The following is a 57,671-nucleotide window of genomic DNA, read 5'->3' on the forward strand; positions in this document are numbered from 1 at the left end:
TGGTGGATCCGCGGGCGAAATAAACGAAACGGGGCGGCTATTCCGCCCCGGTAAAGCGCTGGCTTTACTGCGTTTTCAGGCCGAAAGAAGGGATATTACGGCCATAGTAGATTTCACGCATCTCCTTCCACAACAGAGCGGTGATCCGCTTATGCTCCTGCGGGCTTAGCTCTTCCGGTCTGGTGTTGAACAGGTAATGTTTGAGATCGAATTCTTTCAGCAACATCTTGGTATGAAAGATGTTTTCCTGATAAACATTCACATCGACCATGTCATACATCGCCTTCATATCTTCCGACATAAAGTTCTGTATTGAGTTAATCTCATGATCGATAAAGTGCTTCACGCCGTTAACATCGCGGGTGAAACCGCGTACGCGATAATCGACGGTAACGATGTCAGATTCCAGCTGATGAATAAGATAGTTCAGCGCCTTCAGCGGTGAAATAACGCCGCAGGTAGAAACTTCAATATCAGCGCGGAAAGTACATAACCCGCCTTCAGGATGGCTTTCCGGGTAGGTGTGGACGCAAATATGACTTTTATCCAGATGGGCGACCACCGAACCTGGCAGCGGACCGGGATGCTCCGAATTATCAATATCTTTCGGATCGATCGGCTCTTCGCTAACCAGAATGGTGACGCTGGCACCCTGCGGTTCATAATCCTGACGCGCAATATTCAGCACGTTGGCGCCGATAATCGAGCAGGTCTCGGTCAGGATTTCAGTCAGGCGGTTGGCGTTGTACTGCTCATCGATATAAGCAATATAGCCATCGCGCTCGGCCTCACTGTTCGCATAGCAAATGTCGTAGATACAAAAACTCAGGCTTTTCGTCAGGTTGTTGAAGCCATGTAGTTTCAGCTTTTGCAATTTAGTTCACCTCCTTATAAATGCCCGATCGGTGCCGACAGCGCATTCAACAGATATTGCGGCAGAGCAAAGCTGCCCGTATGGATTGCCGGATTATAGTAACGGCAGTTCAGGCCTGCTGACGCAAAGCGCGCCTGCAGCGTGGCGGTATCAAGCTGACGCAGCGCCGGGTTATCGCTCGCCCAGGCAAAGGTCATAATGCCGCCGTAATAGGTCGGAATCGCCGCCTGATAAAAACTGACATCGCGGAAGTAGTGGCCCAGTTTGCGATGGCTGGTGACCGCTTCATCCTGTTGCAGGAAGCTAACGCCATTCTGCGCGACAAAGATGCCGTTTTCATTAAGGCAGCGTTTACAGCCCTGATAAAATTCAGAGGTAAACAGGCTTTCGCCCGGACCAACCGGATCGGTGCAGTCAGAGATGATCACATCAAACTTTTCGCTGGTTTGCGTGACGTAGTTCACCCCATCGTCGATCACCAGACGGAAGCGCGGGTCGTCATAAGCGCCGGCGCTGTGGTTGGGCAGATACTGACGGCAAAATTCGACCACGCCTGCGTCGATTTCCACCATCGTTATCTGTTCCAGCCCGGCGTGACGGCTGACTTCACGCAGCATACCGCCATCGCCGCCGCCGATAATCAACACCTTTTTGGCGTTGCCGTGGGCCAGCAGCGGAACGTGCGTTAACATTTCGTGATAGATGAATTCATCGCGCTCGGTGGTTTGCACCACGCCATCCAGCGCCATGACGCGACCGAAAGCCGCATTTTCGAAGATAATCAGATCCTGGTGCTCGGTCTTTTCACGATAGAGAATCTTATCTACCGTAAAATATTGACCAAAGCCGGCATGAAGCGTTTCATACCAAATTTCATTTTGGGCCATGGTGGGGCTCTCCTCAGAATAGCCATGAAAATTGGGCGGCACATCATAGCTAACTCTGGCGGGGGTTGCACGGTCAAATTAGCAGCAGGAGAGCACAGGACGGTGGATTACCTGACGTAAGCCAGCAGGCTGAGCGAATCGCGCGCCAATGCCTTACATTTCTTATCGTTAGAAACAGCAATTCCGCTCAGATCGCGATAGCTCTCTTCTCCCAATACTTTCATATTGTAGCTGGCATAGTTGGTTAGATCCCAACGGTTCTGCTGGGCAAAGAAAACCAGCGCCTTGCGGATTTGGGCATCAGGCAGATCCTGATAGCCGCAGTCATTTTTTAGATAGACAAATACCGCGGTCAGATCGGCCAGATCTTCCGCTTCCGATTCGCTAAGCGCAAAGCTGGTGGATGAGAAGCCAAGAAGTCCCGACAGCAACAGGACTTTGATGCCCTTCGTCATAATCATTCTCGAAAAATTGCAATAGGCTGACGTTAGCACAGTTATGAGCGCTCTTCAGGCCATTTTTACGCTTTGTGGTCATTTGTGCTAAAAATCGTCATATTCTGTATAGCCTGTGCTACTTCTTAACGGCAGGAGCGGGCAGCGGCAGGATCCATATTACGGTATGTTAAGCCTGTTTTTTTAACCGCACTTATCACCGATCGGGTGAAAAGCCTGCCAGTCTGGTCAACAGCAACTTATTGAAAAAAGATAAGAAAGCGCTTTAATTGCGAAGAGGCTCACAAAAACCGGGATGCGGGGAAATAATCGAGCCGTTTCTGATAGTCATGACAGCCTTTACCGGGAACATTCAGCGATTGCAGGCGCCTGTGTCGATTTAATGAAAAAATATGCGATTTCCGATAAAGCGGGGAAGAAAGAGGCGCTTGAGGGAATCGCAATTCTGGCACATAAAAACAAATTAAATGAAAATGTTATAAGAATATATGTCAGCCTCTTCTCATCCAATGGCGAGTATAAGGAAGCTATAAAAGTGCTGGAGTCACTCAACAAAGAAAGCCCTGCATCTGCCTTATTGCTTCAGGAATGCATGTTAAAAGACCGAATCCATCATCATGACCTGGCATGCTATAAAAAAGCGCTTTCTATAGCCGAAAATAAAGGTGTCAGAAATACAGACCACCTGATAGTTTTATATTTTTCAGGTGATAAAAGATTTAATGAGGAAAAAGAAAAGTATCTCAGCCATAACAGTAACGATTCAATAATATCGATTTTTGATAAGGAAAGGGATGCGGTTTTAAAAGAAATCTATCCAAACTAATATGACAGCCAGGCTTATCCGAAGGGCATCAGGGCTTCAGATTCACTATAGCATTCTTCCCACCCTGAACTTGACTTTGCCGTTGGGGCAAGGTTTAGGATAACGGCCTCATTGCGATAAAGGAAACCATCATGCAACGCCGCGACTTTCTCAAATTTACCGCCGCCCTGAGCGCGGCTGGCCTGTTCCCTTTCTGGAATGCGCGCGCGCTGGCGACAGGACGCCCGGCGCTGCCGATCCCCGATCTGCTGACGCCTGATATTCATGGTGCGGTGCGCCTGATCGCCCAGCGCGGCATCAGCCACTGGAACGGGAAAGCCGTGAATACCTGGGGCTATAACGGCGCGCTGCTGGGTCCGGCGATTGAAATGACGCGCGGCAAAACGCTAAAGGTACTGATGGAAAACCGTCTGCCGCAGACGACAACGGTGCACTGGCATGGGCTGGAGGTGCCGGGTGAAGTGGACGGCGGCCCGCAGGCAACGATCGCGCCCGGTGAGCAGCGCACGGTTTCCATTACTCCCGACCAGCCGGCGGCAACCTGCTGGTTCCATCCGCATCAGCACGGCAAAACCGGTTACCAGGTGGCGCAGGGTCTGGCCGGGCTGGTAGTGCTGCGCGATGAGGAATCAGAAAAGCTGCTGCTGCCAAAGCAGTGGGGCGTGGATGATATTCCGCTAATTTTACAGGATAAACAGCTAACGGCAGAGGGAACCGGCATTGATTACCAGCTGGATATAATGCGCGCGGCGGTCGGCTGGTTTGGCAATCTGATGCTGACCAACGGCGTTCCTTATCCGCAGCTGGCGGTGCCGCGCGGCTGGCTGCGTCTGCGGCTGTTAAACGGCTGCAACGCACGCTCGCTTAATCTGGCGACCAGCGATAAGCGCGCGCTATACGTTATCGCCAGCGATGGCGGCCTGCTGGCGGAGCCGGTACAGCTTGAGACGCTGCTGTTGCTGCCGGGCGAGCGTTTTGAAGTGCTGGTGGATGCCAGCGACGGCAAAGCGTTTGATTTACTGACGCTGCCGGTTAACCAGATGGGCATGACGCTGGCTCCGTTTGATGCGCCGCTGCCGCTGTTGCATATTTTGCCGCTGCGGGTGATGGCCAGCGGCTCGCTGCCGGATAAGCTGGCAAATCTGCCGCCGCTGCCCGCCAGCGATAATCTGCCTGGGCGCTGGCTACAGTTGATGATGGATCCTCAGCTGGATCGGCTGGGTATGCAGGCGCTGCAACAGCGGTATGGCATGCAGGCAATGGCCGGGCATGAGATGGCTGGGCACGCTATGGCCGGACATGAGATGGCGCAGCAACAGGGTGCAGCCGGTCACGATAGTCAGGCGATGGCGCATCAGCAGGCTTCAACCGGTCACGATCGTGCGATGGCGAATATGCCGCACCAGCCCACTTCCGGCTATGACTTCCATAGCGGCAACAAAATCAACGGCCTTGCCTTTGATATGAATAAACCGATGTTTGCCGTGAAGCAGGGCCAGCTGGAGAAATGGACGATTTCCGGCGAAGGCGATGCGATGCTGCATCCTTTCCATATCCACGGCACACAGTTTCGTATTCTTTCCGAAAACGGCAAGCCGCCTGCGCCGCATCGTCAGGGATGGAAGGATACGGTGCATGTGGAAGGCTGGCGTAGCGAAGTGCTGGTGCGCTTTAACCATAAGGCCAGCGCGCAGCAGGCTTATATGGCGCACTGTCACCTGCTGGAGCATGAAGATACCGGTATGATGCTGGGCTTTACCGTCGAATAACGGCGGGCCTGGCCGATCGCAAATTGCGCAACGGTTGAGCGTTACGCCATCCAATATGTCGCGGCTGGAAAAAACGGGTCTTTTCCGGCCAAAAGCCCTATACCAACGATCCGAACTGTGCGTACCTGCCAAATAGCGCTATTCCGGTCGGCCGTTATTGGATTGTGCCACGTCGGCTCACGCAACGGATTGATGGCGTATGGCTATGTCGATGTGCAGGGGGAGCACAACTTTGCAAACTGCAAAATTCGTTAAAAAAGCAGTGGGCTTTGCGCTGTGTTTTATCGTGGCGTTCGTTTTATCTTGCTACGGAATGCCTCTTTACTCGTTCACTACCTGGATAGTTGACCATTCCCATCAAATTTTCAGCCGCTATCAGGCTGATACCTACGAACCAGATTCAGATCCGGTTACGTTCCTTTCGCTGATTGTCGTCGTCGGTGTTTATGCGATGGCCCTTTACTGGCTGATAAAAATGGCGCTCAGAAAGTTAAAACGTTGACAGGCTACACCCCTCAAGATCTATTCCTCGCGCCTGCGGGGATAATCATCAGCGATGTTCTGAGTATATTGATGTGAGAATGTTTCCTACGCCAGGTAGTTTGGAAATATATGCTGATTTTTTTGCATAGTTAATAAAGGCAGGTGGGTAGCAGAAGCTAATTAACTTTGATATATATGATGGGTTTTCAGCCTTATCTGTCATGGAGCCATTAACTAATTACAGGAGTAATGATGTTAATTAAACTTCCTCGAGATACAAGCATTATCAGCTGGGTATTAGGATTCTATATTATCCAGCATAATTCGCTGCACATAGCTACACCGTGCGGGCTTACTATCGATATTATCTCCGCGCTGCTAATTTTCCTGGGGATTAATAAATCCTGTTATCTGTTGTCGGAGTTTTATAACTGGTATAAAGGGAATAGTGATAAAACTAATAATCCGTCACGGTAATAATTAATGCTCTGTATTCAAACGCAAAAAAGAGCGGTTTCAGTCAGAATACCGCCCTTTTTAATTCTATCCGCGTTCAGGCTTACGCCTGTTCCAGCGCCAGCCGTAAATCCTCAATCAAATCGTCGCTGTTCTCAATGCCGATCGACAAACGAATCGTCGCCTCGCCAATGCCGATACGCTGCCGTACTTCAGCAGGCACGCCGGAATGAGTGGTGCTGCCTGGATGGCTGGCAAGCGATTCGGTGCCGCCCAGGCTCACCGCCAGCTTAAACAGCTGTAGCGCGTTAAGGAAACGGAAGGCGGCTTGCTGACCGCCGCGAATATCAAATGAAAAGGTCGAACCCGCGCCGCTGCTCTGCGCCTGGAAGGTTTTGCCGGCAGCGGAATCCGTAGCCAGAAACGACAGATAGTGCAGCTTTTCCACCTGCTGATGATCGCGTAAAAAGCGGGCTACCGCTTCGGCGTTGCTGTTGGCCTTCTCCATGCGCAGCGACAGCGTTTCCAGCGAGCGGCCCAGCATCCAGCTGGAATGCGGATCCAGCTGGGTGCCAATCGCGCTGCGCAAGGCGCGTACCTGACTCATTAGCGCTTTACTGCCTGCCGCCGCGCCGGCGATCAGATCGGAGTGTCCGCCAACATATTTCGTCAGCGAATAGAGAGAAATATCCGCGCCGTGTTCCAGCGGACGCTGAAACAATGGGCCGAGCAGCGTATTGTCGCAGGCGATAATCGGACGGGTTCCCTGTTTTTCACCCATTTTATCCGCGACGCGGCGGATCAGAGCAATATCCACCAGGCTGTTGGTCGGATTAGCGGGCGTTTCAATTAAAATGACCGCCACGCGGCCGGCCGCTATCGCCCGATCGGCGGCTTCCTGCACTTTTTCCTCATCCAGACCGTCACTGAAGCCAACGGCCGCCACGCCAAGCTGATGAAAAGTTTTGCTGAGTAACGTTTCAGTACCGCCATACAGCGGCTGTGAATGCAGAATAACGTCGCCGGGCCGGACAAACGTCAGCAGGGTGGTAGAGATAGCTGACATTCCCGAAGAGAACAGAACGCTGCTTTCAGCTCGCTCATACACCGCCAGCCGATCCTCGACGATCTCGCTGTTAGGATGATTAAACCGGGAATAGACCAGCCCGCCGGATAAGCCTGCAGGCGGCTCGCGTCGGCCTGAGACATAATCGAAAAAGTCGCGACCATCTTCAGCGCTTTTGAAAACAAACGTTGAGGTCAAAAATACCGGCGGCTTAACCGCGCCTTCAGATAACGCGGGATCGTAACCGTAATTAAGCATCTGGGTTTCCGGCTGTAGCGGGCGGTTACCGATATGAGTCTTTTTAGTATGGGCTGCGCACATAATCTCTCCTGGCGATGAAGCCGTCTGGCATCATAAATTGAGCTTACGCTATCACAGCCGATCGCCGGCTAATAAATGACTTAAAGTTCTAACTTTAAAACTAAAAGCATAATTAAATAACGATATTTGGATGTTTAGCAGTCCGTATGTCTGTTTTTGCCAGTTGTAAACGCGGGTCACGCTGGGATATTTGCCGGACAAAATATGATAGACTTCGCTGCTTTCGACAGATGACGAAGCCTGAAGCTATGAAACACACCGTAGAAGTTATGATCTCCGAAGCGGAGATCCGCAATCGTATCGCCGAACTGGGGCAACAAATCACCGAGCATTACCGCGACAGCGGGAGCGACATGGTGCTGGTAGGCCTGCTGCGCGGCTCCTTTATGTTTATGGCCGACCTGTGCCGTACTATCGACGTCTCACACGAAGTCGATTTTATGACCGCATCCAGCTACGGCAGCGGCATGTCCAGTAGTCGTGATGTAAAAATCCTGAAAGATCTGGATGAAGATATTCGCGGGAAGGATGTGCTGATTGTGGAAGATATTATCGATTCCGGTAATACGCTGAGCAAAGTACGGGAAATCCTCAGCCTGCGCGAGCCTAAGTCGCTGGCTATCTGTACGCTGCTGGATAAGCCTTCACGCCGTGAAGTGGCGGTGAACGTCGAATATATCGGTTTCTCTATTCCTGACGAATTTGTGGTCGGCTACGGCATTGACTACGCACAGCGCTATCGTCATCTGCCTTATATCGGCAAGGTTGTCATGCTGGAAGAGTAATGCAGGCGATTGTGCTGCCAGAGACAGCACAATCGATTAAAGATAGCTGCTGCGGGAAAGGCTATCATGCCGACCCTGATTAGCGATGGCTTTCAGGGTGATTGAGCAGATTGGCAATACCGTGGCGGTAACGCTGTTCAAGCAGCTCGCGGTTGGTGGCGGTCACTTCCAGATCGCGCAGGCAGCCATCATGGATACCGTAAACCCAGCCGTGAATCATGACCTTCTGCCCGCGTTTCCATGCCGATTGCAGAATAGTTGAATGGCCCAGGTTATAGACCTGTTCCATAACGTTGATTTCGCAAAGCTTATCAAAGCGTTTCTCTGGCGGCAGTTCGCCAAGTAACGAGCTATGCTTGTACCACAAATCACGGATATGCAGCAGCCAGTTGTTGATCAGGCCCAGCTCCGGGTTTTCTACCGCCGCCTGTACGCCACCGCATCCGTAGTGTCCACAAATAATGATATGTTCCACCTCCAGTACCTCTACCGCATACTGCACCACGGAGAGACAGTTGAGGTCGGTATGGATCACCAGGTTCGCTACGTTGCGGTGTACAAACAGTTCACCTGGCTCAAGACCGGTTAAGCGTTCAGCCGGAACGCGGCTGTCGGAACAGCCAATCCACAAAAAGCGCGGTTTTTGTGCCAGGGCAAGGCGTTCAAAGAAGCCGGGATCTTCTTCGACCAGTAATTTAGACCATTCGCGGTTATTGCTGATGAGCTTATCAATATCTTTCATAATGGTTATCGATCTGTAAACAAGCAGAAATGCGTTGCCGTACTATAGGACAACATCCGACAATTTTAAACGTTAAAAACGACAGTTAACAAAACAGGGTAAGTAACTTTTCTATGACGTATGCACTGGAACTTGAAAAGCTCACCAAGACCTATCCCGGCGGCGTCCAGGCGCTGAAAGGGATCGATCTGTCGGTAGAGGCGGGCGATTTTTATGCGTTGCTGGGGCCGAACGGCGCCGGTAAATCAACCACCATCGGCATCATCAGTTCACTGGTTAACAAAAGCGGTGGTCGGGTTCGCGTTTTTGGTTATGACCTGGAAAAAGATGTGGTCAACGCCAAGCGCCAGCTGGGGCTGGTGCCGCAGGAATTTAACTTCAATCCGTTTGAAACTGTTTTACAGATTGTGGTTAACCAGGCGGGCTACTACGGTGTTGAACGTCGCGAGGCGCAGCAGCGGGCAGAAAAATATCTGACCCAGCTTGATCTGTGGAACAAACGTAACGAGCGGGCGCGTATGCTCTCCGGCGGGATGAAGCGTCGCCTGATGATCGCCCGCGCGCTGATGCATCAGCCCAAGCTGCTGATCCTTGATGAGCCGACCGCTGGCGTTGATATTGAGCTGCGCCGTTCAATGTGGGTATTTCTGAAAGAGCTGAACGCACAGGGCACCACCATTATTCTCACCACCCACTATCTGGAAGAAGCGGAGATGCTGTGCCGCAATATCGGCATTATTCAAAGCGGCGAGCTGGTCGAGAACACCTCAATGAAAGGGCTGCTCTCGAAGCTGAAATCGGAGACCTTTATCCTGGATCTGGCGGCGAAAAGCCCCTTGCCGAAGCTGGAAGGCTTCCAGTACCGGCTGCTGGATACCTCGACGCTGGAAGTTGAGGTAATGCGCGAGCAGGGGCTGAACAGCGTTTTCAGCCAGCTTAGCGCGCAGGGCGTGCAGGTACTCAGTATGCGTAACAAGGCGAATCGCCTGGAAGAGCTGTTTGTTAGTCTGGTGCAGGGGAAAACGGGAGGTCACGCATGATGCACTTATACTGGGTTGCGCTGAAAAGCATCTGGGCCAAAGAGATTAACCGTTTCGCCCGCATCTGGATCCAGACGCTGGTGCCGCCGGTGATCACCATGACGCTCTATTTTATTATTTTCGGTAACCTGATTGGCTCGCGCATCGGCGATATGCACGGCTTCAGCTATATGCAGTTTATCGTGCCGGGCCTGATTATGATGGCGGTGATCACCAACGCCTATGCTAACGTGGCCTCATCCTTCTTTAGCGCCAAGTTCCAGCGCAATATTGAAGAGTTGCTGGTGGCGCCGGTGCCGACCCATATCGTGATTGCCGGTTACGTCGGCGGCGGCGTGGCGCGCGGTGTCTGCGTAGGGATTCTGGTTACGGCCGTGTCGCTTTTCTTTGTGCCGTTCCACGTGCATTCCTGGCTGATGGTGGCGGTTACGCTGCTGCTGACGGCGATTATGTTTTCACTGGCGGGCCTGCTGAATGCGGTATTTGCGCGCACGTTCGACGACATTAGCCTGATCCCGACCTTTGTCCTGACGCCGTTAACCTATCTGGGCGGGGTGTTTTATTCACTGACGCTGCTGCCGCCGTTCTGGCAGGCGGTATCGAAGCTGAATCCGGTGGTCTACATGATTAGCGGCTTCCGCTATGGCTTTTTAGGCATCAATGATGTTCCGCTGGTGTTCACGCTTTCGGTGCTGATCGCCTTTATCGTGGTGTTTTATCTTCTCGCCTGGACGCTGATACAGCGCGGACGCGGCTTACGCACCTGATTCTTGCTGAACGCGCTCTTTGGAGCGCGTTTTTACTGCGCCTTCCGTTGGCCGCCATCCCGCCGGTTCATCCGCTGCACAATGAATAGGGCAAAGCGCCGCACGCTTTAAGTTAATGTCGTTGTTCTGTCGCCGGGGCGGCGGCAATATCAACAGGCCGTTATTTAAATCAGAGCGGAGAGAAAAAAGTTAAAATAAAGAAGCCGGGGCTTACTGTTATTTAACCACGGCAAAATTCTCCGGCAATAAATCATATTTTTTCGATAGTACTTCAAAAATAGCACCTATACTTTCACTGCCAGCTTCGTCTGGAAAGGAATATTATCTGTCCGGGATAACAGATACCGGAAGATGAAAAGTTCATTTTAAAACAGTAAGGAGACTAAAAATGAAAGTATTAAATAATAATGAGCTGGCGCAGGTTTCTGGCGGCATCCTCACCATTAACGGTGGATCGGTGTTTTCATGGCTGGAGCAGCTGATGCATAAACTGCAAGGTATTCAGCCGCTGTCTCAGCTGGTGGTTGAAAACCCGCAGGGCCCGGCTGAAAATCTGCTGGATATGGTTGATCATCTTTTCTCCGTTGACCCGCTGCAAAAATAACGCACGTACAGGTTAAATCGCCTCGTTTAAAAGTGGTGATAAGCCCGGAAATAAAGCGTTATTAATTCACAGAGCAGGATAATTTATTATTACTGCATTGATAAGAGCCAGCTAACGCTGGCTCTTTTTTATCAGGCAACCTGCACCGGGACGGCTTTCGCCAGGCGTTTCATTTGATTATCACCTTCGAAATAGGCGACTTTGGGCTGCCACTGATGCGTTTCTTCGTCCGGCATCTGTACATTGGAACAGATAATCAGAATATCGCCTTCGCAGGCGCAGCGGGCCGCCGCGCCGTTAACAGAGATAATTCTACATGCTTAGCGGCTTTCGCTATGGCTTTTTAGGCATCAACGATGTTCCGCTGGTGTTTACGCTTTCGGTGCTGATCGCCTTTATCGTGGTGTTTTATCTTCTCGCCTGGACGCTAATACAGCGCGGACGCGGCTTACGCACCTGATTCTTGCTGAACGCGCTCTTCGGAGCGCGTTTTTACTGCGCCTTCCGTTGGCCGCCATCTCGCCGGTTCATCCGCTGCACAATGAATAGGGCAAAACGCCGCACGCTTTAAGTTAATGTCGTTGCTCTGTCGCCGGGGCGACGGCACTATCAACAGGCCGTTATTTAAATCAGAGTGCAAAGAAAAATTATAAATTAAAGATGTCGGGATTTACTGTTATTTAAACCTGATAAAATTCTCCGGCAATAAATCGTACTTTTTCGATAGTATCCCAAAAAATAATACCTATACTCTCTCTGCCAGCTTCGTCTGGAAAAGAATATTATCTGTTCGGGATAAGATATGCCGGAAGATGAGAAGAACACTTTAAACATAGTAAGGAGACTAAAAATGAAAGTATTAAATAATAATGAGCTGGCGCAGGTTTCTGGCGGCCTCTCCAACTTTGACGTATACCCATTCCCGCTCCCAATCTTCGTGCTGGATCCGGCGTTTCGTCCAGTGAGCGGTATCCAGCCGCTGCCTGATGTGGTGCATAACTTCCTGCCGGGCACAATTGATTCAATTTTATTCGGTGATTCGATGGTTACGGCTGGTGGCATACAGGAGATTGTTGATCCAATGTTCTCCGTTAAGCCGCGCAATTAATTAATGCCCATGGATTTTAAATCGCCTCGTTTAAAAGAGGCGACCGAAATAAAGCGCTATGAGTTCAGGATAATTTATTAGCGCATTGATAAGAGCCAGCTAATACTGGCTCTGTTTTATCAGGCAACCTGCACCGGGACGGCTTTCGCCAGGCGTTTCATTTGATTATCACCTTCGAAATAGGCGACTTTGGGCTGCCACTGGCGCGCTTCTTCGTCCGGCATCTGTACATAGGAACAGATAATCAGAATATCGCCTTCGCAGGCGCAGCGGGCCGCCGCGCCGTTAACGGAAATAATTTTCGAACCGCGTTCAGCGGCAATCGCGTAGGTGGAGAAACGCTGACCGTTGGTCACGTTATAAATATCGATCGCCTCGTACTGAAGAATTCCGGAAGCGTCGAGGAACTCCTGGTCAATGGCGCAGGAACCTTCGTAATGCAAGTCAGCCTGAGTGACTTTCACCCGATGCAGCTTGCCTTGCAGCATGGTGCGTACCATATCTCTGTTACCTTGTTCTGCAACAAATCAAAAGATGAGCGACAGTATTCATAGATTACCGACGCTTGTCTACTGGGTTAGATCGACCGTCTGATTATCGATCAGTCGGGCTTTGCCCAGCCATGCGGCCATCAGAATAACCGCCCGCTGGCTGTCCACATTTAGCGGCAGCAGCGTGTCGGCATCGCAAATCGCCAGGCCATCCGGCGTTAATCCTTTATCGCGCAGTTCGGCTTCGGCGCTTTCGATAATCTCTTCGATATGACGCTCGCCGTTGGCCAGCTTAGCTGCCATCGCTTTCATTATCTGGCTCAGCGCCGGCGCCAGCTTACGCTCATCGGCGGTCAGATAGCCGTTGCGCGAACTGAGCGCCAGGCCATCTTTCGCACGTACCGTTGGCACGCCGATAATATCGATGTCGTACCCCATATCCGCCACCATCTTGCGGATCAGCGCCAGCTGTTGATAATCCTTTTCGCCGAAGCAGGCCAGATTCGGCTGCACCAGGTTAAACAGCTTGCTCACGATGGTTGAAACGCCACGGAAATGGCCGGGGCGGCTGGCGCCTTCCAGCAGGGCAGAGAGGCCCGGCACCTCGACAAAGGTCTGGGTATCCAGCCCTTTGGGATAGACATCGGCAGGAGCCGGAGCAAACACCAGATCAACGCGCGCACGGTTCAGCTTTTCACAGTCTTCCTGCAGCGTGCGCGGATAGCGCGCCAAATCGTCAGCGCGATCGAACTGCATCGGATTAACAAAAATGCTCACCACGACGATGTCGGCGCGCTCGCGGGCTTCATCCACCAGCGTCATATGACCTTCATGCAGGTTGCCCATCGTCGGCACCAGCGCAATGCGTTTGCCTTCCTGACGCCAGCGCCTGATTTCACGGCGCAGCATCGGCAACGTTTCGATAATCAACACGGACTTTCTCCTGTTCACTGGAAACTGTGCTCAGCGGCGGGGTAGCTTGCCTCTTCCACTTCCTGAATATACTGGCGCACGGCAGCGCGAATATCACCGGTTTCGGCAAGGAAATTTTTAGCAAATTTAGGAATATGACCGCCGGTAATACCCAGGGCGTCATGCATAACGAGGATCTGGCCGTCGGTAACGTTACCGGCGCCGATACCAATAACCGGTATGCGCAGCGCCTCGGTTACGCGCTGCGCCAGCGCCACCGGCACGCATTCCAGCACCATCAGCTGGGCACCGGCGGCCTCCAGCGCCTGCGCGTCGGCAAGCAGACGATCCGCCGCTTCGCTGTCGCGTCCCTGTACTTTATAACCGCCAAAGATATTAACCGACTGCGGCGTTAAGCCCAGATGACCGCACACCGGCACCGCGCGATCCGTTAGGATGCGCACGGTTTCCGCCAGCCAGGCGCCGCCTTCCAGCTTCACCATATTGGCACCGGCGCGCATCAGCTGGCCCGCATTTTCACAGGTCTGTTGCGGCGTGGCGTAACTCATAAACGGCAGATCGGCGAGCAGCAGGCAGTGCGGCGCGCCACGGCGTACCGCTGCGGTATGCCAGGCGATATCCTCGACGGTAACCGGCAGGGTGGATTCGTATCCCATAACCGTCATGCCCAGCGAGTCGCCAACCAGCATGACCTTTATGCCTTCATCGGCGAAAAGCCGGGCAAAGCTGAAGTCGTAGGCGGTGATCGAGGCGAATTTTTTACCTGCCTGTTTCAACTGGCACAGGTGCGAAATGGTGGTAGGTTTCATGACTTTCTCAACGTCAACGTTCTGGTTGGCGAAGTGTAAATGATCGGCGCGGTCAGAGGAATGTCTTATCGCCGCGGCGGCACGCCGGATGAAACATGGCGTGCGGTTACCAGGGCAGGATGGCGCTGCAGTCAAGCCCGGCGGCGACTGCGGCAAGGGCGCAACCGTCAGGCAGCCGGGCCTGCGGCGCGATTTCCAGCAGCGGCACCAGCATAAAAGCGCGGTTATGCATATCGTAATGCGGCACCGTCAGGCGCGGCGTATTCAGCACCCGATCGCCAAACAGCAGAATATCCAGATCCAGCGTGCGCGGTCCCCAGCGCTCCGCTTTACGCACCCGGCCCTGTTCCAGTTCGATGCGCTGCGTATGGTCGAGCAGCGACTCCGGCGATAGCTGAGTATCGAGCGCCACGGCGGCGTTAAGATAGTCAGGCTGATCGGGCGGTCCGTAGGGCGGCGTGCGATAAAAAGAGGAGACCGCCGCCCGCCGCGTTTGTGGAATGACAGCAAGCGCATCAAGTGCATTACGCACCTGATGCAGCGGATCGGCCAGATTACTGCCTAAGGCGAGATAGACGCGGGTCATGCGTTGCTGTTGTTATCGCGGCGCGGCGCGGCAGGGCGCTTGCGCGGACGACGCTGACGGCGGCGCGGTGCAGGCTCATCGCCGAGATTTTTCAGCATATGATTCTGCTGCGGCGGCGCGGCGGCCTGGAATTCACCCCACCAGTTCGCCAGTCGCTGCAGCTCAGCATTGTTTTCCACTTCAGCGCGCAGCGCCAGCAAATCGTAAGCGGCGCGGAACTTAGGATGCTCCATCAGCTTAATCGCGCGTTTGCCGTGACGACGAGACATCCGCAGCTGTAGCTGCCATATATCACGCACCAGCGTGGTAATACGCTTCGGAATGGCCAGCGAACGGCACGCCTCATCCAGCACATCGTTCATTGCCAGCGCAAAAGCATCGTAGTAGGCAAGGCCGCTCTCCTGCGCGATACGCTGCGCGTTTTCCAGCTGCGGATACCAGAACATCGCGGCAAACAGGAAAGCCGGATTGACGCGCATCTGGTTGTGAATGCGCGTATCGGTATTTTTCAATACCTGCGCCAGCATCCGCTCCATCTGGCTGTCGCTATGCTCGGTAAAGCCGCGGCTCAGGATCGGGAACAGCGGCTGGAACAGCTGATATTCGCGCAGCAGCAGATAGGTTTTATAGCCGTAGCCCGCCTGCAACAGCTTCAGCGCTTCCTCAAACAGGCGCGCCGGAGGAATATCGTTCAGCAGCGTGGCGAGACGTGGGATCGGCTCGGCGGTGGTTTCCGCGATGGTCATATCCAGCCTGGCGGCAAAGCGCACCACGCGCAGCATCCTGACCGGATCTTCACGATAGCGCGTCTCCGGATCGCCAATCAGGCGGATAATGCCCTGCTGTAAATCCTGCAGGCCGCCGACGTAATCGCGCACGCTAAAGTCGGCCACGCTGTAGTAGAGGCTGTTGATGGTTAAATCGCGGCGCTGGGCGTCATCTTCAATGGTGCCGAAAATATTGTCGCGCAGCAGCATACCGTTTTGGCCGCGCTGCGCGTTGCTATCTTCTTCAGCCTGATGATGACCGCGGAAAGTGGCCACTTCGATCACTTCAGGGCCAAACATCACGTGCGCCAGACGGAAGCGACGGCCAACCAGACGGCAGTTGCGGAACAGCTTACGCATTTGCTCCGGCGTGGCGTTGGTAGTCACATCAAAATCTTTCGGCGCTTTACCCAGTAGCAGGTCACGGACACCACCGCCCACCAGATAGGCCTCATAGCCCGCTTTATTCAGGCGATAAAGAACTTTCAGGGCGTTTTCGCTAATGTCTTTGCGCGAGATGTTGTGACTTTCACGAGGGATGACGGTCATCTGCAGTTCGTCTTCCTCAACCTCTGCCAGCGCCGTGTCTTCACGATTCAGAACTTTACGGCAAAAATTAGCTACTCGGGTAAAAATAGGACACCTCGATAATGACGATAATTCGGTGGTAAAATCAGCGGCTAATCATAGCCTGTTACGAACCGTTTGAGAATGATGTTGACGTTTCGTCAGCGAGCAGCGCGTCATTACGCGGCATTTTCGCCAGATCCCACTGGGTAACGGCCAGCGCTAACAGCTGCGTGGTTGTTATATCCTGCCAGTTTTCCGGCGTGCTTTGCCCAAGAAAACGCAGCGCCTTCACCAGTACCGGACGGGGATCGCCGTTCGGCAGGGCGGGCGCATGGTTCTGCTTCGACAGCTTATTGCCGTCATGATTAAGCACCAGCGGCAGATGCAGATAAGCCGGTTCCTGCCAGCCCAGCTGGCGCCAGAGCGCTATCTGCCGTACCGTTGGCGCAATTAAATCAGCGCCGCGCACGATTTCCGTTACGCCCTGAAAATGATCGTCCACTACTACCGCCAGGTTATAGGCAAACAGCCCGTCGCGGCGGTGAATAATAAAATCTTCTTCCGCCAGCGCGGTATCCACGCGCACTTCGCCGCGCAGTAAATCATGAAACTGATACACCGGCTGCCGCTGGCGCAGCCGCAAAGCCGCCTGCTGCGGTCCGAGATGCAGATCGCGGCAGTGCCCATCGTAAAAGCCGCCAAGCTGCTGAATACGGCTGCGGGTGCAGGTGCAATAGTAGCTTTGTCGATGCTGACGCAGCCACTCCAGCACGTCGCGGTAGGCCTGGTGTCGCTGCGATTGCCATACCACTTCGCCGTCCCAGTGCAGGCCGTAATGTTCCAGCTGATGCAGAATAGCGGTGGCGGCGCCGGGCACCTCACGCGGCGGATCGATATCTTCAATGCGTACCAGCCAGCGGCCGTCCTGAGCGCGGGCGTGCAGATAGCTGCCAAGCGCGGCAATAAGCGAGCCGAAATGGAGTTCACCGGAAGGGGAAGGAGCAAAACGTCCTGTACAGGGAATTGACATAACCGCTTTCACGTAACAGCAGTGGAGCGGGATAATTATCCCGCCCGCACTGCTTTTCACGTGCCGTTAGCCAGCCATTTGTTTTTCGCGGATTTCCGCCAGCGTTTTACAGTCGATGCAAAGATCGGCGGTTGGACGCGCTTCAAGGCGGCGAATACCGATTTCAACGCCACAGGATTCACAGTAGCCGAAATCGTCGTCTTCCACCTTTTTCAGGGTCTTTTCGATCTTTTTGATCAGTTTACGCTCGCGGTCGCGGTTGCGCAGTTCGAGGCTGAACTCTTCTTCCTGAGCGGCACGGTCGACCGGATCGGGAAAGTTAGCCGCTTCGTCCTGCATATGAGTTACCGTACGATCGACTTCATCCCTGAGTTGATTACGCCACGCCTCAAGAATTTTCCTGAAGTGAGACAGCTGGGCTTCATTCATATACTCTTCGCCCGGTTTCTCCTGGTACGGCTCCACCCCAGCGATGGCGAGAATACTCAGGGACGAAGTTTTACGGTTTTGCCCTTCTTGCATGTTGTTTCTCCTGGATAACACGCACTATCGATCCCCAAAGGGGAAAAAAACAGGCCGCTATAAATAACAGAAGCAGTTAAGGTTGGCAATTATTCCTGAACATGTCTTGACAAGCCTGTGAGGAACAGCGTATTTAGCGCAACGCTACTTTCTATCACAGCAAATCGCACTAAATATTACAACGCCAGCTTTATCCGCTGATTCAGCCACATGCCCGCCGGTGATAACTGCGCCTTATAACAGAGGATTTCCACCCCGCTCTGTTGTGCCTGTGCCAGTTGTTCTGCGTAACGTGCATCAATATGACGCGCGGGGGCAACGTCCTCAATCCCCGAGTGCAAAACAGTAAATAACATAACCGCGCGTTCGCCCCGTTGGGCGATGCTGGCCAGCTCACGCAGATGCTTTTGGCCTCGCACGGTCACCGCATCCGGAAAGTATCCTTTACCCTGTTGTAACAGCGTTACGGATTTCACTTCAATATAGCACTCCGGCCTGTTGTGCGCCTGCAGCAGAAAATCGATTCGGCTGCGTTCTGCGCCATATTTCACCTCAGTCCGCAGCTGCGGGTAACCAGACAATTCTGCAATCTTCCCTGCCGCCAGCGCTTCGCGCACCAGCTGGTTAGCGCGTAGCGTATTTACGCAGATCGTATGGCCCGTTTGCGTCTGTGTCAGCTCCCAGCTGTGCGGATATTTGCGCGTCAGGCTGGCGGACGTGGAATACCAGACGGTATCGCCAGGCGTCGCGCAGCCGGTCATCGCGCCGGTATTAGCACAGTGTATCGTTAATGTCTCGCCTTCCGGCGTGACGACATCGGCAAGAAAGCGTTTATAGCGGTTTATCAGACGCGCCGGACGCAATACCGGTTGAAAATTCATACGGACTCCTGCAGCGGCCAGCTTTGCAGCGCGCGATAGCGGGTTCGCCCCTGGGCGAAAACCGACTGATATAAGGAAAAATGGCCCACCGTAAACTGCCAGTGAAAATTGCGCGGCGGCAGGGCGACCGGGCGGGTCGCGTTGCGCAGCAGGGTAAGGTGCGGATGAAACGGCTGCGGGCTTTGATAACAGCCGCTGCGCGCCGCTTGCGCGCGTAGCATCTCTGCCAGCTGCAGCAGGCCGCGCGGCGCCTGGCGACAGCCGAGCCAGATAACGCCGGGGCGCGGCCAGTGTCCGGCATCATCCAGATGCAGGGTAAAAGAAGGCTGACGGATGCGCCCGGCCAGCTGTTGCAATCCCTGCGCCTTTTCATCGCTGATTTCGCCAAGGAACGCCAGCGTAATATGCAGGTTGGCGGCCGCCACTGGACGGCCAGCCTCCTCAGGAAACTGTTCGGCGCGCCAGCGAACCAGCTGCTGTTGCAATGGCTCCGGTAATCCGATGCCGAAAAAGAGACGACGTGCGCTCATAACACTCTCCGGTAAACAACACAGAGGAATGCTACAATGCGCACCATCATAAGACCAATGCTGGACGGAGTTTCGTTTGAGTGAATTACCGGTAAGCGCCGTGCTGCCAGAGGTGCTGGCGGCGCTAAAACAGGCGCCGCAGGTGCTGCTGGCGGCGCCAACGGGCGCGGGTAAATCCACCTGGCTGCCGCTGCAGCTGTTACAGCAGGGCGACATTGCCGGACGCATTATTATGCTGGAGCCGCGTCGTCTGGCGGCGCGTAATGTTGCGCAGCGTCTGGCGGAGCAGCTGGGTGAAGAACCCGGCGCAACCGTAGGTTATCGCATGCGCGCCGACAGCCGCGTCGGGCCAGCCACCCGGCTGGAAGTCGTAACCGAAGGCATTCTGACGCGTATGCTGCAGCAGGACCCGATGCTGGACGGCGTTGGGCTGGTGATTCTTGATGAATTTCATGAACGTAGTTTACAGGCCGATCTGGCGCTGGCGCTGCTGCTGGATGTTCAGCAGGGGCTGCGCGACGATCTGCGTCTGTTAATTATGTCCGCTACGCTGGACAATGCGCGTTTAAGCGCGCGTTTGCCCGCCGCTCCGCTGATCGTTTCAGAAGGCCGCAGTTTTCCGGTTGAGCGGCGCTATGCCAGTCTGGCGGCTCAGCTGCCGTTTGATGAGGCGGTGGCGCGGGAAGTGGCCCAGCTGCTGCGCGAAGAGAGCGGTTCACTGCTGCTGTTTTTACCCGGCGTGGGAGAAATCGAACGGGTTAAAAATCAGCTGGCGCAGCGCGTCGGCAGTGATATTGAGCTGTGCCCGCTGTATGGCGCGCTGTCGCTGGCGGCGCAGCGGCGAGCGATTCTGCCCGCACCGCAGGGTAAGCGTAAAGTGGTGCTGGCGACCAATATCGCCGAAACCAGCTTAACCATTGACGGCATTCGTCTGGTAGTGGACAGCGCGCTGGAGCGCTCGGCGCGTTTCGATGCGCGCAGCGGTATTACGCGGCTGCAAACCCAGCGTATCAGTCAGGCTTCCATGACGCAGCGTGCCGGACGCGCCGGACGTTTATCGCCCGGCATCTGTTTGCATCTGATCGGACGCGAACAGGCGGAGCGCGCCGCCGCGCAGAGCGAGCCGGAAATCTTACAAAGCGATCTGAGTGCGCTGTGGCTCGATCTGCTGCAGTGGGGCTGTCATGATGCCGCGCAGCTGAACTGGATCGATGCGCCGCCCGCGCCTGCGCTGCTGGCGGCGCAAAAGCTGCTGCAGATGCTCGGCGCGCTTGGCGAAAACGGCCAGCTGACGGCTCAGGGCCGGGCGATGGCGCAGCTGGGCAGCGAGCCGCGGCTGGCTGCATTGTTAACTGCCGCCCGCGATCGGGACGCGCAGGCGACCGCCGCCCGGCTGGTCGCTATCCTTGAAGAACCGCCGCGTCAGGGCAGCCGTAACCTCCTCGATCATCTGTTTACCCCGCACGCGGGCTGGCAGCAGCGCGCCCGGCAGTTACAAAGGCGGCTGAACGGCGCGGGCGGCCAGCCGGACGGTACGCTGGCACCAACGCTGCTGGCCCAGGCGTTTCCCGATCGCCTGGCGCGCCGACGCGGTGAAAGCGGCCGCTATCAGCTGGCGGGCGGCCCTGGCGCGATGCTCGATCATGAAGATAGCCTGACGCGGCATGAATGGCTGATCGCGCCGCAGCTGCTACAGGGCGATGCGCAGGCCGAAGCGCGCATTCTGCTGGCGCTGCCTGTGGATATTAACGCGCTGCAGCGCGACTGCCCCGATCTTGTGCGTAGCGAAACCGATATTGAGTGGGACGAGGCGAAAGGTACGCTGCGCGCCTGGCAGCGCGATAAAATCGGCGTGCTGGCGCTGAAATCGCAGCCGCTGGCGAAGCCCGAAGCCGAGGTGCTGCATCCGGCGATGCTGCGCTGGATCCGCGAAAAGGGGCTGGAAGTGCTTAACTGGACGCCGGAGGCGCAGCAGCTGCGGCTTCGCCTGCAGTGCGCTGCACGATGGCTGCCGGAAGAAAAGTGGCCAGCGATGGATGATGACGCGCTGCTCGCCACGCTGGAAAGCTGGCTGCTGCCGGAAATGAGCGGCGTGCGCGATATGAAAGGCTTGCGGCAGATTAACCTGTCCGGCGCTTTATTACATTTGCTCATATGGTCACAGCGTCAGCGGCTGGATAGTGCCTTACCAACCCATTACACTGTGCCGACCGGCAGCCGTCTGCCGATTCGCTACGATAGCGAGAAGCCGCCCGCGCTGGCGGTGCGCCTGCAGGAAATGTTCGGTGAGGCGCAAAATCCGACGATTGCGGAAGGGCGCGTAGCGCTGGTGCTGGAGTTATTATCCCCCGCGCAGCGGCCATTGCAGATTACCCGCGATCTCGCTGCCTTCTGGCAGGGCGCCTATCCGGAGGTGCAAAAAGAGATGAAAGGACGCTATCCCAAACATGCCTGGCCTGACGATCCGGCCAGCGCGTTGCCTACGCGCCGCACCAAAAAATATGCCGCGCCGCAGTAGGAATGCAGCGCTGCTTTCAGAGGGTTCTGCTTTTCGAAATGAAGCAGTAAGAACAGAGTAACCGGCCTTGTCAACAGGCCATCCCTGGAGAAACGAAACGAATGTCTGGGAACGATCGCGAACCTATCGGGCGCAAAGGGAAACAGCCTAAACCGCCACGTCAATCCGGTGGAGCGGGACGCCGCAGGGAAGAATATAACGATGAACAGCATGATGATGACCAGGAGGAAAGACCGGTGCCACGTAAAGGAAAAGGGCGGCAAGCGCGCAGCAGCAAAAAAAGAAAATGGCTGGGATGGCTGATTAAGCTATTTATCGTGGTCGTGGTGATTATGGCCGCCTACGGCGTTTACCTCGATTCAGAAATCCGCAGCCGTATCGACGGCAAAGTCTGGCAGCTGCCGGCGGCGGTCTATGGTCGTATGGTCAGCCTTGAGCCGGGCATGGCCTATAACAAAAAAGAGATGATTGCGCTGCTGGAAGGCACGCAGTATCGCCAGGTAACGCGGATGACGCGGCCGGGTGAATTTACCGTGCAGGCGAACAGCATCGAAATGATCCGCCGTCCGTTTGATTTCCCCGACAGTAAAGAAGGGCAGATCCGCGCGCGGCTGACGTTCAGCAGCGGTTCCCTGAGCGAAATTAAAAACCTTGATAACGGACGCGACTTCGGTTTCTTCCGTCTCGACCCGCGTCTGATCACCATGCTGCAATCGCCCAACGGCGAGCAGCGTCTGTTTGTGCCGCGCGCCGGTTTCCCCGATCTGCTGGTCGATACGCTGATCGCTACCGAAGACCGTCATTTCTATGAGCATGACGGCATCAGCTTGTATTCGATTGGCCGTGCGTTCCTGGCGAATATTACCGCCGGGCGTGCGGTGCAGGGCGGCAGTACGCTGACGCAGCAGCTGGTGAAAAACCTGTTCCTCACCAATAAGCGTTCCCTGTGGCGTAAAGCCAACGAAGCTTATATGGCGCTGATTATGGATGCACGTTACAGCAAAGATCGCATCCTTGAACTCTATCTGAACGAGGTCTATCTCGGTCAGGCCGGTAACGATCAGATCCGTGGCTTTCCGCTGGCCAGCCTTTATTATTTTGGTCGTCCGGTGGATGAACTGAGCCTCGATCAGCAGGCGCTGCTGGTGGGCATGGTAAAAGGCGCATCACTGTATAACCCGTGGCGTAATCCGAAGCTGGCGCTGGAGCGCCGCAATCTGGTGCTGCGTCTGCTGCAACAGCAGAAGGTTATCGATCAGGAGCTGTATGACATGCTCAGCGCCCGACCGCTTGGCGTGCAGCCAAAAGGCGGCGTTATTACGCCGCAGCCAGCCTTTATGCAGATGGTGCGCGGCGAGCTGCAGGCGAAGCTGGGCGATAAGGTAAAAGATCTCTCCGGCGTGAAAATTTTCACTACGCTCGATCCGGTTTCGCAGGACGCAGCGGAAAAAGCGGTGGAAGAGGGCATCCCGGCGCTGAAAAAACAGCGCGGCCTGAAGGATCTGGAAACCGCGATGGTGATTGTCGATCGCTTTAGCGGCGAAGTCCGGGCGATGGTCGGCGGGGCCGATCCGCAGTTTGCCGGTTATAACCGTGCCATGCAGGCGCGTCGTTCTATCGGCTCGCTGGCGAAACCGGCAACCTACCTGACGGCGCTGTCGCAGCCCGATACTTATCGCCTGAATACCTGGATCGCCGATGAACCCATCGCGCTTAAGCAGCCGAACGGCCAGATCTGGAAACCGCAGAATGACGACCGTCGCTTCAGCGGTAAAGTGATGCTGGTGGATGCGCTGACTAACTCGATGAACGTTCCTACGGTAAACCTGGGGATGACGTTGGGGCTGGATAATGTAGTGAATACCTGGGTCAAATTGGGTCTGCCGAAGGATCAGTTGCATCCGGTGCCGGCAATGCTGCTGGGCGCGCTAAACCTGACACCGATTGAAGTGGCGCAGGCGTTTCAGTCGATCGCCAGCGGCGGTAACCGCGCGCCGCTGTCCGCCGTGCGCTCGGTGATTGCAGAAGATGGCAGCGTGCTGTATCAGAGCTTCCCGCAGGCGGAGCGCGTTGAACCGGCGCAGGCGGCTTATCTGACGCTGTATACCATGCAGCAGGTAGCGGCGCGTGGTACTGCGCACGCCCTGGGCGCAAAATATCCTGCTGTGCACCTGGCCGGGAAAACCGGTACGACCAATAATCAGGTCGACAGCTGGTTTGCCGGCGTGGATGGCAAAGAAGTGGCGATTACCTGGGTAGGCCGCGACAATAACCAGCCGACGAAGCTTTATGGCGCTTCTGGTGCGATGCAGCTCTACCGTCGCTATCTGGAGAATCAGGCTCCGATGCCGCTAACGCTGACGCCGCCGGAGGATATTGCTTCGATGGCGGTAGATGCTGCCGGTAACTTCGTTTGTGATAGCGACGGCGGCTGGCGTACGCTACCGGTATGGACCACCGATGCCACTGCGCTTTGCCAACAGCAAATGCAGCAGATGCAGCAGCAGCAGCAGCAACAGCAACAGCAAATGGGACAGCAGCAGCCGCAGCAGCCGCAGCAGCCGCAGAAGCAGGACAGCGATGGCGTTGCCGGTTGGATCAAAGATATGTTTGGCGGTAATTAAACCGTTACTGAGCCGTAATAAAACGGGCGCATCCTGAGGGAGCGCCCGTTTTTTTATGGATTAACTCTTCCGGCGGAGTTTGACGGTTTAAGATCAACCCACAGATAATGAAAGCATTAGGCTTTATTTAAGAAATTAAATCTATTTAAGATCTTTTTCCGTTTGCTTTTATACAAATAGCGCCCTTGTTTTTTCATTGCGTTATGAGGAATTGCTGTGTTATTTTTTAGGAAATAACTGTTCCGTTAAGTAAGGACTCGTCAGTGAGCAACCTGCTCTTTATTTTTTCTTTCTTGAGAAAGTAAGGGGAATATCGGAATTTTCCAGGGTTATTAAGTCTATTAAGTTATGGTTAAAGTTTTCAGCCAGCAGAATCGAAAGGTATGTGTATCTTTCTTAATGAAAAGGAATTTACTGTGGGCAGTCTGTTAAAAAATATCAATCTATCCGCTAAATTAGCGATGTTGGGCGCTTTTGCCCTGGTTCTTTTTGTTTTACCTACCGTGCTGTTGCTTAATCATGGCAATGAATCTATTGACGTGAAGCAGCGGGAAATCGACGGTGTCCCGGTACAAAAACAGCTGTTAACATTGCTGGGCGCGTATCAGCGCCACTGGAATGAAAGTCACCTTGTCATTTCGCAGAATAAAACCGCTTCTCCAACCCTTTCAGCAACGGTAAGTGAAATACAAAAACATCAAACGTCTCTGCTCAATACGCTGACTAAGGCGAATGCCAAATTCGCGTTGAAAAAAATGCAGTATATCATCGATGAATGGACAGATCTGCAGCGCAAGCTGAACAGCCCTGAGTTCACGCTAGCTGAAAATAATCTAAGACATGAAAAGCTGATGAACTCATTGCTGGACGCTATGGGGGATGCGCTTGATCTTTATCATCTATCGCTGGATGCGGACTTGAACAGCTACCAGCTTATGCTGAGCACCTTTAACCGCGTGCCTGAAATGATCACCGGGCTGGCCCAGGTGCGGAGCAGCGGCGCGGAATTTTTAGCCACAAACAACGTTAAGAAAGAGGCGGATTACGTACGCATTTCTTATCAGATAGAAATGGCCCAAAAATCGCTGGAGGCATTTTATAAAAACTTTACCAAGGCGTTTGGCCTGGATGATGAATTAAAAGCTAAAATGGCTCAGCCGATTGAACAATTATGGAAAGAGGCAGAAGCCGCCCTACAGCTCGCGGATAATATGTTTACTGAACGGAAGGGGATTAATATCAGTGAAAGCGACTATACGCAGACCTTCAATTCTATTATGGGGAAATATGAAAGCATCGGCCTTTTAGCGGCAGATGAACTTTCGCAAATATTGAATGAGCAGGCCGGAAGCAAGCGCCTGTCACAGATATGGTTACTGGGCTCGCTGGTCGTATTACTGCTGCTGATGATCGCTTTTACCGTATTTATTGTGAAAACCGTAACCCGCCCGCTTAATGAAGCGACCGGAATTGCCAAAAAAGTTGCCAGCGGAGATTTAACCCATCATATCCAGGTCGAAGGGAATAATGAAACGGCCTCCCTGTTGCGCTCATTAGGTGAAATGAATCACCGCTTATCGAACCTGGTTTACTCTATTAAAGAAAGTTCTGACGTTATCGCCCGTTCTTCTGAAGAGATTGCCAGCGGCAATCAGGATCTTTCCGGCCGGACGGAAAGTCAGGCGGCTTCGCTTGCCGAAACGGCGGCCAGCATGGAAGAGTTGACCTCTATTATTAATCAGAACGCGGATAACACGCGTCACGCCGCTGAAATGGCGCAGGAGGCGACCGAAGCCGCATTAAGCGGCGGGGAAGCGATGGAGTCGGTTAAAGTCTCGATGGAACAGATCAACAACAGCTCGGGACAAATTCAGGAGATTATTGGCGTTATTGATGGCATCTCTTTTCAAACCAATATCCTGGCGCTGAATGCTGCGGTGGAAGCGGCGCGCGCGGGTGAACATGGTAAAGGTTTTGCGGTGGTGGCCGCTGAAGTGCGGGCGCTGGCGCAGCGTTCAGCCACGGCGGCACGAGAAATTAAACAGCTTATTGAGCAGTCGGTCGCACATTCGATGCAGGGCATTAGTATGGTGCAGGACGCCAGAAAGAAAGTTAATCAGAGCGTCACCTCTATCGAGCAGACCGCGCAGCTGGTTAAAGATATTGCCTCTTCATCTAAAGAGCAAAGCGCCGGGATTTCGCAGATCAGTATCGCCGTTAATCAAATGGACAATACCACGCAGCAGAATGCCGCGCTGGTAGAGCAATCAGCGGTGGCTTCAGGATCGCTGGCTGAGCGAGCAAGAACCTTGCGTGAGGTCATATCGGTGTTCCGCACCAGCAAAACGGAGTAGCAATGAAGCATAAGGTAGAGGCTTTATTATCATCTGTGGTTTTCCCGCCGTGGATAACGGAATAAACGACGGATCAAAGCCGCGAGAGGGAATGGATTTGCACGGGCGCATCAGGATGCGCCCGTTTTTTGATCTGACTCATAGCATCTTTGCCACCGCTCTTAAGCTGGCCGGTATGAAGGACGTATTGCAGGATTACCGCTTGCAGATCCGAGTTTATTTCGCATATTATCCAACCACAACAATAAGCATACGAATAATTATCGTTTGCGTTTCCTTTTTCATCGTCTTTCCTATTTCCATTCAGAGAAAACACAATGGTAAATGCGCGTAGTAAAGTTTTTGCGGCATCCGCTTCGGCGGGCTTATTGAAACGTCCGCTGGCGGTGCTGGTGGCTTTAACCCTGGCGGGAGGAAGCTCTGTCTTTGCCGCTGAGGAAACGCTGGTGGTTGATGCAGCAGCCGACGCACCGCAGGAAAGCGCCTGGGGACCGGCAGCGACTATCGCCGCTAAGCACAGCGCAACCGGCACTAAAACCGATACGCCAATTGAAAAGAATCCGCAGTCGGTATCGGTCATCACGCGTCAGGAAATGGATACCCATCAGCCTGCATCAGTTAAAGAAGCGCTGGGCTATACGCCGGGCGTGACGGTTTCTACGCGCGGCGCGTCAAACACTTATGATGCGGTTAAAATTCGTGGTTTTGGTTCAGTCAATCAGAATAACTACCTGGACGGTCTGAAACTGCAGGGCGACTTCTATAACGAAGTGATTATCGATCCCTATATGCTTGAGCGCGTTGAACTGCTGCGCGGCCCAACCTCCGTGCTGTATGGCAAAAGCAGTCCGGGCGGGATTATTACCATGACCAGCAAACGCCCTACAACAGAACCGCTGCGTGAAGTGCAGTTCAAGATGGGCACCGATAATCTGTGGCAGACCGGATTTGATTTCAGCAATGCGCTGGATGATGCCGGTGTGTATTCCTGGCGGCTTACCGGCGTGGCTCGCTCGACTGACGCTCAGCAAGATCGTGCAAAAGAAAAACGCTACTCTATCGCTCCGGCCTTTACCTGGCGTCCGGATGATAAAACTAACCTGACGCTGTTGGCTAACCTGCAGGATTCGCCGGAGACCGGTTATTACGGCTGGTTGCCAAAAGAGGGAACCGTAGAGTCACTACCGAACGGTTCCCATCTGCCGGTTAGCTTCAACGAGGGTGCCCGCAACAATACCTATTCTCTGTCGCATAAATTAGTCGGTTACAGCTTTGAACACGGCTTTAACGACATTTTTACGGTGCGTCAGAACCTGCGTTATGTAGAGGCAAAAACCTCGCAGAAAAGTATCTATGGTTACGGCATTGACGCCAGCAATCCTTATATCCTGAAGCGTAGCACCGTCGTTGATAATGAAAAATTACACAACTTCGCCGTTGATACGCAGCTTGAAAGCAAGTTTGCTACGGCAGGAGTTACGCACACGCTGTTAACAGGTATCGACTTCCAGCAGATGCGTAACGATATCAATGCCCTCTTTGGCACCGGAACGGATTTGGATTTACGTAACCCGGATTACAGCGATTATGATTTTGGTTCTGCCACGCCTTATCAACAAAACAAGCAGAAGCAGACCGGTATTTATGTGCAGGATCAGGCGGAGTGGAACCGGTTTGTTCTGACCGCAGGCGGACGCTACGACTGGTTAAAACAGTCTACGCGCGCTTACCAGGCGTCCAACTATACCGAACGCAGCGACAGTCAGTTTACCGGCCGAGTGGGGCTGAACTATCTGTTTGATAATGGTATTACGCCTTACGTTAGCTATAGCGAATCGTTCGAACCTAACTCCGGCGCGGACTACGCAGGCAATACCTTTAAGCCTTCTAAAGGCCGTCAGTATGAAGCTGGCGTTAAATATGTGCCGAAAGATCAGCCGATAGTTTTGACCGCAGCCCTTTATCAGCTGACCAAAACCAACAACCTAATGTCCGATCCTGCTCACGTTTTTCAATCGGTACAGGGTGGGGAAATTCGCTCGCGCGGCGTAGAGCTGGAGGCAAAAGCGGCGCTGACGGCGAATATCAATATGACCGCGTCCTATACCTATACTGATGCGGAATATACCAAAGATACCACGCTGAAAGGCAATACGCCGGAACAGGTACCGAAACATATGGCCTCATTATGGGGCGATTACACCTTTAATAACGGCCCGTTAAGCGGTTTAACGCTGGGCACCGGCGGCCGTCTGATCGGCTCCAGCTATGGCGATCCTGCTAATACCTTTAAGGTTGGCAGCGCCGCGGTCTGGGATGCGGTGGTGAAATACGATCTCGGCCGTTTCGGCATGTATGGCTCCAGCGTAGCGTTAAACGTTAATAACCTGCTGGATCGCGAATATGTCGCTAGCTGCTTCCAGACTTATGGCTGTTTCTGGGGCGCTGAACGCCAGGTGGTTGCTACCGCAACATTCCGTTTCTAAATCCATCCATCCGGGCGCGGCTTTGGTCGTGCCCGTCACCGTTGAAGATAACCATGTCACATCAGCTGCCACAGGAAACGACCTTCACGCTTGATCAAGTCAGTTTTCGCGTGCCCGGGCGTACGCTGCTGCATCCTCTCTCGCTCTCATTTCCCAGCGGTAAAGTCACCGGCTTGATCGGTCATAACGGCTCCGGGAAATCTACCCTGCTGAAAATGTTAGGCCGCCATCAGCCCGCCAGCGAAGGCCGCGTGCTGTTAAATGATAAACCGCTGGATGAATGGAACAGCAAAGCCTTTGCCCGTCAGGTCGCCTATTTGCCGCAGCAGCTGCCTGCGGCGGAGGGAATGACGGTGCGGGAACTGGTGGCGGTGGGCCGCTACCCGTGGCACGGCGCGCTGGGCCGCTATGGCGAAGAGGATCGTCAGCGCGTAGAGGAAGCGATTGCGCTGGTTGGGCTGAAACCGTTTGCTCAGCGGCTGGTGGATAGCCTCTCCGGTGGGGAGCGTCAGCGCGCCTGGCTGGCGATGCTGGTGGCGCAGAACAGTCGCTGCCTGCTGCTTGATGAGCCCACCTCGGCGCTGGACATCGCACATCAGGTTGAGGTGCTGGCGCTGATCCAGCGTCTTAGTCAGCAGCGTGGGCTGACGGTAATTGCCGTTCTGCACGATATTAATATGGCGGCGCGCTATTGTGACTCACTGGTGGCGCTACGCGGCGGCGAGATGATCGCCCAGGGCGAGCCGGCAGAGATTATGCACAGCGAAGTGCTGGAGCGAATTTATAATATTCCTATGGGCATTCTGCCGCACCCGCAGGGTGGCGCGCCGGTCAGCTTTGTTTACTGATACAAGGATGTGGCTATGTTGCCAATAACACGTCGTCGCCTGCTTGCCGCTATGGCGCTCTCTCCGCTGCTTTGGCAGCAAACGCTGCGGGCCGAAACGCTCGATCCGCAGCGGGTGGTCGCCCTTGAATGGTTGCCGATTGAATTGATGATGGCGCTGGGCGTGGTGCCGATGGCCGCCGCTGAGCTCTTTAACTATCGCGCCTGGGTTGGCAAGCCTGAACTGCCCGCCAGCGTGACAGACGTCGGGCTGCGCACCGAGCCGAACCTCGAACTGCTGACGCAGCTCAAACCCTCCTTAATTCTTTACTCCAGCGGCTATGGCCCGTCTCCGCAGACGCTATCGCGCATTGCCCCCAGCCAGGGATTCGCCTTTAACAACGGTGACGGCAAACCGTTAACGACGGCACGCCAGTCGTTAATGCAGCTGGCGCAGCGCATCGGCAAAATGCCGCAGGCGCAGGCGCATCTGGCGATGTTCGATAGCTTTATTGCCGATATGCGCACGCGCCTGGCACCGCGTGCGGCGAAGCCGCTGCTGTTGATGTCGTTGATTGATAACCGTCACGCGATTGTCTTTGGCAAAGGCAGCTTGTTTTTAGAGGTGATGCAGCGCCTTGGCTTACAGAACGCCTGGCAGGGCGAAACGAACTTCTGGGGCAGCGCGGTGATTGGCATCGAGCGTCTGGCGACGATCCGCGATGCGGATGCGATTTGCCTGAGCCACGGCGACGATACGTTGATGAAGCAGGTCGCGGCTACCGAGCTTTGGCAGTCGCTGCCTTTTGTTCGTCAGCAGCGCTTTACCCGCGTATCGACCGTCTGGTTTTATGGCGCGACGCTCTCGGCGATGGAGTTTTGTCGTATTCTCGCTAACGTACTGGAGGCATGATGCGCAGGCGTTTCGCTTTCCCGTTGATGCCAATCGGCGCGCTGTTTCTGTGCGCGCTGGCGTTAACCGGCCTGAATTTTACTCATCATCTGCCGCAGCCGCAGTGGCTGAACGCTTTATGGCAGCCGGACCGCGATAATATCGATCAGATGGTCTTTCATTTTAGCCTGCTGCCACGGCTGGCGGTGGCGCTGCTGGCCGGGGCCGGGCTGGGGCTGGTCGGCGTGCTTTTTCAGCAGGTACTGCGTAACCCGCTGGCGGAACCGACCACGCTCGGCGTGGCGAGCGGCGCCCAGCTTGGCATTACGGTTGCGACGCTGTGGGCGCTGCCGGGCGGTATGCTCACGCAGCAGATTGCCGCGATGACGGGCGCGGTACTGATCGGCCTGCTGGTATTTGGGATCGCCTGGGGAAAACGGCTGTCGCCGGTGACCCTGATCCTCGCCGGACTGGTGATGAGCCTGTACTGCGGCGCGGTCAATCAAATCTTTGCTATTTTCAATCACGACAGGCTACAGAACCTGTTCTTGTGGAGCACGGGTTCGTTAAGCCAGCAGGACTGGAGTAACGTGACTTTTTTGCTGCCGCGCCTGCTGCTGGGCTTTGTGCTGGCGCTGCTGCTAAGGCGGCCGCTGACGGTGCTGGGACTGGATGATGGCGTAGCAAAAAATCTCGGTATGGCGCTGTCGCTGGTGCGGCTGGCGGCGCTGGGGCTGGCTATCGTGCTGAGCGGTATGCTGGTGAATGCCGTCGGTATCGTCGCGTTTATCGCCCTGTTTTCACCGCTGATGGCGAAGCTGCTGGGCGCGCGCCGTCTGGTTAGCCGTATGTTACTGGCTCCGCTGCTGGGCGCGCTGCTGCTCTGGCTGACGGACCAGTGCGTGATTTGGCTGACCGATAACTGGCGTGAGGTTTCAACCGGCACCTTAACGGCGCTGGTCGGCGCGCCGATCCTGCTATGGCTGCTGCCGCGCCTGCGCACCGGCGCGGTGCCGCCGCCGCTTAGCCAGGGCGATCGCGTGCCTGCGGAACGTCAGCATGTCGTGCTATGGGCGCTGGCGGCGCTTGGCGTGCTGCTGCTGTTGGCGGCGACTGCCCTGTCGCTGGGGCGCGATGCGCACGGCTGGCTGTGGGCGAGTGGCGATCTCTGGCATCAGCTGCAGCCGTGGCGCGCGCCGCGCATGACCGCCGCGCTGGCGGCAGGCGTGATGCTTGGCGTGGCGGGTAGCCTGATTCAGCGCCTGACCGGTAATCCGATGGCCAGCCCGGAAGTGCTGGGCATTAGCTCTGGCGCAGCCTGCGGCGTGGTGCTGATGTTGTTTCTGGTGCCGGGCGACGCCTTTGTCTGGCTGCTCCCTGCCGGTAGCCTCGGCGCGGCGGCCACGCTGCTGCTGATTATGCTGGTTGCCGGACGCGGCGGTTTTTCACCGGAGCGTATGCTGCTGGCGGGGATGGCCTTCAGTACCGCCTTTACCACTTTACTGGCGATGCTGTTGGCCAGCGGCGATCCGCGTATGGCGCAGCTGCTGAGCTGGGTATCTGGCTCGACCTATGGCGTAGATGCGGGGCAGGCGCTGCGCACCGCGCTGGTGGCCGTAGTGCTGGTCGCTATTGCTCCGTTTGCCAGCCGCTGGCTAACCATTTTGCCGTTGGGCAGCGCCACGGCGCGCTCAATTGGCGTGGCGCTAATGCCGGCGCGTCTTAGCCTGCTGCTGCTGGCCGCCGCGCTGACTGCCGCCGCGACGTTGACCATCGGACCGCTAAGCTTTATCGGCCTGATGGCGCCGCATATCGCGCGAATGTTGGGGTTCCGGCGGGCATTGCCGCAGGTGGTGGTTGCGGCGCTAATGGGCGGCGGCCTGATGATTGTGGCCGACTGGTGCGGCAGAATGGCGGCGTTTCCGGATCAGATCCCGGCGGGGTTGCTGGCCACCTTTATCGGCGCGCCTTACTTTGTCTGGCTGCTGCGGAAAGTGAAATAAAAACGGGCGCCGCAGGGTGCCCGTTAAAGAGGGATGATAACACGTACAGGTTGTTTAGCCGTTAAGCCGCCTGCGCTAAATCCTTACAACCGCGCAAAGCTGCGGCGTGCTGCATCAACGGTGCGCTGAATATCTTCGGCGCTGTGCGCCAGCGACATAAAGCCCGCCTCAAACGCCGACGGCGCCAGGTAAACGCCTTCATCCAGCATCATATGGAAGAAACGCTTAAAGCGCTCGGTATCACAGCGCGTCACATCGTCATAGCAGGTGACTTCTGCCGCATCGGTGAAGAACAGGCCGAACATGCCGCCGACGTGGTTAACCACCAGCGGGATATTTTCCTCCTGCGCCGCCGCCCGTAAACCCTGCGCCAGCTGCGTGGTCAGCTCGGTTAGCGTGGCGTGCGTGCCGGGCTGAGCGATTTCCGTCAGGCAGGCGTAACCGGCCGCCATCGCGATCGGGTTGCCGGAGAGCGTACCGGCCTGGTAAACCGGCCCCGTCGGTGCCAGCGCCTCCATCACGTCGCGACGTCCGCCAAATGCGCCTACCGGCATCCCGCCGCCGATAATTTTGCCCAGGCAGGTCAGGTCCGGCGTTACGCCATAGTGGGCCTGAGCGCCGCCCAGCGCCACGCGGAAGCCGGTCATCACCTCATCGATAATCAGCAGCGCGCCAAATTCATCACACAGCGCGCGCAGGCCCGGCAGAAAATCAGGCTGCGGCGGAATACAGTTCATATTGCCCGCCACTGGCTCAACGATAATACAGGCGATTTCATGCGGGTATTGCTCGAACGCGGCGCGCACCGACGCCAGATCGTTATAGGTACAGGTCAGAGTATGCTTTGCGAAATCCGCCGGGACGCCGGGCGAGTTCGGCTGACCGAGGGTTAGCGCGCCGGAGCCCGCTTTCACCAGCAGGCAGTCGGCATGGCCGTGATAACAGCCTTCGAATTTGATGATCTTATCGCGCTGGATGAAACCGCGCGCCAGGCGAATGGCGCTCATGGTGGCTTCGGTGCCGGAGTTAACCATCCGCACCATTTCCATCGACGGCACCAGTTCGCAGACCAGCTCTGCCATCTTCACTTCCATTTCGGTCGGCGCGCCAAAGCTCAATCCGCGCTCCGCCGCCTCGATTACCGCGCTGCGGATCGCCGGATGATTATGGCCCAGCACCATCGGTCCCCAGGAACCCACATAATCGATATAGGCTTTGCCGTCGGCATCGTACAGCCAGGCACCATCGGCACGCTCAATAAATAACGGGACGCCGCCGACGCCGGTAAAGGCGCGTACCGGCGAGTTTACGCCGCCGGGAATGGAACGCTGCGCCTGCTGATACAGGTTTTCGGACTTACTCATGAATCGGCTCCTGAATGAAAGAAAAACCCGGTCATTCTACGGGAACTTAGGGACGCGTTGAAGGCGCACGGAGTGAGATTGATAACAAAGTGTCTGAACTCTCCGCGCTTTGTTTGCCAACGCGCTGGCAAGAGGAGTATTGCGCAGAATGACATTTTTTGCCCCTGCATACGGTGCGGCGTATGATACCGGCCTCCATTAACTTCCTGATATGAGCGTTATGAGCGAAACACCCACTTCCACTGAGCAGCTGCATGTGGTTCCCCTGCGTCGTACCGATTTTCTGCGGATGCTGCTGCGGCGTGATAAAACGCCCGTGGCGATTCTGATTGTCGCAGGCATCGTCGGCACGCTGGCCGGGCTGACTGGCGTTGTCTTTGAGAAAGCGGTAACGGCGGTACAGGTCTGGCGCCTGGGCATGGTTGCCAGCACCGGCGAGCGTCTGTGGCTGGCTTTTCCGCTGGCCTTTTTATTGTCTGCGGTACTGGCCGCCTTTGGGTACTGGCTGGTGCGTCGCTTTGCGCCGGAGGCGGGCGGCTCCGGGATCCCGGAAATCGAAGGGGCGCTTGAAGAGCTGCGTCCGGTACGCTGGTGGCGCGTTATACCGGTTAAATTCCTTGGCGGTATGGGGACGCTGGGGGCCGGAATGGTGCTGGGAAGGGAAGGGCCGACGGTGCAGCTGGGCGGCAACGTCGGGCGCATGGTGCTGGATCTGTTTCGTATGCGCAGCGCCGAAGCGCGCCATTCGCTGCTGGCAACCGGCGCCGCCGCCGGGCTTTCCGCCGCGTTTAATGCGCCGCTGGCCGGGATTCTGTTTATTATCGAAGAGATGCGTTTGCAGTTTCGCTACAGCCTGATTTCGATTAAGGCGGTCTTTATCGGCGTGATTATGTCGAGCATCGTGTTTCGCTATTTTAACGGCGAGCATGCGGTAATTGCCGTCGGCAAGCTTGCCAGCGCGCCCATCAATACGCTGTGGCTCTATCTACTGCTGGGAATGTTATTTGGCATTGTCGGCGTGCTGTTTAATCGCCTGATTTTTATTACGCAGGACTTTTTTCAGCGGCTGCACGGCGGCGCGATGAAAAAAGCGCTGATTATCGGGGCGCTGCTGGGCGGCCTGTGCGGTATTCTCGCCGTGATTGAGCCGGAAGCGGCGGGCGGCGGATTCAGCCTGATCCCCATCGCGGCGGCAGGACACTATACCGTAGGGGTGCTGCTGTTTATTTTTATCGCGCGGGTGATAACCACGCTGCTGTGCTTCAGTTCGGGCGCGCCGGGCGGTATCTTCGCGCCGATGCTGGCGTTGGGTACGCTGTTGGGCACCGCCTTCGGCATGGCCAGCGCCGCGCTGCTGCCCTCGTTAACGCTTGAACCGGGCACCTTTGCCATTGCCGGCATGGGGGCGCTGTTTGCCGCCTCGGTGCGTGCGCCGTTGACCGGCATCGTGCTGGTGCTGGAGATGACCGATAATTATCAGCTGATTTTGCCGATGATTATTACCTGTCTCGGCGCTACGCTGCTGGCGCAGTTTCTCGGCGGCAAGCCGCTGTACTCCTCGCTGCTGGCCAGGACGCTGGCGAAGCAGCAGGCGCAGCAGGAGATGGAAAAGGCACAGAGTGCGAGGGCGAATACTTGATTGCTGCACCAGGCTATTAGATAATATTGACAAGCGCGGCCATTTCTGGCCTGAGCCGGATTAATTGCGGAGTGTTTCAATGAGTGATGATGTAGCAGCACTGCCGCTGCAATTTACCGAGGCGGCAGCCAGTAAGGTGAAGACCCTGATTGCTGATGAAGATAATCCTGATCTGAAACTGCGGGTTTATATTACCGGCGGCGGTTGCAGCGGTTTCCAGTACGGTTTCACCTTCGATGATAAAATCAACGACGGCGATATGACCATTGAGAAATCAGGCGTTTCGCTGGTGGTGGATCCGATGAGCCTGCAATACCTGGTCGGTGGAGCGGTGGATTATACCGAAGGCCTGGAAGGTTCCCGTTTTATCGTGACCAACCCCAATGCTAAATCCACCTGCGGCTGTGGCTCTTCCTTCAGCATCTGACAGAAGAACGTGCTTTACGTCCTGTAAAGCACGTTGATTTTTCCTGCCATTCAACGCTAAACAAGCGCATTCCCGCCTGATTTTCGCTTCCTTTTGCGGCGTCCTTAGCGCGACTTTGATTTTTTGGCCGCTCGGTTGTTATGGGTATAAAAAGCGAAACCTTTAATTAATGCCCTTCAGACTGCAGCGCCTGGCACAGTTTTTCCGCCGCCAGCACGCTGCGTGGGCCGGGACGACTAAGCCAGTCTCCCGCAATAGCCACTACCGGCACCGATAGCTGCGGCTGCCAAAAGCGCACGGCCTGAGCGGCGGCTTTGCTGTCGCCCGGAACAACAATCATATCGGGATGGCGCGCCAGCACCTGCTCGCGGCTGACCTGCGGCCAGGGCGCCGCGCTGGCCGCAAAGATATTTTCACCGCCGCACAGCGCCAGCAGCTGGTTTGGTAAGGTTGCGCGCGAGGCGGTAAATAGCGGCTGCTGACCAAACTGCAAAAACACGCGCCGATGCGTTTGTCCGCCATAGCGCTGTCGCAACGCCTTAAAACGCGCCGCCAGGCGATCTGCGGCACGATGCGCCTGCTGCGGGGCAGGGCTCCACGCGGCCAGCTGATGCAGCGCGGCGACAATGCTTTCAATTGAGTTGGGATCCAGCCAGATAACCTGCACGCCCAGCGCCCGCAGCTGATCAATTTGCCGCTGTGGAGAACCACCGCGCCACGCCAGCACCAGATCCGGCTTTAGCGCCAGAATGCGCTCCAGTTTAATACCCTGCCAGTTAGCCACCTGTTCCAGCGATTTCGCCTCCGGCGGATAGTCGGACCAGGCGCTAACCGCCACCGGCGTTATCCCGGCGGCAAAGGCGAGTTCGGTGAGATGCGGCGCCAGCGTGATAACGCGCGGCGCGCTGGCCGCCAGCGCCAGGCTGGAAAACAGCCAGAGCGTCAGCGTTATAAGCGCGCGTTTAGCCACGCGCCAGCTTGCCCAGCAGCGTTTCCACCAGCAGCGAGGATTGTTTAGCGGCGACGCTAAGGAACGCTTCAAAGCTGAGATGGGATTCCTGATCGGCAACGTCAGATATGGCGCGGATCACCACAAACGGCGTGGCGAACTGATGGCAAACGTGGCCAATGGCCGTGGCTTCCATTTCAACCGCGATCGCCTGGGGGAAGGTTGCGCGAATGCGCGCCAGCGGCTGAGCGCCGTTAATAAAGGCGTCGCCGCTCACCACCAAACCGCGTACCGCGTGCAGATTCAGCTGGTTAATACATGCTTCTGCGGCAGCAATCAGTGAACCGTCGGCCGGGAAAGCCGCCGGGCAGCCCGCCATTTGACCCGGCTCATAGCCGAAGGCGGTCACGTCCGCATCGTGATAGCGCACCTCGTCCGATACCACAATATCGCCCACCTTCAGCGCGGGGGCCAGCCCGCCCGCCGATCCGGTATTGATAATAAAGTCAGGACGGCAGCGCTCCAGCAGCAGCGCGGTGCCCAGCGCGGCGGAAACTTTACCGATCCCTGATTTCAACAGCGCCACCTCCACGCCGTTCAGGGTGCCGGTATAAATTTCGCAGCCGGCGATAGAAATAGTCTGACGGTTCTCGATTTTATCGCGCAGTAGTATGACTTCCTGCTCCATTGCGCCAATAATGCCTGCTTTCATTGGGTTACTCGCTAAGTAATTAAAGTGGAATTCAGCGTTTGAACTGTTGCATAGTCTATCACAGGCCCACGGCAAGATGTTTTCATGCAGAAACAAGGGGAAGCGATGGATAAGATTAATTTCCGGCAGCGCATCAGTTTTCAGCGCCCGTGGAACAGCCGGGAAGCGCCGCAGGGCGAATATGCCATTACCCGCCATTTTGAAAGCGACCGTGGGCGTATTATCAATTCAGCGGCCATCCGCCGTTTACAGCAGAAAACTCAGGTATTTCCGCTGGAGCGTAACGCTGCCGTGCGTTCACGCCTGACGCATTCACTGGAAGTTCAGCAGACCGGGCGTTATATCGCTAAAGAGATCCTTGAAACGCTGAAAACGCGCGGCGGCCTGGAAAAATATGGCCTGCAGGAGCTCTCCGGCGCGTTCGAAAGCCTGGTGGAAATGGCCTGTCTGCTGCATGATGTGGGCAACCCGCCTTTCGGTCACTTTGGCGAAGCGGCGATTAACGACTGGTTTGACGCCCACTTACCGGCCGAGCTGGTGGATCCGCTGGTGGCCGGCGTGGATGACGCGGCGCAGCAGGCGGACTTCAGCGCGCTGAACGCAACGATCCGTCAGGATCTCTGTCATTTCGAAGGCAACGCGCAGGCGATTCGCCTGGTCCATACGCTGCTGCAGCTAAACCTGACCTACAGCCAGGTTGCCTGTATTTTAAAATACACCGCGCCCGCCTGGTGGCAGGGCGAAAAGCCGGCGCAGTTCGCTACGCTGATGAAAAAGCCGGGCTTTTATCTTTCCGAGCGTCACTATATTGCCGAACTGCGAGCGGCCACGCAGCTGCAGGAATATCATCGTTTTCCATTAACCTGGATCATGGAAGCGGCAGATGACATTTCCTACTGTATCGCCGACCTGGATGATGCGGTGGAAAAGGCCATCTTCAACGTCGATACGCTGTATGGCTATCTGGAAAAGCTGTGGGGACCGGTGCGTTCCGGCGATGCCTTCAGCCGCACCATCGGCTATGCCTGGCGCGAGGCAAACGGAAAAAAAATTCGCGGCCGAAGCGATCAGTTTTTTATGTCGCTGCGCGTTAGCGTACAGAATGTGCTGGTTACCCACGCCGTTAATCGATTCGTGGATAATCTGGCCGCGATTTTTAACGGCGACTTTAATCATGCGCTGCTGGAAGATGAGGGCGAAGAGGGACGGCTGCTCTCCTTATTTAAAACCGTCGCGCGCCGTCATGTATTTAATCATTCGGAAGTTGAACAGTTAGAATTACAGGGCTATCGGGTAATAAAAGGGCTGCTGGAGATTTACCAGCCGCTGCTTGAGCTAAATTATGAAGCCTTTACCACGCTGATAGCGGAAGATTTCCTGGCCGGACATCCTATTGAAACCCGATTGTTTCATAAGCTTTCCGGCAAACACCGTCGCGCTTATCAGCAGCATATGCGCACCGTGAAAATTGAGCATAAATATCAGCGGCTGCTGTGGGAACGTTATTATCGTGCGCGTCTGATTCAGGACTATATTAGTGGAATGACCGATCTTTATGCCTGGGATGAATACCGGCGTTTAATGGCGGTTGAGTAGTGAAGTAATAAAAGGAGTTTTGTAAAGATGCAGAATATTTTTTTACTTTTGCCAAAAAGTTACTGATGAACTTTGCGGTAAAAATTTAATCTCATCAACACGGCCAAAATGATGGTCAGCTTCATTGATCCAATACGAGTAACAGACGAATGAAAAAAACAGCTCTTGTATTAAGCGCATTAGCTCTTAGCCTGGGAATGGCGATGAGCCCGACTTACGTTATGGCTGCTGAAACAGCCTCCTCCTCCACTCAACAGCTTCCCAGCCTGGCGCCAATGCTGGAAAAAGTGATGCCGTCAGTCGTCAGCATCAACGTTGAAGGCAGCACCACGGCGAAAACGCCGCGTCTGCCGCAGCAGTTCCAGCAGTTCTTTGGCGATGACTCGCCGTTCTGCCAGGACGGATCGCCGTTCCTGAACACGCCGATGTGCCAGGGCGCAGCGCCTGGCGGCAATGCACCACAGCAAAAATTCCGCGCGCTGGGTTCCGGCGTGGTGATTAATGCGGAAAAAGGGTATGTGGTCACCAACAATCACGTGGTGGACAACGCAACCAAAATTCAGGTGCAGCTCAGCGACGGGCGGCGCTATGACGCAAAAGTGATCGGTAAAGATCCGCGCTCTGATATTGCGCTGATTCAGCTCCAGGATTTTAAAAATCTTACCGCGATTAAAATGACCGATTCTGACAACCTGCGTGTCGGTGATTATACGGTAGCGATCGGTAACCCGTACGGGCTGGGCGAAACCGTCACGTCCGGCATCGTCTCCGCGCTGGGCCGTAGCGGCCTGAACGTGGAAAATTACGAGAACTTTATCCAGACCGATGCGGCCATTAACCGCGGTAACTCCGGCGGCGCGCTGGTTAACCTGAATGGCGAGCTGATCGGGATTAATACCGCCATCCTCGCCCCGGACGGCGGCAACATCGGTATCGGCTTCGCCATTCCCAGCAATATGGTGAAAAATCTGACCGCCCAGATGGTGGAATATGGTCAGGTGAAACGCGGCGAGCTGGGCATCATGGGAACCGAGCTGAATTCTGAGCTGGCGAAAGCGATGAAAGTGGATGCTCAGCGCGGAGCCTTTGTCAGCCAGGTTATGCCGAAGTCTTCCGCCGCTAAAGCGGGTATTAAGGCGGGCGACGTGATTATTTCGCTGAATAAAAAACAGATCTCCAGCTTTGCCGCGCTGCGTGCTGAAGTCGGCTCGCTGCCGGTTGGCACTAAGCTGGAGCTGGGCCTGCTGCGTGACGGTAAACCGCTGACGGTAACGGTCGAACTGCAGCAAAGCTCGCAGGATAACGTCGATTCCGCAACGATTTATACCGGCATTGAAGGCGCTGGTCTGAGCAACGCGGAGGTGAACGGTCAGAAGGGCGTGCGGGTAGACAGCGTTAAGCCTGGCAGCGCCGCGGCGCGTATCGGTCTGAAAAAAGACGATATGATCCTTGGCGTTAACCAGCAGCCGGTGGCTAACCTCGGCGAGCTGCGTAAAATCCTTGATACCAAGCCGTCCGTGCTGGCGCTAAATATTAAACGCGGCGACAGCAATATCTATCTGTTAATGCAATAACGCTTTTCCTGCGGGTTACTCCGCAGAGAGTGTGAGTGATCAACGGCCCGACGGCCTGCTCGTCGGGCCGTTTTTAGTTTGTGAGATTGCCTGCAAATTTATTAACCGGAGCGGCGCTTGATGCAATTGCCCAATGCTTCACCGCAGTCGCCAACGTATGCTGCTTCTTCAAGTCCCGGCTGGAGTGAATAATGGCTAACTATTACCTGGATGCTCGTCTGGCCCAGGATATTGTGGCGCGTACCATGAAAATTATCGACAGTAACGTCAACGTCATGGATGCCCGTGGCCGGATTATCGGCAGCGGCGATCGGGAGCGTATTGGTGAATTGCACGAAGGCGCGCTGCTGGCGCTGTCGCAGGCGCGCGTAGTAGATATTGACGAGGCCGTCGCGCGTCATCTGCACGGCGTACGGCCCGGCATCAATTTACCGCTGCGTATTGCCGGTGACATTGTTGGCGTGATCGGCCTGACCGGCGATCCCGTTTCGCTACGTCAGTACGGCGAGCTGGTTTGTATGACGGCGGAGATGATGCTGGAACAGGCGCGACTGCTGCATATGCTGGCGCAGGATAGCCGTCTGCGCGAAGAGCTGGTGCTGAATCTGATCCGTAGCGAAACCCTTTCTCCGGCGCTGATGGCGTGGGCGCAGCGGTTGGGTATCGATCTTAACCAGCCGCGCGTGGTTGCGGTGGTCGAGGTCGATAGCGGGCAGCTGGGCGTGGATAGCGCTATGGCTGAGCTGCAGCAGCTGCAGACGCTGCTGACCATGCCGGAGCGCGACAACCTGATCGCGATTGTTTCTCTCACGGAAATGGTGGTGCTGAAGCCGGCGCTGAATGCGCATGGCCGTTACGATCAGGATGAGCATCGGCGGCGCGTTGAACAACTGTTAGGGCGTATGAAGGAGAGCGGACACCTGCGCATTCGCATTGCGCTGGGCAACTATTTTACCGGCGAGGGCAGTATTGCCCGTTCTTACCGTACGGCGCGGACGACGATGAGCGTGGGCAAACAGCGAATGCCGGAACAGCGCAGCTTTTTTTATCAGGATTTAGTGCTGCCGGTGCTGCTTGATAGCCTGCGCGGCGGCTGGCAGGCTAATGAACTGTCGCGGCCGCTGGCGAAGCTGAAGGCGATGGATAATAACGGGCTGCTGCGGCGCACGTTAATTTCCTGGTTCAGTAATAACGTGCAGCCCTCGGCCACCGCACGGGCGCTGTTTATTCATCGCAATACGCTGGAGTACCGGCTGAACCGGATTTCTGAATTGACCGGGCTTAACCTGGGCCATTTTGACGATCGGCTGCTGCTGTACGTGGCGCTACAGCTGGATGAGCAACCCTGAAGGGAATACGCCGCGCCGCACGGCGGCGTATTAAGATGCTGACAAACCCGGCGCGCGGAGCGTTCAGGCGCGCTGCCGGCAATTTTATTGCCTTAGCGGCTGTTGCGCGTCAGCTTATCCAGATCGGATTCGATTTCGGCGATTTTGTTGGAAACCACGCTTTCCAGATGGCGCAAATCATCAAGAATTTTACGCTTCAGGTCGATTTCCACCTGGTCGCGCTGGCAGATTTGATCTAGCTCATCAATGACATAGCGTAGGTTAGGGCTGATCTCCTGCACTTCTTTGTAACCTTGCCCGATGCCCTCTGCCACGACGGTTTTACGCTGGCGTGGATATTTAAATTTAACGCTTTTGGCAAAAAATTCGCCTTTATCTTTACGAAAGTAAATTTTCAGGATGTCATTATTCGCTTCCTGACGCAGGCTGTAGCGATCGATCTCTTCCGGATTGGAAATGCCCAGGCTTTTTAAATTGTCATACATGGCGATGTTTCCTGTAAACGTGAAATTAGGGCGTCGCAACTGTTCCGTTACACCTTATTTCGGCCCCAACGCTGTACGGACATCCTGCTGAAACAGAAAAAAGGGCCTGTCATCACTGTAGACATAAACGACGACTTTCGGGAAATTGCGCCGCAGAAATGACGGAAATGAATTATCGCCCGCGTAAAAAATAAACGCACCTGTAATTTGCAGGCCGGGCAAAGCGGCGCGGATAACGACCAGGCGGAAACAGAGCGGAAGCCGGAACGGCGCTTAATAATGGCGAGAGAAAAGGATGGGAATTTGCCCTGCCGGGGAGGCAGGGCAGGGCGTCAGGCTTTATTCATCAATGGTGCGCAGCAGCTCATTGATGCCAACCTTACCGCGCGTTTTCGCATCGACTTTCTTCACAATAACCGCACAGTAGAGGCTGTAAGAGCCATCTTTTGACGGCAGATTGCCGGATACCACCACCGAGCCTGCCGGAACGCGGCCATAATGGATTTCGCCGGTTTCACGATCGTAAATTTTGGTGCTTTGACCAATATAAACGCCCATAGAAATCACCGAACCTTCTTCAACGATCACGCCTTCCACGATTTCCGAACGCGCGCCGATAAAGCAGTTGTCTTCGATGATGGTCGGGTTAGCCTGCAGCGGCTCCAGCACGCCGCCGATGCCTACGCCGCCGGACAGGTGAACGTTTTTACCAATCTGAGCACAGGAGCCTACGGTCGCCCAGGTATCAACCATTGAACCTTCATCAACCCATGCGCCGATATTGACGTAAGAAGGCATCAGGACGGTATTACGGGCGATAAAAGCGCCCTGACGTACTGCCGCCGGCGGCACAACGCGGAAGCCCTCTTTTTTGAAACGCGCTTCATCATAAGCCGCAAATTTCATCGGCACTTTGTCGTAAAAACGGCTTTCAGCGCCTTCGATTACCTGATTGTCATTGATACGGAAAGAGAGCAGCACCGCTTTTTTCAGCCACTGATGCGTGACCCACTGGCCATCAATCTTTTCGGCTACGCGCAGGGCGCCGCTGTCCAGCAGGGCAATAACCTGCTCTACGGCTGCGCGGGTGGCGGAATCTACGCTGGTGGGCGTGATGTCGGCACGGCGCTCAAATGCGCTCTCAATGACACTCTGTAACTGTTGCATTTGCATTTTCATCCTGGGTTTTGCATTCACCGTCGGGCAGCGTCGCTGCTGGCCCGATAGTTTAGTGAACGACGGTGTAATAAAGATCGGAATCACACTTTATCGTTTGGATTAAGGGCCTCTGTCAACCGTTGTTGCAGCTTATGGCGCAAATTGGCGCTCAGCGCCCGGCGCTCGTTATCGGCCAGAATAAACAGGTCCTCGACCCGCTCGCCGATGGTGCTGATGCGCGCGCCGTGCAGCGAAATGCCCAAATCGGCAAAAACTTCGCCTACCTGCGCCAGCAGGCCGGGACGATCGAGCGCGATCAGCTCAAGCCAGGTGCGACGTTCGTTAAAAGAAGGCAGAAAACGCACCTCGGTATCGACGTTAAAGTGTTTCAGCTTGGCCGACTGGCGGCGGGTGCGCAGCGGCGTCCAGCTGGTTTGCGTAATCGCCTGTTCCAGCGCCTGGATAATCATCTGGTGACGATCCGCCGCCAACGGGCTGCCGTCCGGCTCCAGCACGATAAAGGTATCCATCGCCATACCGTCGCGGCTGGTAAAGATCTGCGCATCATGCACGCTGAGATTACGGCGATCCAGCTCTCCCGCAACGGCGGCGAACAGATAGGGCCGGTCCGGGCTCCAGATAAAGATCTCGGTGCCGCCGCGCGTCGCCTGCGGGCTGACCAATACCAGCGGCTTGTGCAAGTCGTGGTTCATCAAATGACGCGCATGCCAGGCCAGCTGGTTAGGCGTATGGCGCAGGAAATAGTCGGCGCGACAGCGGCTCCAGATTTGGTGCAGCGCCTCTTCATTAATGTTGTCCATGCGCAGCAGGGCTAACGCCTGCAGACGATGATGGCGCACGCGTTCGCGCAGGTCGGGCGAGTTTTCCATCCCGCGTCGCAGCTGTTTTTCCGTAGCGAAAAACAGTTCGCGCAACAGGCTCTGTTTCCAGCTATTCCACAGCGTTTCGTTGGTGGCGCAAATATCCGCCACCGTCAGGCAGACCAGATAGCGCAGGCGATTTTCATTCTGGATCACCTCAGCGAACTGCTGGATAACCGTCGGATCCTGAATATCGCGGCGCTGAGCGGTAACCGACATCAGCAGGTGATAGCGCACCAGCCAGGCAACCAGCTGCGCCTCGCGTGAGTTCAGGCCGTGCAGCTCGGCAAAGGCCAGCACATCCTGCGCGCCGAGAATGGAGTGGTCGCCGCCGCGGCCTTTGGCAATATCGTGAAACAGCGCCGCCAGCAGCAGCAGCTCCGGCTGCGGCAGACGCGGCCACAGCTCAACGCAAAGCGGATGGCGCGAGCGGGTCTCTTCGCTGGCGAAGCTTTCCAGCTTTTGCAGTACGCGAATGGTGTGTTCATCCACCGTGTAAGCATGAAACAGATCGAACTGCATCTGCCCGACGATTTTACTCCACTGCGGCATATAGGCGGACAGAACGCTGTGACGATGCATCGGCACCAGCGCCCGGCTGACCGCGCCCGGATGGCGCAAAATGGCGAAAAAGTAACGCCGGGCCTCCGGCAGGTTACAGAGCGGCTGCTGCAAATTACGGCGCGCATAGCGCAGCTGACGCAGCGTGGACGAGTAGATGCCTTTGATATTTTCATTGCGCACCATCACCCAGAACATACGCATAATCGCTTCCGGCTGGCGGCTGAACAGCGCATCATCGCGTAAATCGATCAGGCTGCCGCGCAGCTGAAAATCTTCATCAATCGGCTGCGGCTTATCGGTTTCGTCCAGCGCCAGAATCGCATCGTCAAACAGTTGAAGCAGCATCTGATTCAGTTCGCCAATGCGCCGCGTAACGCGGAAAAAGTCCTTCATCATCCGCTCGACCGGTTCGTTACCCTCGCCCTGGTAATCCAGGCATTGCGCGACGGTGAGCTGGCGATCGAACAGCAGGCGGTTATCGTAGCGGGGCAGGGTAAGGTGCAGGGCGAAACGGATGCGCCAGAGAAATGCCTGACATTCGTTCAGCTCATTGCGCTCCGCTTCGGTGAGGAAACCGAAGCCGACCATCTCGTCCAGCGACGTGGCGCCGAAGTGGCGGCGCGCCACCCACAGCAGCGTATGAATATCGCGCAGGCCGCCGGGGCTGCTTTTAATATCCGGCTCCAGATTATAGCTGGTACCGTGATAGCGTTTATGTCGCTCCTGCTGCTCGGCGATTTTGGCGGCGTAAAAGTGCGAGGAGGGCCAGAAGCCGTCGCTGAAAATGTGCTTTTGCAGCTCAAGAAACAGCGCCACGTCGCCAACCAGCATACGAGATTCAATCAGGTTGGTGGCGACGGTTAAATCAGCAAGCCCTTCCAGCAGGCACTCTTCCAGCGTGCGCACGCTATGGCCAACCTCCAGCTTAAGATCCCACAGCAGCGTTAACAGTTTGCTGGCCTGCGCCGCCGCCTGTTCGTTTAGCGGTTTGCGGCTAAGGATCAGCAGGTCAATGTCAGAAAGCGGATGCAGCTCGCCGCGACCAAAGCCGCCTACCGCGACCAGCGAAATGCCATCGCACGCCTCAAAGCCGTAAAAACGCCACAGGCGACGCAGCAAAGTATCAATACACAGCGTTCGGGCATCGATCAATGTCGCGACATCTTCCCCGGCGTCAAACGCGGCGGCAAGATGCTGCTGGAAGCGTTCAAGATGCTGCTTTAGCAGCTCGCGCGTGAGCTGCGTATCGTCCCAGCCTGACGCGGATTCGGCCAGGCCACTTATTACTTCATCGGTCACGCCATTGCGCATTGAAGAGTTGCTCCGCTTTCGCCATAAAAAAAGCCGACGTGAAGTCGGCTTTCGTTAAACCTCGGTCAGGCGGGTGTCGCGCCCTCAGGCTTCGTTTACCAGCACTGCCGGAATGGTGTCATCTTTACGCAAAGTAAGAATCTCACAGCCGTTTTCCGTCACCACAATAGTATGCTCATACTGTGCCGACAAGCTGCGATCTTTGGTTTTTACCGTCCAGCCATCTTTCATGCTGCGGATGCGGTAATCGCCGGCGTTCACCATCGGTTCAACGGTAAAAGTCATGCCCGGCTGCAGCACAACGCCGCCGTCGTCGGCATCATAATGCAGCACCTGCGGCTCTTCATGAAAGCCTTTGCCGATACCGTGTCCGCAATATTCACGCACGACGGAAAAATCCTGCGCTTCGACGAATTTCTGAATCTCGCGGCCCAGCGTGCGCAGGCGAATGCCCGGCTTCACCAGACGCAGCGCCAGATAGAGGCTTTCCTGAGTAATGCGGCACAGACGCTCGCCCTGAATGGTCGGTTTGCCGACGAGATACATTTTCGAGGTATCGCCGTGATATTCGTCTTTAATCACCGTCACGTCGATATTGACGATATCGCCATCTTTCAGCAGTTTGTCGTCGCTGGGGATACCGTGACAAACCACGTCATTAACGGAGATACAGACTGATTTCGGGAAGCCGTGATAGCCGAGGCTGGCAGAAACGGCGTGCTGCGTATTCACGATATAATCGTGGCAAAGGCGATCGAGTTCACCGGTGGAAACGCCTGGTTTTACGTAAGGCTCGATCATCTCCAGCACTTCAGCGGCAAGACGTCCCGCCACGCGCATTTTTTCGATTTCTTCTGAGGTTTTAATTGAAATTGTCATTAATTTTATCCGCAGTTGCCGTCATTTTCGACAATAATAGAGCAAGTGGTGCCATGTTAGCAGGTCGGCCAGTGGGCTGCCACTGAGCGTTTATCGACTGCTGACGGTAATGGTCATCATTACGCAATGGCAGCGGCATATCATGCGCTGCGAAAACGACGCGAACAATTATTGGCGTCAAATCGTGCTTTATGGTATAAAGCGCGCCGACGATTCTAAGTAAGGCCAAAAGCCCTGCTGGGAACGCATAAATCTCATTATGTGTAAACAACACACACATATCGGCACATGCGCCGGGGTGCCTTTCGAGGTCGGTTGCATGGGATATGTGGAGGCCCAACCCCAAACTTACTACAGAGGTAATCATGGCAACTGTTTCCATGCGCGACATGCTCAAGGCTGGTGTTCACTTCGGTCACCAGACCCGTTACTGGAACCCGAAAATGAAGCCGTTCATCTTCGGTGCGCGTAACAAAGTTCACATCATCAACCTTGAAAAAACCGTACCGATGTTCAACGACGCTCTGGCTGAACTGAACAAAATCGCTTCCCGTAAAGGTAAGATCCTGTTTGTCGGTACTAAGCGCGCTGCCAGCGAAGCGATTAAAGAATCTGCTCTGAGCTGCGACCAGTTCTTCGTAAACCATCGCTGGTTGGGTGGTATGCTGACTAACTGGAAAACCGTTCGTCAGTCAATCAAACGTCTGAAAGATCTGGAAACTCAGTCTCAGGACGGCACTTTCGACAAACTGACCAAAAAAGAAGCGCTGATGCGTACTCGTGAACTGGCCAAGCTGGAAAACAGCCTGGGCGGTATCAAAGACATGGGCGGTCTGCCGGACGCACTGTTCGTGATCGATGCTGACCACGAGCACATCGCAATCAAAGAAGCAAACAACCTGGGTATCCCGGTATTTGCTATCGTTGATACCAACTCCGATCCGGATGGCGTTGATTACATTATCCCTGGTAACGACGATGCGATCCGTGCTGTTAGCCTGTACCTGACTGCTGTAGCGACCACCGTTCGCGAAGGCCGCTCTCAGGATCTGGCTGAGCAGGCAGAAGAAGCTTCTTTAGAGAACGCTTAATAAGGTTTGCTCTGTACAGAGCCCTTATCATTCAGATGTGATCTGTAAGGGGCCGATTATGGCCCCTTTATTTTTTTAACCGCGGTCCGGCGCCTGGCCTGGCTGCGAAGTACTCCTGCTAACAGAAGCTGTTGACCCGCGGCAGGTAAAGCGGGGCAAGCAGGCAACAGACAACTGAGGAAGAGAGAATGGCTGATATTACCGCTGCTCTGGTAAAAGAACTGCGCGAGCGTACTGGCGCTGGCATGATGGAATGTAAAAAAGCGCTGGTTGAAGCCAATGGCGACATCGAACTGGCGATTGACAACATGCGTAAATCTGGTCAGGCAAAAGCGGCGAAGAAATCTGGTCGCGTCGCTGCTGAAGGCGTTATCCTGGCTGAAGTCGCTGGCAACACCGGCGTGATCGTTGAACTGAACTGCGAAACTGACTTCGTAGCGAAAGACGCAGGCTTCCTGGCTTTCGGTAAAGAAGTTATCGCTGCCGCTACCGCTGATCGCATCGCTGATATCGATGTACTGAAAGCGAAATTCGAAGATCAGCGTACCGCGCTGGTGGCGAAAATCGGTGAAAACATCAACATCCGTCGCGTTGCTATCCTGGAAGGCGAGATGGTTGGTTCTTACCTGCACGGCGCACGTATCGGCGTTCTGGTTTCTGCAACCGGCGCTGATGAAGAGCTGGTTAAACACGTTGCTATGCACGTTGCAGCAAGCAAGCCGGAATATGTTAAGCCGGAAGACGTACCGTCTGACGTGGTTGAGCGTGAGCATCAAATCCAGCTGGACATCGCCATGCAGTCTGGCAAACCGCGCGAAATCGCCGAGAAAATGGTTCAGGGTCGTATGAACAAGTTCACCGGTGAAGTTTCTCTGACCGGTCAGAGCTTCGTAATGGATCCGAGCAAAACCGTTGGTCAGCTGCTGAAAGAGAAAGGCGCCGACGTGATTAACTTTATCCGCTTCGAAGTGGGTGAAGGCATTGAGAAAGTCGAAAGCGACTTCGCTGCAGAAGTAGCGGCCATGTCTAAGCAGTCTTAATGGTCCCAAAAGAACCGCCAATCGGCGGTTCTTTTTTGTCTGGGATCTTCAACATTTTTCAGTCTCATCCCAATAGCTTTCCCAACCGGCTAAGCGGATGATAGTTCGGATTTAACTCTTCATTATTTTCATGATAGCTTCCAGGAAAAAACGACCATGGCTACCAATGCAAAACCTGTTTATCAACGTATCCTGCTAAAACTAAGTGGCGAAGCGCTGCAGGGCGCCGAAGGTTTCGGCATCGACGCGAGCGTGCTCGATCGCATGGCTCAGGAAATTAAAGAGCTGGTGGAGCTGGGTATTCAGGTTGGCGTCGTTATTGGTGGGGGTAACCTGTTCCGCGGCGCGGGCCTGGCTCAGGCGGGAATGAATCGCGTTGTCGGCGATCATATGGGCATGCTGGCTACCGTAATGAACGGCCTGGCGATGCGTGATGCGCTGCACCGCGCCTATGTGAACGCGCGTCTGATGTCAGCGATTCCGCTTAACGGCGTGTGCGATAACTACAGCTGGGCGGAAGCCATTAGCCTGCTGCGTAATAATCGCGTTGTTATTTTCTCTGCCGGTACCGGTAATCCTTTCTTTACCACTGATTCTGCAGCCTGCCTGCGCGGTATTGAAATCGAAGCCGATGTGGTACTGAAAGCCACCAAAGTCGACGGCGTTTATTCTGCCGATCCGGTAAAAACGCCGGATGCCACGCTGTACGATCAGCTTTCCTATCAGGAAGTGCTGGAGCGTGAGCTGAAAGTGATGGATTTGGCCGCCTTTACCCTGGCGCGCGACCATCAGCTGCCGATTCGCGTCTTCAATATGAATAAGCCGGGCGCCCTGCGTCGTGTGGTGATGGGTGAAAAAGAAGGCACCCTGATTACGCATTAATATCCGTCACGGCGTAAAATAAGGTATATTCTGTCTGCGCGGCGTAAATAAGCGACGCGCACCGTGCAGGATTATCGACGAATTTTACCGTTTCCTGACACGTAGCCGTGGCAGGTCAAACAGAATCCAAGGGTTACAACGTGATTAACGACATCAAAAAAGATGCCGACACGCGCATGGAAAAATGCGTTGAGGCGTTCAAAAATAACATCGGCAAAGTACGCACTGGCCGCGCATCTCCAGCGCTTCTCGACGGTATCGTAGTTGAGTATTACGGTACGCCGACTCCGCTGCGCCAGCTGGCCAACGTTACCGTCGAAGACTCACGCACGCTGAAGATCAACGTGTTTGACCGCTCCCTGAGCCAGGCCGTTGAGAAAGCGATTATGTCGTCCGATCTCGGCCTCAATCCGAGCTCAGCCGGCACTGATATTCGCGTGCCGCTGCCAGCGTTAACGGAAGAGCGTCGTAAAGATCTGATCAAGGTCGTGCGCGGCGAAGCCGAACAGGGCCGGGTTTCCGTGCGTAATGTGCGTCGTGATGCCAACGACAAAATTAAAGCGCTGCTGAAAGATAAAGCGATCGGCGAAGATGAAGAGCGTCGTGCGCAGGATGAAATCCAGAAAATGACCGACGCGTATATCAAGAAAGTTGATGCCGCGCTGGCTGAAAAAGAAACGGAGCTGATGGATTTCTAATTCCATCCCGCTCCGGTAAAACGCCGTCCACAGCGTACAGCTTACGCTGTTTGACGGCGTTTTGTTTTGTCCCACCCTTATTGGCGCACTGGCGCATTTCTCTGTAGCGCCGTGTCCGAATTTTCTACACAGAGCGGCCTCATGAAGCAATTAACCATTCTCGGCTCTACCGGATCGATTGGCACCAATACGCTGGCAGTGGTGCAGGCAAACCCCCATCTGTATGCGGTTAAAGCGCTGGTCGCCGGATATAACGTCGATCTGATGACCGAGCAGTGCCTGCGTTTCCGTCCGGCCTTTGCCGCGATGGCGGATGACGCCTGCGCGCATCAGCTGCGTCAGCGCCTTAGCGAGTTGGGCGTTAATACGGAGGTGATGGCTGGCGAAGAGGCCGCGTGTCAGCTGGCGGCGTTGGACGATGTCGATCAGGTTATGGCGGCGATTGTCGGCGCGGCGGGGCTGCTGCCCACGCTGGCCGCGATTCGCGCCGGAAAAACCGTGCTGCTGGCGAATAAAGAGTCGCTTGTCACGTGCGGCCGTTTATTTATGGAGGCGGTGAGCGCCAGCGGCGCGCGATTGCTGCCGGTTGATAGCGAGCATAATGCCATTTTTCAGAGTTTACCGGCTTCCATCCAGCAACAGTTAGGATACGCTAACCTACAGGAAAACGGCATAGAGTCGATTATCCTTACGGGATCGGGTGGACCGTTTCGTGACACGCCGCTGTCGGCACTGGCAACCGTTACGCCGGAGCAGGCCTGCGCGCATCCGAACTGGTCGATGGGACGAAAAATCTCCGTCGACTCCGCCACCATGATGAATAAAGGCCTGGAATACATTGAAGCCCGCTGGCTGTTTAATGCAACCGATGCGCAGATGGAAGTCATTCTGCACCCGCAGTCGGTCATTCATTCTATGGTGCGTTATCGCGATGGCAGCGTACTGGCGCAGTTGGGATCGCCAGATATGCGTACGCCGATCGCCCATACGATGGCCTGGCCGCAGCGTGTAGAAGCAGGCGTAACGCCGCTCGATTTTACCCGCATGAAGGCGTTAACCTTCGCCGAACCTGATTTTAATCGCTATCCCTGTCTGAAGCTGGCTATGGATGCGTGTGAACAGGGGCAGGCGGCGACCACCGCGCTCAATGCGGCAAATGAAATTGCGGTCGCCGCGTTTCTTCATGGTCAGATTCGCTTTACCGATATTGCCGCGCTTAATGCAGCGGTATTGGCATCGCTTCATCACGGCGAACCACAGAGCGTGGAGGCAGTGTTGGCCATTGATAGCGAGTCGCGTCGTGCCGCTCAGGCGCTGCTGCCGCGTTTCGCTAAGGCCGGGTAATTCGCCAATTTGCGTGGTCGCTATTTGTGAGCCTGGGTTGAAACTGGTATAGTCCCCGGCTCCCGTTTCGCATTTACACACAGCCAAAGCGGTGAACAGAGCCGTGGTTGTCACGGCTTTTTTTTGCAGCCGCACGGGAAATGTATTCAGAAGCCGCTGTATTTCTGATGAAAGGAAATGAACACGCGTTATGTCGTCCGAAACTCAAATAACAACCGATGACCAGCAGCGGACAGGCCCGCGTCATGTGGCCATCATCATGGATGGCAACGGCCGCTGGGCGAAAAATCAGGGTAAACTCCGTGTTTCCGGTCACAAAGCGGGAGTAAAGTCGGTGCGTCGCGCCGTAAGCTTTGCCGTGAGTAATAAACTGGAAGCACTCACGCTTTATGCCTTCAGTAGCGAAAACTGGTCCCGTCCGGCGCAGGAAGTCGTTGCGCTGATGGAGCTGTTTGTCTGGGCGCTTGATAGCGAAGTAAAAAGCCTGCACAAGCACAATGTTCGGTTAAGAATTATTGGCGATATTAGCCGTTTTAATTCACGCTTACAGGAGCGCATTCGTCGCGCTGAGGAACTTACTCAACAAAATGATGGATTAACTCTCAACATTGCCGCGAATTATGGCGGCCGTTGGGATATTATTTACGGCGTAAAAAAGATAGCCGAGCAGGTGCAGGAAGGATTGCTCCGTCCTGACCAAATCGAAGAAACTACGCTGTCCGGATTTCTCTGTATGCATGATTTGGCACCGGTGGATCTGGTAATAAGGACCGGGGGGGAACACCGCATCAGTAACTTCCTGCTGTGGCAAATTGCCTACGCGGAATTTTACTTTACCGATGTTCTCTGGCCTGATTTTGACGAACAAGTTTTTGAAGGTGCAATGAATGCTTTTTCACATCGTGAGCGTCGATTTGGCGGCGCAGCACCTGGCGGCGCCTGAGCGCCCTGGGGGTAACCTTTGCTGAAGTCGCGTCTGATTACAGCGTTCATCCTGATCCCTTTGGTGATCGCTGCGCTTTTCTGGTTACCGCCATCAGGATTTGCCATTACCACACTGGCGGTATGTATGCTGGCCGCATGGGAGTGGGGCCAGCTTGCTGGCTTCACCTCCCGTCTCCAACGCATCTGGCTGGCCGTGCTTTGCGGCCTCCTGCTTGCCGTGATGTTATTTACGCTTCCCCCTTATCAACATGCCGTTCAGCTGCCACAAATAGGCGGTTCGCTTTGGGTTGCGCTGGCGTGGTGGATTGGCGCTCTGCTGCTGGTGCTGCGCTATCCGGCCTCGGCGGGGTTCTGGCGCCATTCGCGCGCGCTGCGTCTGATATTCGGCGTTTTAACCATCGTGCCGTTCTTCTGTGGAATGGTTGCGCTGCGTCAGTATCATTATGATGTGGATCATTTCGCCGGCGCCTGGTGGCTGCTGTATGTGATGATTCTGGTCTGGGGCGCTGACTCCGGGGCCTATATGTTTGGACGTCTGTTCGGCAAACATAAACTGGCGCCAAAGGTCTCGCCGGGCAAAACCTGGGAAGGTTTTTTCGGCGGTCTGCTGACCTCGGCGCTGATTGCATGGCTGTTTGGACTGTGGGCGCCGCTGAGCGTGGCGCCGGGCGTATTGTTAACCTGTTCCGTTATTGCGGCGCTGGCTTCCGTGCTGGGCGATCTCACCGAAAGCATGTTTAAACGCGAGGCGGGCATTAAAGATAGCGGACATCTTATTCCCGGACACGGCGGCATTCTCGATCGCATTGACAGCCTGACGGCGGCGGTGCCGGTTTTCGCCTGTTTGCTGCTGTTAGTATTCAGGGCGCTGTAAGGACAAGACGTTATGCTGAGCTTTATCTGGAGTCTTGCTGCCTTTATCGTTGCGCTGGGTATACTGATTACCGTTCATGAGTTTGGTCACTTCTGGGTAGCGCGTCGCTGCGGCATCAAAGTAGAACGCTTTTCCGTGGGCTTTGGTAAAGCGCTCTGGCGCCGTCGCGACCGCCTCGGCACCGAATATGTTATTGCCTTAATCCCGCTTGGCGGCTACGTCAAAATGCTGGATGAGCGCGTTGAAAGCGTCCCGCCTGAGCTGCGTCATCAATCCTTCAATAATAAAACGGTACTGCAGCGCGCAGCGGTGATTGCCGCCGGTCCCGTCGCTAACTTCCTGTTTGCTATCTTTGCCTACTGGCTGGTCTTTATTCACGGCGTACCTGGCGTGCGTCCGGTTACCGGTGGGATCGTGAGCGGCTCGGTGGCGGCCCAGGCGCAAATTTCGCCCGGTATGGAACTTAAAGCGGTTGATGGTATCGAAACGCCTGACTGGGATGCTGTGCGTATGGCGCTAGTAGGTAAAATCGGTGATGCCGAGGTTACCTTAAGCCTGGCGCCGTTTGGCTCATCACAGCGAGTGGAAAAACGGGTCGATCTGCGCAACTGGCACTTCGAGCCTGATAAGCAGGACCCGGTGGTGGCGTTAGGCATTGAGCCGCGCGGCCCTGAGATTGAAACGGTTCTGGCGGAAGTCCAGGCGCAGTCGCCTGCCAGTGCGGCAGGTTTGCAAGCGGGTGACAGGATCGTTAAAGTCGATGGTCGCCCGCTGGCGGACTGGCGACAGTTCGTGAACCTGGTGCGGGAAAGTCCCGATAAGGCGATTGCGCTGGATGTGGAACGCCAGGGCAACGTTGTCAGCCTTACGCTGACGCCAACCGCAAAGGGTACGGAAGGGTTCGCCGGTGTCGTGCCGCGCGTGCTGCCGTTGCCTGAGGAGTATAAAACGGTGCGCCAGTATGGTCCGTTTGCTGCTATTGGCGAGGCCGGGGAGAAAACCTGGCAGTTAATGAAGCTGACGGTCGGCATGCTTGGTAAACTGATCGCCGGAGATGTTAAGCTGAACAACCTGAGCGGGCCGATTTCTATCGCGCAAGGCGCCGGGATGTCAGCGGAGTATGGGATGATTTATTACCTGATGTTTCTCGCGCTTATCAGCGTGAACCTCGGTATTATTAATCTCTTCCCGTTACCGGTATTAGATGGTGGGCATCTGCTTTTCCTGGCGATTGAAAAAATCAAAGGGAAACCGGTGTCTGAGCGAGTTCAGGACTTCAGTTATCGCATTGGCTCAATTTTGCTGGTGCTATTAATGGGGCTTGCACTATTCAATGATTTCTCTCGCCTGTGATGACCGGAACGTTGTCCAGGCTGGGACGTGTTAGGAAGAACGCATAACAACGATGGCGATGAAAAAGTTGCTCATAGCGTCGCTGCTGTTTAGCAGCGCCACCGTTTACGGTGCAGACGGGTTCGTAGTGAAGGACATTCATTTCGAAGGACTGCAGCGAGTCGCTGTCGGTGCGGCTCTGCTCAGCATGCCGGTGCGTGTTGGTGATACGGTAGACGATGAAGATGTCAGTAATACCATTCGCGCCCTGTTTGCTACCGGGAATTTCGAAGATGTTCAGGTTCTGCGCGACGGCAACACGCTGATCGTTCAGGTGAAAGAGCGTCCCACCATTGCCAGCATCACTTTCTCCGGTAACAAAGCGGTGAAAGATGACATGCTCAAACAAAATCTGGAAGCTTCCGGCGTGCGCGTCGGCGAAGCGCTGGATCGCACCACCATTTCCAGCATCGAGAAAGGGCTGGAAGATTTCTACTACAGCGTGGGTAAATATAGCGCCAGCGTAAAAGCAGTCGTGACTCCGCTGCCGCGCAACCGCGTCGATCTGAAGCTGGTATTCACCGAAGGCGTTTCGGCGAAAATCCAGCAGATTAACGTGGTAGGCAACAAGACCTTTAGCTCTGATGAGCTGATCTCGCGCTTCCAGCTGCGTGATGAGGTGCCGTGGTGGAACCTGGTCGGCGATCGTAAATATCAGAAGCAGAAACTGGCAGGCGATTTAGAAACCTTGCGCAGCTTCTATCTCGATCGCGGCTACGCACGCTTTAATATCGATTCCACGCAGGTCAGCCTGACGCCGGATAAAAAAGGTATTTATATCACCATCAATATTAACGAAGGCGAGCAGTATAAGCTTTCCGGCGTGGTGGTGAACGGCAGCATGGCGGGACACTCCGCCGAGATCGAAAGCCTGGCAAAGGTTGAACCCGGCGAGCTGTATAACGGCACCAAAGTCACCAAAATGGAAGATAATATCAAGCAGCTGTTAGGCCGCTATGGTTATGCCTATCCGCGCGTGGTGACGCAGCCGGAAATTAACGACGCCGATAAAACGGTAAAACTGCATGTGAATGTCGATGCCGGTAACCGTTACTACGTGCGTAAGGTGCGCTTCGAAGGCAACGATACCTCCAAAGATGCCGTGCTGCGTCGTGAGATGCGTCAGATGGAAGGCGCATGGCTGGGCAGCAACCTGGTCGAGCAGGGCAAAGAGCGCCTAAACCGTACCGGCTATTTCGAAACGGTTGATGTCGATACGCAGCGCGTGCCCGGCACGCCGGATCAGGTCGATGTCGTCTATAAGGTGAAAGAGCGTAACACCGGTACCTTTAACTTTGGTATTGGCTACGGCACCGAGAGCGGCGTCAGCTTCCAGGTCGGCGTCACCCAGGATAACTGGCTGGGTACCGGTAACACCGTCGGCATTAGCGGCACCAAAAACGACTATCAGACCTACGCGGAATTCTCCTTAACCGATCCGTACTTTACGGTGGACGGGGTAAGTCTCGGCGGGCGCATCTTCTATAACGACTTTAAAGCGGACGATGCCGA

General features: G+C 55.2%; 52 protein-coding genes and 2 pseudogenes (2 of these 54 running past the window's edge). 31 read left to right on the plus strand and 23 right to left on the minus strand.

Annotated features, from left to right (window positions below; translation table 11 throughout):
* Positions 1-23: the end of a DeoR/GlpR family DNA-binding transcription regulator gene (locus COO59_RS11400; protein ID WP_103059909.1), read on the plus strand. It extends 751 nt beyond the left edge of the window; the window shows 23 of its 774 coding nt (coding positions 752-774); its start codon lies beyond the left edge, outside the window; the stop codon is at positions 21-23.
* 41 nt (positions 24-64) lie between these two features.
* On the opposite strand, the gene speD is transcribed toward COO59_RS11400, so the two are convergent.
* The 3 genes from speD to COO59_RS11415 all read right to left on the minus strand — a co-directional run bounded on the left by speD (position 65) and on the right by COO59_RS11415 (position 2,216).
* Positions 65-874 carry an adenosylmethionine decarboxylase gene (speD, locus tag COO59_RS11405; RefSeq protein ID WP_103059910.1) on the minus strand — a complete coding sequence of 270 codons (810 nt, stop codon included), beginning with the start codon at positions 872-874 and terminating at the stop codon, positions 65-67.
* Positions 875-888: 14 nt separating this feature from the next.
* Entirely contained in the window at positions 889-1,761 is an 873-nt protein-coding gene (gene speE / locus COO59_RS11410; RefSeq protein WP_103059911.1) for a polyamine aminopropyltransferase, read from the minus strand.
* A gap of 107 nt (positions 1,762-1,868) precedes the next feature.
* Complete coding sequence (locus COO59_RS11415) at positions 1,869-2,216, minus strand: YacC family pilotin-like protein (RefSeq protein WP_103059993.1); 348 nt, start codon at positions 2,214-2,216, stop codon at positions 1,869-1,871.
* Positions 2,217-2,511: 295 nt separating this feature from the next.
* Here COO59_RS11415 and COO59_RS11420 point away from each other — a divergent pair, with 295 nt between their 5' ends.
* The 3 genes from COO59_RS11420 (at position 2,512) to COO59_RS11435 (ending at position 5,313) form a co-directional block, all read left to right on the plus strand.
* Complete coding sequence (locus COO59_RS11420) at positions 2,512-3,042, plus strand: hypothetical protein (RefSeq protein WP_133158605.1); 531 nt, start codon at positions 2,512-2,514, stop codon at positions 3,040-3,042.
* Between the two features lie 131 nt (positions 3,043-3,173).
* The gene (gene cueO, locus COO59_RS11425) at positions 3,174-4,811 is read left to right on the plus strand and encodes a multicopper oxidase CueO (protein ID WP_103059913.1); all 1,638 of its coding nucleotides are present in this window, start codon (positions 3,174-3,176) and stop codon (positions 4,809-4,811) included.
* Positions 4,812-5,010: 199 nt separating this feature from the next.
* Complete coding sequence (locus tag COO59_RS11435) at positions 5,011-5,313, plus strand: hypothetical protein (RefSeq protein ID WP_240614128.1); 303 nt, start codon at positions 5,011-5,013, stop codon at positions 5,311-5,313.
* Between the two features lie 540 nt (positions 5,314-5,853).
* Here COO59_RS11435 and COO59_RS11445 read toward each other — a convergent pair.
* Positions 5,854-7,137 (minus strand): cystathionine gamma-synthase family protein, encoded by a 1,284-nt coding sequence (locus COO59_RS11445; RefSeq protein ID WP_103059916.1) that lies wholly within the window; start codon positions 7,135-7,137, stop codon positions 5,854-5,856.
* Positions 7,138-7,385: 248 nt separating this feature from the next.
* On the opposite strand from COO59_RS11445, the gene hpt reads away from it, so the two are divergent.
* Positions 7,386-7,922, plus strand: coding sequence for a hypoxanthine phosphoribosyltransferase (gene hpt, locus COO59_RS11450; protein WP_103059917.1), 537 nt, complete (start codon positions 7,386-7,388; stop codon positions 7,920-7,922).
* Between the two features lie 79 nt (positions 7,923-8,001).
* Here the strand turns inward: hpt and can are convergent, their stop codons facing one another.
* Positions 8,002-8,664: a carbonate dehydratase gene (gene can / locus COO59_RS11455; RefSeq protein ID WP_103059918.1), complete on the minus strand. Its 663-nt coding sequence runs from the start codon at positions 8,662-8,664 to the stop codon at positions 8,002-8,004.
* Positions 8,665-8,777: 113 nt separating this feature from the next.
* On the opposite strand from can, the gene COO59_RS11460 reads away from it, so the two are divergent.
* From COO59_RS11460 to COO59_RS11470, 3 genes are all read left to right on the plus strand, one after another.
* Positions 8,778-9,704, plus strand: a complete 927-nt coding sequence (locus COO59_RS11460; RefSeq protein ID WP_103059919.1) for an ABC transporter ATP-binding protein — start codon at positions 8,778-8,780, stop codon at positions 9,702-9,704.
* Positions 9,701-10,471, plus strand: a complete 771-nt coding sequence (locus COO59_RS11465; RefSeq protein ID WP_103059920.1) for an ABC transporter permease — start codon at positions 9,701-9,703, stop codon at positions 10,469-10,471. The genes COO59_RS11460 and COO59_RS11465 overlap by 4 nt, the downstream gene beginning before the upstream one ends.
* 388 nt (positions 10,472-10,859) lie before the next feature.
* On the plus strand, positions 10,860-11,075 hold the full coding sequence (locus COO59_RS11470; RefSeq protein ID WP_103059921.1) for a bacteriocin: 216 nt from the start codon (positions 10,860-10,862) through the stop codon (positions 11,073-11,075).
* A 131-nt stretch (positions 11,076-11,206) separates the two neighbouring features.
* On the opposite strand, the pseudogene COO59_RS11475 reads toward COO59_RS11470, so the two are convergent.
* A pseudogene (locus COO59_RS11475) lies at positions 11,207-11,389 on the minus strand (aspartate 1-decarboxylase); the annotation flags it as partial.
* Between COO59_RS11475 and COO59_RS11480 the strand changes: the two are divergent.
* Positions 11,389-11,535: pseudogene (locus tag COO59_RS11480) on the plus strand (ABC transporter permease); the annotation flags it as partial. The pseudogenes COO59_RS11475 and COO59_RS11480 overlap by 1 nt on opposite strands.
* Before the next feature lie 390 nt (positions 11,536-11,925).
* On the plus strand, positions 11,926-12,183 hold the full coding sequence (locus COO59_RS11485) for a bacteriocin (protein ID WP_165786511.1): 258 nt from the start codon (positions 11,926-11,928) through the stop codon (positions 12,181-12,183).
* Positions 12,184-12,302: 119 nt separating this feature from the next.
* On the opposite strand, the gene panD is transcribed toward COO59_RS11485, so the two are convergent.
* The 9 genes from panD to thpR form a co-directional block, all read right to left on the minus strand.
* Positions 12,303-12,683, minus strand: coding sequence for an aspartate 1-decarboxylase (gene panD / locus COO59_RS11490; RefSeq protein WP_103059924.1), 381 nt, complete (start codon positions 12,681-12,683; stop codon positions 12,303-12,305).
* Positions 12,684-12,752: 69 nt separating this feature from the next.
* Positions 12,753-13,607, minus strand: coding sequence for a pantoate--beta-alanine ligase (panC, locus tag COO59_RS11495; RefSeq protein ID WP_103059925.1), 855 nt, complete (start codon positions 13,605-13,607; stop codon positions 12,753-12,755).
* Positions 13,608-13,621: 14 nt separating this feature from the next.
* A complete protein-coding gene (panB, locus tag COO59_RS11500) occupies positions 13,622-14,416 on the minus strand; it encodes a 3-methyl-2-oxobutanoate hydroxymethyltransferase (protein ID WP_103059926.1) in 795 nt (264 codons plus the stop codon).
* Positions 14,417-14,522: 106 nt separating this feature from the next.
* On the minus strand, positions 14,523-15,002 hold the full coding sequence (gene folK / locus COO59_RS11505) for a 2-amino-4-hydroxy-6-hydroxymethyldihydropteridine diphosphokinase (RefSeq protein WP_103059927.1): 480 nt from the start codon (positions 15,000-15,002) through the stop codon (positions 14,523-14,525).
* Positions 14,999-16,405 (minus strand): polynucleotide adenylyltransferase PcnB, encoded by a 1,407-nt coding sequence (gene pcnB, locus COO59_RS11510; RefSeq protein WP_103059928.1) that lies wholly within the window; start codon positions 16,403-16,405, stop codon positions 14,999-15,001. The genes folK and pcnB overlap by 4 nt, the downstream gene beginning before the upstream one ends.
* Before the next feature lie 58 nt (positions 16,406-16,463).
* Entirely contained in the window at positions 16,464-17,369 is a 906-nt protein-coding gene (gene gluQRS / locus COO59_RS11515) for a tRNA glutamyl-Q(34) synthetase GluQRS (protein ID WP_103059994.1), read from the minus strand.
* 66 nt (positions 17,370-17,435) lie between these two features.
* Positions 17,436-17,891 (minus strand): RNA polymerase-binding protein DksA, encoded by a 456-nt coding sequence (gene dksA, locus COO59_RS11520; RefSeq protein ID WP_103059929.1) that lies wholly within the window; start codon positions 17,889-17,891, stop codon positions 17,436-17,438.
* Between the two features lie 176 nt (positions 17,892-18,067).
* On the minus strand, positions 18,068-18,772 hold the full coding sequence (gene sfsA / locus COO59_RS11525) for a DNA/RNA nuclease SfsA (RefSeq protein ID WP_103059930.1): 705 nt from the start codon (positions 18,770-18,772) through the stop codon (positions 18,068-18,070).
* Positions 18,769-19,302 carry an RNA 2',3'-cyclic phosphodiesterase gene (thpR, locus tag COO59_RS11530; protein WP_103059931.1) on the minus strand — a complete coding sequence of 178 codons (534 nt, stop codon included), beginning with the start codon at positions 19,300-19,302 and terminating at the stop codon, positions 18,769-18,771. Before thpR ends, sfsA begins: the two co-directional genes overlap by 4 nt.
* Before the next feature lie 76 nt (positions 19,303-19,378).
* Here thpR and hrpB point away from each other — a divergent pair, with 76 nt between their 5' ends.
* From hrpB to fhuB, 7 genes are all read left to right on the plus strand, one after another.
* Complete coding sequence (gene hrpB, locus COO59_RS11535) at positions 19,379-21,820, plus strand: ATP-dependent helicase HrpB (protein ID WP_103059932.1); 2,442 nt, start codon at positions 19,379-19,381, stop codon at positions 21,818-21,820.
* A 101-nt stretch (positions 21,821-21,921) separates the two neighbouring features.
* Positions 21,922-24,444, plus strand: a complete 2,523-nt coding sequence (gene mrcB / locus COO59_RS11540; RefSeq protein ID WP_103059933.1) for a bifunctional glycosyl transferase/transpeptidase — start codon at positions 21,922-21,924, stop codon at positions 24,442-24,444.
* 416 nt (positions 24,445-24,860) lie between these two features.
* Positions 24,861-26,798, plus strand: a complete 1,938-nt coding sequence (locus COO59_RS11545; protein ID WP_103059995.1) for a methyl-accepting chemotaxis protein — start codon at positions 24,861-24,863, stop codon at positions 26,796-26,798.
* Between the two features lie 317 nt (positions 26,799-27,115).
* Complete coding sequence (gene fhuA, locus COO59_RS11555; protein ID WP_103059935.1) at positions 27,116-29,284, plus strand: ferrichrome porin FhuA; 2,169 nt, start codon at positions 27,116-27,118, stop codon at positions 29,282-29,284.
* Positions 29,285-29,337: 53 nt separating this feature from the next.
* The gene (fhuC, locus tag COO59_RS11560) at positions 29,338-30,132 is read left to right on the plus strand and encodes a Fe3+-hydroxamate ABC transporter ATP-binding protein FhuC (protein ID WP_103059936.1); all 795 of its coding nucleotides are present in this window, start codon (positions 29,338-29,340) and stop codon (positions 30,130-30,132) included.
* A gap of 15 nt (positions 30,133-30,147) precedes the next feature.
* Positions 30,148-31,023: a Fe(3+)-hydroxamate ABC transporter substrate-binding protein FhuD gene (fhuD, locus tag COO59_RS11565; RefSeq protein ID WP_103059937.1), complete on the plus strand. Its 876-nt coding sequence runs from the start codon at positions 30,148-30,150 to the stop codon at positions 31,021-31,023.
* Positions 31,023-33,005, plus strand: coding sequence for a Fe(3+)-hydroxamate ABC transporter permease FhuB (fhuB, locus tag COO59_RS11570; protein ID WP_103059938.1), 1,983 nt, complete (start codon positions 31,023-31,025; stop codon positions 33,003-33,005). Before fhuD ends, fhuB begins: the two co-directional genes overlap by 1 nt.
* 83 nt (positions 33,006-33,088) lie before the next feature.
* Here fhuB and hemL read toward each other — a convergent pair whose 3' ends face one another.
* Positions 33,089-34,369, minus strand: coding sequence for a glutamate-1-semialdehyde 2,1-aminomutase (hemL, locus tag COO59_RS11575; protein WP_103059939.1), 1,281 nt, complete (start codon positions 34,367-34,369; stop codon positions 33,089-33,091).
* A gap of 220 nt (positions 34,370-34,589) precedes the next feature.
* Between hemL and clcA the strand changes: the two genes are divergently transcribed.
* On the plus strand, positions 34,590-36,008 hold the full coding sequence (clcA, locus tag COO59_RS11580; protein ID WP_103059996.1) for a H(+)/Cl(-) exchange transporter ClcA: 1,419 nt from the start codon (positions 34,590-34,592) through the stop codon (positions 36,006-36,008).
* 79 nt (positions 36,009-36,087) lie between these two features.
* On the plus strand, positions 36,088-36,435 hold the full coding sequence (gene erpA / locus COO59_RS11585; RefSeq protein WP_103059940.1) for an iron-sulfur cluster insertion protein ErpA: 348 nt from the start codon (positions 36,088-36,090) through the stop codon (positions 36,433-36,435).
* Positions 36,436-36,601: 166 nt separating this feature from the next.
* On the opposite strand, the gene btuF is transcribed toward erpA, so the two are convergent.
* Positions 36,602-37,405: a vitamin B12 ABC transporter substrate-binding protein BtuF gene (gene btuF, locus COO59_RS11590; RefSeq protein WP_103059941.1), complete on the minus strand. Its 804-nt coding sequence runs from the start codon at positions 37,403-37,405 to the stop codon at positions 36,602-36,604.
* A complete protein-coding gene (mtnN, locus tag COO59_RS11595) occupies positions 37,398-38,096 on the minus strand; it encodes a 5'-methylthioadenosine/S-adenosylhomocysteine nucleosidase (protein ID WP_103059942.1) in 699 nt (232 codons plus the stop codon). The genes btuF and mtnN overlap by 8 nt, the downstream gene beginning before the upstream one ends.
* A gap of 105 nt (positions 38,097-38,201) precedes the next feature.
* On the opposite strand from mtnN, the gene dgt reads away from it, so the two are divergent.
* The 3 genes from dgt to COO59_RS11610 all read left to right on the plus strand — a co-directional run bounded on the left by dgt (position 38,202) and on the right by COO59_RS11610 (position 42,615).
* Entirely contained in the window at positions 38,202-39,692 is a 1,491-nt protein-coding gene (gene dgt / locus COO59_RS11600; RefSeq protein WP_103059943.1) for a dGTPase, read from the plus strand.
* Between the two features lie 149 nt (positions 39,693-39,841).
* Positions 39,842-41,266: a serine endoprotease DegP gene (degP, locus tag COO59_RS11605; protein ID WP_103059944.1), complete on the plus strand. Its 1,425-nt coding sequence runs from the start codon at positions 39,842-39,844 to the stop codon at positions 41,264-41,266.
* A gap of 191 nt (positions 41,267-41,457) precedes the next feature.
* Positions 41,458-42,615, plus strand: a complete 1,158-nt coding sequence (locus COO59_RS11610) for a CdaR family transcriptional regulator (RefSeq protein WP_103059945.1) — start codon at positions 41,458-41,460, stop codon at positions 42,613-42,615.
* Between the two features lie 92 nt (positions 42,616-42,707).
* Here COO59_RS11610 and COO59_RS11615 read toward each other — a convergent pair whose 3' ends face one another.
* The 5 genes from COO59_RS11615 to COO59_RS20935 form a co-directional block, all read right to left on the minus strand.
* Positions 42,708-43,100: a DUF3461 family protein gene (locus COO59_RS11615; protein ID WP_103059946.1), complete on the minus strand. Its 393-nt coding sequence runs from the start codon at positions 43,098-43,100 to the stop codon at positions 42,708-42,710.
* A 339-nt stretch (positions 43,101-43,439) separates the two neighbouring features.
* Positions 43,440-44,267: a 2,3,4,5-tetrahydropyridine-2,6-dicarboxylate N-succinyltransferase gene (dapD, locus tag COO59_RS11620; RefSeq protein WP_103059997.1), complete on the minus strand. Its 828-nt coding sequence runs from the start codon at positions 44,265-44,267 to the stop codon at positions 43,440-43,442.
* 92 nt (positions 44,268-44,359) lie between these two features.
* Positions 44,360-47,014 (minus strand): bifunctional uridylyltransferase/uridylyl-removing protein GlnD, encoded by a 2,655-nt coding sequence (gene glnD / locus COO59_RS11625; RefSeq protein ID WP_103059947.1) that lies wholly within the window; start codon positions 47,012-47,014, stop codon positions 44,360-44,362.
* Between the two features lie 84 nt (positions 47,015-47,098).
* Positions 47,099-47,893 carry a type I methionyl aminopeptidase gene (gene map / locus COO59_RS11630; protein WP_103059948.1) on the minus strand — a complete coding sequence of 265 codons (795 nt, stop codon included), beginning with the start codon at positions 47,891-47,893 and terminating at the stop codon, positions 47,099-47,101.
* Positions 47,877-48,275, minus strand: a complete 399-nt coding sequence (locus COO59_RS20935; protein ID WP_165786512.1) for a hypothetical protein — start codon at positions 48,273-48,275, stop codon at positions 47,877-47,879. Before COO59_RS20935 ends, map begins: the two co-directional genes overlap by 17 nt.
* Between COO59_RS20935 and rpsB the strand changes: the two genes are divergently transcribed.
* From rpsB to bamA, 9 genes are all read left to right on the plus strand, one after another.
* Positions 48,259-48,984, plus strand: coding sequence for a 30S ribosomal protein S2 (gene rpsB / locus COO59_RS11640; protein WP_165786513.1), 726 nt, complete (start codon positions 48,259-48,261; stop codon positions 48,982-48,984). The genes COO59_RS20935 and rpsB overlap by 17 nt on opposite strands.
* A 188-nt stretch (positions 48,985-49,172) precedes the next feature.
* Entirely contained in the window at positions 49,173-50,024 is an 852-nt protein-coding gene (tsf, locus tag COO59_RS11645) for a translation elongation factor Ts (RefSeq protein ID WP_103059951.1), read from the plus strand.
* 156 nt (positions 50,025-50,180) lie between these two features.
* Positions 50,181-50,906 carry a UMP kinase gene (gene pyrH / locus COO59_RS11650; RefSeq protein ID WP_085067919.1) on the plus strand — a complete coding sequence of 242 codons (726 nt, stop codon included), beginning with the start codon at positions 50,181-50,183 and terminating at the stop codon, positions 50,904-50,906.
* 140 nt (positions 50,907-51,046) lie between these two features.
* Positions 51,047-51,604, plus strand: a complete 558-nt coding sequence (gene frr, locus COO59_RS11655) for a ribosome recycling factor (RefSeq protein ID WP_103059952.1) — start codon at positions 51,047-51,049, stop codon at positions 51,602-51,604.
* 141 nt (positions 51,605-51,745) lie between these two features.
* Positions 51,746-52,948 (plus strand): 1-deoxy-D-xylulose-5-phosphate reductoisomerase, encoded by a 1,203-nt coding sequence (gene ispC, locus COO59_RS11660; RefSeq protein WP_103059953.1) that lies wholly within the window; start codon positions 51,746-51,748, stop codon positions 52,946-52,948.
* Between the two features lie 190 nt (positions 52,949-53,138).
* A complete protein-coding gene (gene ispU, locus COO59_RS11665) occupies positions 53,139-53,891 on the plus strand; it encodes a (2E,6E)-farnesyl-diphosphate-specific ditrans,polycis-undecaprenyl-diphosphate synthase (RefSeq protein WP_103059954.1) in 753 nt (250 codons plus the stop codon).
* Between the two features lie 18 nt (positions 53,892-53,909).
* A complete protein-coding gene (cdsA, locus tag COO59_RS11670) occupies positions 53,910-54,767 on the plus strand; it encodes a phosphatidate cytidylyltransferase (RefSeq protein WP_103059955.1) in 858 nt (285 codons plus the stop codon).
* A 12-nt stretch (positions 54,768-54,779) separates the two neighbouring features.
* Positions 54,780-56,120, plus strand: a complete 1,341-nt coding sequence (gene rseP / locus COO59_RS11675) for a sigma E protease regulator RseP (protein ID WP_103059956.1) — start codon at positions 54,780-54,782, stop codon at positions 56,118-56,120.
* A gap of 52 nt (positions 56,121-56,172) precedes the next feature.
* A protein-coding gene (bamA, locus tag COO59_RS11680) for an outer membrane protein assembly factor BamA (protein WP_103059957.1) crosses the window boundary here: on the plus strand, positions 56,173-57,671 show its 5' portion. It continues 907 nt past the right edge of the window; only the first 1,499 of its 2,406 coding nucleotides appear in the window; the start codon lies at positions 56,173-56,175; its stop codon lies off the right edge, out of view.

The sequence above is a fragment of the Mixta theicola genome, from assembly GCF_002895925.1.
Lineage (GTDB): Bacteria > Pseudomonadota > Gammaproteobacteria > Enterobacterales > Enterobacteriaceae > Mixta > Mixta theicola.

Excerpts from the sequence above, each read along its gene's own strand:
- speE (WP_103059911.1), bottom strand. The coding sequence starts at position 1,761 with ATGGCCCAAAATGAAATTTGGTATGAAACGCTTCATGCCGGCTTTGGT.
- COO59_RS11415 (WP_103059993.1), bottom strand. The coding sequence starts at position 2,216 with ATGACGAAGGGCATCAAAGTCCTGTTGCTGTCGGGACTTCTTGGCTTC.
- COO59_RS11420 (WP_133158605.1), top strand. The coding sequence starts at position 2,512 with ATGCGGGGAAATAATCGAGCCGTTTCTGATAGTCATGACAGCCTTTAC.
- cueO (WP_103059913.1), top strand. The coding sequence starts at position 3,174 with ATGCAACGCCGCGACTTTCTCAAATTTACCGCCGCCCTGAGCGCGGCT.
- COO59_RS11435 (WP_240614128.1), top strand. The coding sequence starts at position 5,011 with ATGGCTATGTCGATGTGCAGGGGGAGCACAACTTTGCAAACTGCAAAA.
- COO59_RS11445 (WP_103059916.1), bottom strand. The coding sequence starts at position 7,137 with ATGTGCGCAGCCCATACTAAAAAGACTCATATCGGTAACCGCCCGCTA.
- hpt (WP_103059917.1), top strand. The coding sequence starts at position 7,386 with ATGAAACACACCGTAGAAGTTATGATCTCCGAAGCGGAGATCCGCAAT.
- can (WP_103059918.1), bottom strand. The coding sequence starts at position 8,664 with ATGAAAGATATTGATAAGCTCATCAGCAATAACCGCGAATGGTCTAAA.
- COO59_RS11460 (WP_103059919.1), top strand. The coding sequence starts at position 8,778 with ATGACGTATGCACTGGAACTTGAAAAGCTCACCAAGACCTATCCCGGC.
- COO59_RS11465 (WP_103059920.1), top strand. The coding sequence starts at position 9,701 with ATGATGCACTTATACTGGGTTGCGCTGAAAAGCATCTGGGCCAAAGAG.
- COO59_RS11470 (WP_103059921.1), top strand. The coding sequence starts at position 10,860 with ATGAAAGTATTAAATAATAATGAGCTGGCGCAGGTTTCTGGCGGCATC.
- COO59_RS11485 (WP_165786511.1), top strand. The coding sequence starts at position 11,926 with ATGAAAGTATTAAATAATAATGAGCTGGCGCAGGTTTCTGGCGGCCTC.
- panD (WP_103059924.1), bottom strand. The coding sequence starts at position 12,683 with ATGGTACGCACCATGCTGCAAGGCAAGCTGCATCGGGTGAAAGTCACT.
- panB (WP_103059926.1), bottom strand. The coding sequence starts at position 14,416 with ATGAAACCTACCACCATTTCGCACCTGTGCCAGTTGAAACAGGCAGGT.
- folK (WP_103059927.1), bottom strand. The coding sequence starts at position 15,002 with ATGACCCGCGTCTATCTCGCCTTAGGCAGTAATCTGGCCGATCCGCTG.
- gluQRS (WP_103059994.1), bottom strand. The coding sequence starts at position 17,369 with ATGTCAATTCCCTGTACAGGACGTTTTGCTCCTTCCCCTTCCGGTGAA.
- dksA (WP_103059929.1), bottom strand. The coding sequence starts at position 17,891 with ATGCAAGAAGGGCAAAACCGTAAAACTTCGTCCCTGAGTATTCTCGCC.
- sfsA (WP_103059930.1), bottom strand. The coding sequence starts at position 18,772 with ATGAATTTTCAACCGGTATTGCGTCCGGCGCGTCTGATAAACCGCTAT.
- thpR (WP_103059931.1), bottom strand. The coding sequence starts at position 19,302 with ATGAGCGCACGTCGTCTCTTTTTCGGCATCGGATTACCGGAGCCATTG.
- mrcB (WP_103059933.1), top strand. The coding sequence starts at position 21,922 with ATGTCTGGGAACGATCGCGAACCTATCGGGCGCAAAGGGAAACAGCCT.
- fhuA (WP_103059935.1), top strand. The coding sequence starts at position 27,116 with ATGGTAAATGCGCGTAGTAAAGTTTTTGCGGCATCCGCTTCGGCGGGC.
- fhuC (WP_103059936.1), top strand. The coding sequence starts at position 29,338 with ATGTCACATCAGCTGCCACAGGAAACGACCTTCACGCTTGATCAAGTC.
- fhuD (WP_103059937.1), top strand. The coding sequence starts at position 30,148 with ATGTTGCCAATAACACGTCGTCGCCTGCTTGCCGCTATGGCGCTCTCT.
- fhuB (WP_103059938.1), top strand. The coding sequence starts at position 31,023 with ATGCGCAGGCGTTTCGCTTTCCCGTTGATGCCAATCGGCGCGCTGTTT.
- hemL (WP_103059939.1), bottom strand. The coding sequence starts at position 34,369 with ATGAGTAAGTCCGAAAACCTGTATCAGCAGGCGCAGCGTTCCATTCCC.
- clcA (WP_103059996.1), top strand. The coding sequence starts at position 34,590 with ATGAGCGAAACACCCACTTCCACTGAGCAGCTGCATGTGGTTCCCCTG.
- erpA (WP_103059940.1), top strand. The coding sequence starts at position 36,088 with ATGAGTGATGATGTAGCAGCACTGCCGCTGCAATTTACCGAGGCGGCA.
- mtnN (WP_103059942.1), bottom strand. The coding sequence starts at position 38,096 with ATGAAAGCAGGCATTATTGGCGCAATGGAGCAGGAAGTCATACTACTG.
- dgt (WP_103059943.1), top strand. The coding sequence starts at position 38,202 with ATGGATAAGATTAATTTCCGGCAGCGCATCAGTTTTCAGCGCCCGTGG.
- degP (WP_103059944.1), top strand. The coding sequence starts at position 39,842 with ATGAAAAAAACAGCTCTTGTATTAAGCGCATTAGCTCTTAGCCTGGGA.
- COO59_RS11610 (WP_103059945.1), top strand. The coding sequence starts at position 41,458 with ATGGCTAACTATTACCTGGATGCTCGTCTGGCCCAGGATATTGTGGCG.
- COO59_RS11615 (WP_103059946.1), bottom strand. The coding sequence starts at position 43,100 with ATGTATGACAATTTAAAAAGCCTGGGCATTTCCAATCCGGAAGAGATC.
- dapD (WP_103059997.1), bottom strand. The coding sequence starts at position 44,267 with ATGCAACAGTTACAGAGTGTCATTGAGAGCGCATTTGAGCGCCGTGCC.
- glnD (WP_103059947.1), bottom strand. The coding sequence starts at position 47,014 with ATGCGCAATGGCGTGACCGATGAAGTAATAAGTGGCCTGGCCGAATCC.
- map (WP_103059948.1), bottom strand. The coding sequence starts at position 47,893 with ATGACAATTTCAATTAAAACCTCAGAAGAAATCGAAAAAATGCGCGTG.
- rpsB (WP_165786513.1), top strand. The coding sequence starts at position 48,259 with ATGGCAACTGTTTCCATGCGCGACATGCTCAAGGCTGGTGTTCACTTC.
- COO59_RS20935 (WP_165786512.1), bottom strand. The coding sequence starts at position 48,275 with ATGGAAACAGTTGCCATGATTACCTCTGTAGTAAGTTTGGGGTTGGGC.
- tsf (WP_103059951.1), top strand. The coding sequence starts at position 49,173 with ATGGCTGATATTACCGCTGCTCTGGTAAAAGAACTGCGCGAGCGTACT.
- pyrH (WP_085067919.1), top strand. The coding sequence starts at position 50,181 with ATGGCTACCAATGCAAAACCTGTTTATCAACGTATCCTGCTAAAACTA.
- ispC (WP_103059953.1), top strand. The coding sequence starts at position 51,746 with ATGAAGCAATTAACCATTCTCGGCTCTACCGGATCGATTGGCACCAAT.
- ispU (WP_103059954.1), top strand. The coding sequence starts at position 53,139 with ATGTCGTCCGAAACTCAAATAACAACCGATGACCAGCAGCGGACAGGC.
- rseP (WP_103059956.1), top strand. The coding sequence starts at position 54,780 with ATGCTGAGCTTTATCTGGAGTCTTGCTGCCTTTATCGTTGCGCTGGGT.